Source organism: Halomonas ramblicola, assembly GCF_030409215.1.
In the GTDB taxonomy this organism is placed as follows: Bacteria; Pseudomonadota; Gammaproteobacteria; order Pseudomonadales; family Halomonadaceae; genus Halomonas; species Halomonas ramblicola.
This window is the reverse complement of sequence record NZ_JAUFPL010000028.1, coordinates 170470-216647: the sequence shown is the minus strand read 5'-3', so window position 1 is coordinate 216647 and position 46178 is coordinate 170470. Positions and strand designations below refer to the sequence as shown.

At 68.0% G+C, this 46178-nt stretch carries 39 protein-coding genes and 2 pseudogenes (1 of these 41 running past the window's edge); 23 read left to right on the top strand and 18 right to left on the bottom strand.

The annotated features are described in order from the left end of the window. The 3 genes and pseudogenes from QWY80_RS12030 to QWY80_RS19420 all read left to right on the top strand — a co-directional run. Positions 1-738 (top strand): electron transfer flavoprotein subunit alpha/FixB family protein (locus QWY80_RS12030; protein WP_290231778.1); only part of this gene is annotated, 738 nt, incomplete at its 5' end. A gap of 197 nt (positions 739-935) precedes the next feature. Beyond that, positions 936-1547, top strand: a complete 612-nt coding sequence (locus tag QWY80_RS12025; protein WP_290231776.1) for a superoxide dismutase — start codon at positions 936-938, stop codon at positions 1545-1547. 86 nt (positions 1548-1633) lie between these two features. Beyond that, positions 1634-1990: pseudogene (locus tag QWY80_RS19420) on the top strand (ATP-binding protein); the annotation flags it as partial. Here the strand turns inward: QWY80_RS19420 and QWY80_RS12020 are convergent. From QWY80_RS12020 to QWY80_RS12010, 3 genes and pseudogenes are all read right to left on the bottom strand, one after another. Further along, positions 1895-2146 (bottom strand): annotated as a pseudogene (locus QWY80_RS12020) (iron chelate uptake ABC transporter family permease subunit); the annotation flags it as partial. The pseudogenes QWY80_RS19420 and QWY80_RS12020 overlap by 96 nt on opposite strands. A 44-nt stretch (positions 2147-2190) precedes the next feature. Further along, positions 2191-2958 carry an ABC transporter ATP-binding protein gene (locus QWY80_RS12015; RefSeq protein WP_290231775.1) on the bottom strand — a complete coding sequence of 256 codons (768 nt, stop codon included), beginning with the start codon at positions 2956-2958 and terminating at the stop codon, positions 2191-2193. 75 nt (positions 2959-3033) lie between these two features. Beyond that, positions 3034-3435, bottom strand: a complete 402-nt coding sequence (locus QWY80_RS12010; RefSeq protein WP_290231772.1) for a hypothetical protein — start codon at positions 3433-3435, stop codon at positions 3034-3036. A gap of 385 nt (positions 3436-3820) precedes the next feature. On the opposite strand from QWY80_RS12010, the gene QWY80_RS12005 reads away from it, so the two are divergent. The 6 genes from QWY80_RS12005 to fhuF (QWY80_RS11980) all read left to right on the top strand — a co-directional run bounded on the left by QWY80_RS12005 (position 3821) and on the right by fhuF (QWY80_RS11980) (position 11803). Then, entirely contained in the window at positions 3821-4345 is a 525-nt protein-coding gene (locus QWY80_RS12005) for a sigma-70 family RNA polymerase sigma factor (RefSeq protein WP_290231771.1), read from the top strand. Further along, positions 4342-5325, top strand: a complete 984-nt coding sequence (locus QWY80_RS12000) for a FecR domain-containing protein (RefSeq protein WP_290231769.1) — start codon at positions 4342-4344, stop codon at positions 5323-5325. The genes QWY80_RS12005 and QWY80_RS12000 overlap by 4 nt, the downstream gene beginning before the upstream one ends. Positions 5326-5388: 63 nt before the next feature. Continuing rightward, positions 5389-7836, top strand: coding sequence for a TonB-dependent siderophore receptor (locus QWY80_RS11995; RefSeq protein ID WP_290231766.1), 2448 nt, complete (start codon positions 5389-5391; stop codon positions 7834-7836). 89 nt (positions 7837-7925) lie between these two features. Beyond that, the gene (locus QWY80_RS11990) at positions 7926-8858 is read left to right on the top strand and encodes an ABC transporter substrate-binding protein (RefSeq protein ID WP_290231765.1); all 933 of its coding nucleotides are present in this window, start codon (positions 7926-7928) and stop codon (positions 8856-8858) included. A gap of 148 nt (positions 8859-9006) precedes the next feature. Continuing rightward, positions 9007-10992 (top strand): Fe(3+)-hydroxamate ABC transporter permease FhuB, encoded by a 1986-nt coding sequence (fhuB, locus tag QWY80_RS11985; protein WP_290231763.1) that lies wholly within the window; start codon positions 9007-9009, stop codon positions 10990-10992. A 31-nt stretch (positions 10993-11023) separates the two neighbouring features. Further along, positions 11024-11803, top strand: a complete 780-nt coding sequence (fhuF, locus tag QWY80_RS11980) for a siderophore-iron reductase FhuF (protein WP_290231760.1) — start codon at positions 11024-11026, stop codon at positions 11801-11803. Between the two features lie 12 nt (positions 11804-11815). Here fhuF (QWY80_RS11980) and QWY80_RS11975 read toward each other — a convergent pair whose 3' ends face one another. The 11 genes from QWY80_RS11975 to QWY80_RS11925 form a co-directional block, all read right to left on the bottom strand. After that, on the bottom strand, positions 11816-12697 hold the full coding sequence (locus QWY80_RS11975) for an ABC transporter substrate-binding protein (protein WP_435389366.1): 882 nt from the start codon (positions 12695-12697) through the stop codon (positions 11816-11818). A gap of 140 nt (positions 12698-12837) precedes the next feature. Then, positions 12838-14919, bottom strand: coding sequence for a TonB-dependent siderophore receptor (locus QWY80_RS11970; RefSeq protein ID WP_290231757.1), 2082 nt, complete (start codon positions 14917-14919; stop codon positions 12838-12840). Between the two features lie 104 nt (positions 14920-15023). Continuing rightward, positions 15024-15971: a helix-turn-helix transcriptional regulator gene (locus QWY80_RS11965; RefSeq protein ID WP_290231756.1), complete on the bottom strand. Its 948-nt coding sequence runs from the start codon at positions 15969-15971 to the stop codon at positions 15024-15026. Further along, the gene (gene fhuF / locus QWY80_RS11960; RefSeq protein WP_290231753.1) at positions 15968-16717 is read right to left on the bottom strand and encodes a siderophore-iron reductase FhuF; all 750 of its coding nucleotides are present in this window, start codon (positions 16715-16717) and stop codon (positions 15968-15970) included. Before fhuF (QWY80_RS11960) ends, QWY80_RS11965 begins: the two co-directional genes overlap by 4 nt. A gap of 53 nt (positions 16718-16770) precedes the next feature. Further along, positions 16771-17265: an RNA polymerase sigma factor gene (locus QWY80_RS11955; RefSeq protein ID WP_290231751.1), complete on the bottom strand. Its 495-nt coding sequence runs from the start codon at positions 17263-17265 to the stop codon at positions 16771-16773. A gap of 99 nt (positions 17266-17364) precedes the next feature. Beyond that, entirely contained in the window at positions 17365-19809 is a 2445-nt protein-coding gene (locus tag QWY80_RS11950) for a GNAT family N-acetyltransferase (protein WP_290231748.1), read from the bottom strand. Positions 19810-19812: 3 nt separating this feature from the next. Then, positions 19813-20985 carry an MFS transporter gene (locus tag QWY80_RS11945; protein ID WP_290231747.1) on the bottom strand — a complete coding sequence of 391 codons (1173 nt, stop codon included), beginning with the start codon at positions 20983-20985 and terminating at the stop codon, positions 19813-19815. Beyond that, complete coding sequence (locus QWY80_RS11940) at positions 20982-22310, bottom strand: lysine N(6)-hydroxylase/L-ornithine N(5)-oxygenase family protein (RefSeq protein ID WP_290231745.1); 1329 nt, start codon at positions 22308-22310, stop codon at positions 20982-20984. Before QWY80_RS11940 ends, QWY80_RS11945 begins: the two co-directional genes overlap by 4 nt. 18 nt (positions 22311-22328) lie before the next feature. Next, positions 22329-23870, bottom strand: a complete 1542-nt coding sequence (locus tag QWY80_RS11935; protein WP_290231744.1) for a pyridoxal phosphate-dependent decarboxylase family protein — start codon at positions 23868-23870, stop codon at positions 22329-22331. Between the two features lie 212 nt (positions 23871-24082). Beyond that, the gene (locus tag QWY80_RS11930) at positions 24083-25006 is read right to left on the bottom strand and encodes a ferredoxin family protein (protein ID WP_290231742.1); all 924 of its coding nucleotides are present in this window, start codon (positions 25004-25006) and stop codon (positions 24083-24085) included. Beyond that, on the bottom strand, positions 25003-25830 hold the full coding sequence (locus QWY80_RS11925) for an ABC transporter ATP-binding protein (RefSeq protein WP_290231740.1): 828 nt from the start codon (positions 25828-25830) through the stop codon (positions 25003-25005). Before QWY80_RS11925 ends, QWY80_RS11930 begins: the two co-directional genes overlap by 4 nt. A gap of 98 nt (positions 25831-25928) precedes the next feature. Here QWY80_RS11925 and QWY80_RS11920 point away from each other — a divergent pair, with 98 nt between their 5' ends. Genes QWY80_RS11920 through QWY80_RS11910 form a run of 3 tightly spaced genes read left to right on the top strand, consistent with a single transcriptional unit; the run spans position 25929 to position 28920 of the window. Next, a complete protein-coding gene (locus QWY80_RS11920) occupies positions 25929-26885 on the top strand; it encodes an ABC transporter substrate-binding protein (protein WP_290231738.1) in 957 nt (318 codons plus the stop codon). Then, a complete protein-coding gene (locus tag QWY80_RS11915) occupies positions 26879-27883 on the top strand; it encodes a FecCD family ABC transporter permease (RefSeq protein WP_290231736.1) in 1005 nt (334 codons plus the stop codon). The genes QWY80_RS11920 and QWY80_RS11915 overlap by 7 nt, the downstream gene beginning before the upstream one ends. Continuing rightward, complete coding sequence (locus tag QWY80_RS11910; protein ID WP_290231734.1) at positions 27880-28920, top strand: FecCD family ABC transporter permease; 1041 nt, start codon at positions 27880-27882, stop codon at positions 28918-28920. Before QWY80_RS11915 ends, QWY80_RS11910 begins: the two co-directional genes overlap by 4 nt. Positions 28921-28987: 67 nt before the next feature. On the opposite strand, the gene QWY80_RS11905 is transcribed toward QWY80_RS11910, so the two are convergent. After that, on the bottom strand, positions 28988-31120 hold the full coding sequence (locus QWY80_RS11905; RefSeq protein ID WP_290231732.1) for a TonB-dependent receptor: 2133 nt from the start codon (positions 31118-31120) through the stop codon (positions 28988-28990). Between the two features lie 195 nt (positions 31121-31315). Here QWY80_RS11905 and QWY80_RS11900 point away from each other — a divergent pair, with 195 nt between their 5' ends. The 7 genes from QWY80_RS11900 (at position 31316) to QWY80_RS11870 (ending at position 38624) form a co-directional block, all read left to right on the top strand. After that, a complete protein-coding gene (locus QWY80_RS11900; RefSeq protein ID WP_290231730.1) occupies positions 31316-33508 on the top strand; it encodes a TonB-dependent siderophore receptor in 2193 nt (730 codons plus the stop codon). Between the two features lie 141 nt (positions 33509-33649). Then, positions 33650-34444: a DUF3450 domain-containing protein gene (locus tag QWY80_RS11895; protein WP_290231728.1), complete on the top strand. Its 795-nt coding sequence runs from the start codon at positions 33650-33652 to the stop codon at positions 34442-34444. Further along, complete coding sequence (locus QWY80_RS11890; RefSeq protein WP_290231726.1) at positions 34441-35829, top strand: MotA/TolQ/ExbB proton channel family protein; 1389 nt, start codon at positions 34441-34443, stop codon at positions 35827-35829. The genes QWY80_RS11895 and QWY80_RS11890 overlap by 4 nt, the downstream gene beginning before the upstream one ends. Next, positions 35810-36346: a MotA/TolQ/ExbB proton channel family protein gene (locus QWY80_RS11885; protein ID WP_290231723.1), complete on the top strand. Its 537-nt coding sequence runs from the start codon at positions 35810-35812 to the stop codon at positions 36344-36346. Before QWY80_RS11890 ends, QWY80_RS11885 begins: the two co-directional genes overlap by 20 nt. After that, a complete protein-coding gene (locus QWY80_RS11880; protein WP_290231721.1) occupies positions 36339-36749 on the top strand; it encodes an ExbD/TolR family protein in 411 nt (136 codons plus the stop codon). Before QWY80_RS11885 ends, QWY80_RS11880 begins: the two co-directional genes overlap by 8 nt. Then, positions 36746-37519, top strand: coding sequence for an energy transducer TonB (locus QWY80_RS11875; RefSeq protein ID WP_290231720.1), 774 nt, complete (start codon positions 36746-36748; stop codon positions 37517-37519). Before QWY80_RS11880 ends, QWY80_RS11875 begins: the two co-directional genes overlap by 4 nt. A 19-nt stretch (positions 37520-37538) precedes the next feature. Continuing rightward, positions 37539-38624, top strand: coding sequence for a tetratricopeptide repeat protein (locus QWY80_RS11870; RefSeq protein WP_290231719.1), 1086 nt, complete (start codon positions 37539-37541; stop codon positions 38622-38624). A gap of 34 nt (positions 38625-38658) precedes the next feature. Here the strand turns inward: QWY80_RS11870 and xthA are convergent, their stop codons facing one another. Together xthA and QWY80_RS11860 are read right to left on the bottom strand one after the other, a co-directional pair. Further along, positions 38659-39486, bottom strand: a complete 828-nt coding sequence (xthA, locus tag QWY80_RS11865) for an exodeoxyribonuclease III (protein ID WP_290231718.1) — start codon at positions 39484-39486, stop codon at positions 38659-38661. Next, a complete protein-coding gene (locus QWY80_RS11860) occupies positions 39486-39740 on the bottom strand; it encodes a hypothetical protein (protein WP_290231717.1) in 255 nt (84 codons plus the stop codon). Before QWY80_RS11860 ends, xthA begins: the two co-directional genes overlap by 1 nt. A 225-nt stretch (positions 39741-39965) precedes the next feature. Here QWY80_RS11860 and rhlB point away from each other — a divergent pair, with 225 nt between their 5' ends. Both rhlB and dinG read left to right on the top strand, forming a co-directional pair. Further along, the gene (gene rhlB, locus QWY80_RS11855; protein ID WP_290231716.1) at positions 39966-41240 is read left to right on the top strand and encodes an ATP-dependent RNA helicase RhlB; all 1275 of its coding nucleotides are present in this window, start codon (positions 39966-39968) and stop codon (positions 41238-41240) included. A gap of 5 nt (positions 41241-41245) precedes the next feature. After that, entirely contained in the window at positions 41246-43390 is a 2145-nt protein-coding gene (gene dinG, locus QWY80_RS11850; RefSeq protein WP_290231715.1) for an ATP-dependent DNA helicase DinG, read from the top strand. 58 nt (positions 43391-43448) lie between these two features. On the opposite strand, the gene QWY80_RS11845 is transcribed toward dinG, so the two are convergent. Continuing rightward, positions 43449-44528 carry a 3-deoxy-7-phosphoheptulonate synthase gene (locus tag QWY80_RS11845; RefSeq protein WP_290231712.1) on the bottom strand — a complete coding sequence of 360 codons (1080 nt, stop codon included), beginning with the start codon at positions 44526-44528 and terminating at the stop codon, positions 43449-43451. 326 nt (positions 44529-44854) lie between these two features. On the opposite strand from QWY80_RS11845, the gene rpoE reads away from it, so the two are divergent. Next, complete coding sequence (gene rpoE / locus QWY80_RS11840) at positions 44855-45460, top strand: RNA polymerase sigma factor RpoE (RefSeq protein WP_290231710.1); 606 nt, start codon at positions 44855-44857, stop codon at positions 45458-45460. A 189-nt stretch (positions 45461-45649) separates the two neighbouring features. Beyond that, a protein-coding gene (locus QWY80_RS11835; RefSeq protein WP_290231707.1) for a sigma-E factor negative regulatory protein crosses the window boundary here: on the top strand, positions 45650-46178 show its 5' portion. It continues 185 nt past the right edge of the window; only the first 529 of its 714 coding nucleotides appear in the window; the start codon lies at positions 45650-45652; its stop codon lies beyond the right edge, outside the window.

The following is a 46178-nucleotide window of genomic DNA, read 5'->3' as shown; positions in this document are numbered from 1 at the left end:
GCCTACGCCCACCTGCTGGCCGAGCCCACCGCGGCGCTGCTCAGTGAGCTGGCCGGCGACTACGGCCATGTGCTGGCGGCGGCCTCCACCACCGGCAAGAACGTCCTGCCGCGGCTGGCCGCGCTCAAGGACGTCAGCCAGCTCTCCGAGATCATCGCCGTGGAGAGCGCCGACACCTTCAAGCGGCCGATCTACGCCGGCAACGCCATCGCCACCGTGCAGAGCGAGGACACCCTCAAGGTGATCACCGTGCGCGCCACCGCCTTCGAGGCGGTCGGCGAAGGCGGCAGCGCCAGCGTCGAGGCGGTGGAGTTCGTCGCCGACAACGCCCAGTCCCGCTTCGTCGAGGAGCAGCTGGCCGAGAGCGACCGCCCCGAGCTGGGCTCGGCCAAGGTGGTGATCTCCGGTGGCCGCGGCATGGGCAGCGGCGAGAACTTCCAACTGCTGGAGGGCATCGCCGACAAGCTGGGCGCGGCCATCGGCGCCTCGCGCGCCGCGGTGGACGCCGGCTTCGTGCCCAATGACATGCAGGTGGGCCAGACCGGCAAGATCGTCGCCCCCGACCTCTACATCGCCGTGGGCATCAGCGGGGCCATCCAGCACCTGGCGGGGATGAAGGACTCCAAGGTGATCGTGGCGATCAACAAGGACGAGGAAGCGCCGATCTTCCAGGTCGCCGATTACGGGTTAGTGGCCGACCTCTTCCAGGCCCTGCCGGAGCTGGAGAGCAAGCTCTGAGCGCCGCCGCGCACCCTGTGACGGGCCGCCCCCTGTGGGCGGCCCGTCGTCGTAAGTGACTGTCCCACCGCAGGGATTTGTCGGCGCTAGATATGATTCCGTGGCGATTGCTATTAGCCGTGAGGCGCCGGATCTGTCATTATGGTGGGTGCAGTTGAGGAATGCTTTCCCTGGCAATCGACTAAGGAGGAGTGATTATGCCGCATACCCTGCCCGAACTCCCGTATGCCTACGACGCGCTGGAACCGCACATCGACGCCTTGACCATGGAGATCCACCACTCCAGGCACCACCAGACCTACGTCAACAACCTCAATGCCGCCCTGGAAGGGACCGGCCTCGAGGAGGTGCCGGTGGACGAGCTGCTCGCCAGCCTGGATCGCGTGCCGGAGGAGAAGCGTCAGGCGGTCATCAACAACGGTGGCGGCCACTCCAACCACACCATGTTCTGGCAGATGATGTCGCCCAACGGCGGCGGTCAGCCCCAGGGCAAGGTGGCCCAGGCCATCGACAGCGAACTGGGTGGCTTCGAGGCCTTCAAGGACGCCTTCACCAAGGCCGCCCTGGGTCGCTTCGGCAGCGGCTGGGCCTGGCTCTCCGTCACCCCGGAGAAGAAGCTGGTGGTGGAGAACTCCCTCAACCAGGACAGCCCCATCTCCCAGGGCAACACCCCGGTACTGGGCCTGGACGTGTGGGAGCATGCCTACTACCTGAAGTTCCAGAACAAGCGTCCGGACTACATCGCCGCCTTCTTCAACGTGATCAACTGGGAAGAGGTGGAGCGCCGCTACCAGGCCGCCACCGCCTGAACCACTGATCGCCGACCAGGCGTATCGATGCAGATCGCCGTGGCCTCCGGGCCGCGGCGATCGCGTTTGTGGGAGGCCCCGGCTCTGAGCTGGTCTCGGCAGTGCACGCCAAGGAGGGCAAGATGGACACCCTCAAGACCATGCTGGCGGCGATCTTCGAGGAGGACGGCGTCGAACTGCCGGTGACCCGCATTCGCAACACCAAGGCGCGGGAGTGGATCGCCCGGATGCGCCAATCGATGCGTCTGGAACCGCTGCAGCAAGCCCTCGCCCGCCTGCAGGGGCTGGACCGCGAGATAGCCGACATCGAGGCCTCGCTGTGGCAGCTGGGGCCCCAGCTCGAGGCCGATCGCCACCGCCAGTCCGCCGCCCGCCAGGGCCACCCACTCGCGACCCAGTGCCAGCAGCCCCGGCGCCATCAGGGTCGCCGCCATCAACGCCAGGTTGGCCCCGACGGCCACCCCCAGGGTGGTAGGGGCCGCCAGGGGGTTGCGCAGCACCTGCTGCATCAACACCCCGGCCAGGGCCAGGCCGGCCCCGGCCAGCAGCGCCACCGCCAAGCGGGGCCACCAGGCGTAGTGCAGCAGCAGTTCGTCGAGCTCATGCGGGTATGGCCGCCCCGGGCAGGACGCCGGGGGTGCCGTCAGCACGCCACGGCGATGCGGTGTTCGCCGCTGGGGTGGGGGATGACCCGCATGGGCAGGCCGTAGATGGCCTCCAGGGTGTCGTCCGTCATCATCTCCTCGGGGGCGCCGTGCGCCAGGACCCGGCCGCTGTGCAGCGCCAGCAGGCGGTCGCAATAGCGCGAGGCCATGTTGATATCGTGCAGCACGATGATCACCCCCAGGCCCAACTCGTGGCATAGCCGGCGTACCAGCGCCAGTACCTCCATCTGGTGGGCGATGTCCAGGGCGGCCAGCGGCTCGTCGAGCAGCAGGAAGCGGCTCTCCTGGGCCAGCAGCATGGCCAGCCACACCCGCTGGCGCTCGCCGCCGGAGAGGGTATCCACCAGGCGGTCGGCATAGGCCTCGGTGTGGGTGAGGGCGATGGCACGCTCGACGGCGGCCTCGTCCTTCCGGGTATGGCGCCCCAGCAGGCCCCGCCAGGGGTAGCGGCCGAAGTCGACCAGCTCGCGTCCGGTGAGGTTCTCGGCGCTGGGCAGGTGCTGGGGCAGGTAGGCGACGCGTCGGGCGAATTCGCGCTGCCCCCAATCGGGCAAGGGGCGGTCATCGAGTCGGACCTCGCCACGGCTGGCCGGCTGCTGCTGGGCAAGCAGCTTGATCAGGGTCGATTTTCCCGACCCATTGTGGCCGATCAAGCCATAGACCTTGCCTTCCTCGAAGCGGTGCTCCACTGGCTGGAGCAGGCAGGTGCCGTTGACCTCGAAGGTGGCGCCCTTGACCTCGAACATGCTGGGTTCCTTGCTTGGGGAATCGATTCTCATAAGGTAAACGAGAATCGCTGATTATATCCAGCCTGACGTCACTTATCGCCACAGCCAGCTGCGCAGCCGTCGCCCCGGAGAAGGACGGTCCGCCGTGGACGGGGCAGTCTTGCCGGAGAGTCGCGCCGTGGCTTCCTTGAGCGAGGTCATGATGGCGCTCAGGTGGTGCGTGCAGAGACGGCGATTGACTGCGGCGGGGCACTGCGCCATCAGCAGGCCACAGTGATAGGTGGCCATGTCCAGGGCTTGGGTGACCTCCCGGAAGGGGGCCGCTCCCTGCCGACAGCGCCATAGCTCGTTGGAAAGCATTTGCAGGAGTTGGCCGTCTAGCCAGCAGGGGGTGTTGTCGCTGCGGGATGAGGCTTCCACCGAACGCTGGATGGCCTGGAAGGAGACGTGCAGGAACACGCAGGTGTAGTAAAGCTGGGAGCGCTCGGTGGTCATGCGAACACCTTAAACCTAAATGAGATATATTTGCATTTTTGATGATGACACCCAAGATGTCAAACGCAGAGGGGCGGTGAGCCGGGATCGCCCTAGCGTCATGTCGGTGGTCTGGGCTGTGGTGAAATCGCCAACGACCTGGCGCCGGATGCTCGCGCCTGCTCAAGCGGCCGCTTTGTCTCGACGGCGACGAAGGGCGCATGCCTATCAACTGCAGGGCAAGTCCTGTCGACAGATTGCCGAGTCCGAGGCGGGGGCGAGGGCAGGGCCCCGATGGGGTACCGTCTCTGGTCGGACTATATTGAATTGAGATGTATTATCATTTAATTTCTTGGTCGTAAGTGCCGCCATCCGGAGCGGTGAGAACAAGCGATGACGGTGGGCCATGGTCTCTCTCAAGGAACCGCGTTCACGGCAGGCGGCCTTCGATACTCTATACAGTGAGCATCACGGTTGGCTGAGACGCTGGCTGAGCGTCCGGCTGGGCTGCTCTCATACTGCCGCGGACCTGGCCCACGACACCTACCTTCGCGTGTTGCGCCGTGGTGCGACGCCGGCTCCGGAGCAGTCGCGCCGCTACCTGACGCAGATCGCGAAGGGATTGGTGATCGATCTCTATCGCCGCCGGCGTATCGAGGCCGCCTATCTGGAAACCCTGAGCCTTCTGCCCGAACTCCAGGCCCCGTCGCCCGAGGAGCGTGCCCTCATTGTCGAGGCGCTGGTCGAGATCGATGCACTACTGCATCAGTTGCCCGACAAACCGCGCCGGGCATTCCTGATGTGCCGGCTGGACGGCTTGAGCTATCGAGAGATCGCCGAGGTGCTGGGGGTCTCGGTTTCCTCGGTGGAGAAGTACATCGCCCGGGCGCTGTTGGTCTGCCATCGTGCCATGCACGAGTCCCCGCCATGAACCGCCATGCCACTTCAGCTTTCGGGGAGCCGATCGATCCTGCCATCGTCGAGCAGGCCAGTTTGTGGATGGCCCGGTTATGGAGCGACGATGCCAGCGAGTCCGATCATCGGGCCTGCCAGCTCTGGCGGCAAGCATCGCCGGAGCATGAGCGTGCCTGGCAGGAGCTGCAGGCGCTCGATGGTCAACTGGGTGCGTTACCGCGTCACGCCGCCCGCAGCGAGCTGTTCGAAACGGGGCGTGGGCTGTCGCGGCGTGGCCTGCTGCAGTGGGGCGGCCTCGCCGTGCTGCTGGGCGGTCTGGGCCTTGGGCTGCCACGCACCCCTCAGTGGCAGCGACAGTTCGCTGACCATGCCACCGGCATCGGTGAGATGCGCGACCTGACCTTGAGCGATGGCACCCAACTGCGGCTGGGGAGCGATACCGCCATCGACGTGCGTTTCGATGCGACGCAGCGCAGGATTCGGCTCATGCGTGGCGAGCTGCTGACCATCACGGCGAAGGCGCCGGATGAGCGTCCGCTCGTCGTCATGACGCGGCAAGGCGCTTCCTATCCGCTCGGCACACGGTTCAGCGTGCATCTGCATGCCGAGAGCACGCGGGTGGCCGTGTATGAAGGGCGGGTGGCGCTCGAGCGGCGGGGAAGCGTCGAACGGGTGATGCTCGATGCCGGCCAGCAGGCGGCCATGAGTGCGGATCGGATGTCGTCATCGGAACCGCTGGATCCTGCCGGTTTGGCCCGTTTTCAAGGCCGGCTGGTGGCCGAGCGCATGCGCGTTGCCGATTTCGCCCAGGCGCTTGCGCGCTACCGCCACGGGGTGGTGCGCTACGCGCCCGAGGTGGCGGACTTGCGGGTGAGTGGGGTGTTCTCGCTGCAGGATACCGACCGGGCGTTGGCCAGCCTCGCCGATGCCCTGTCGCTTCAGGTGGTCTACCGCACGCCGCTATGGGTCACCATTCGGCCTCGCAGCGATAGCTGAAGCAGGAAGCCGAAAAAGCTTCGTGGACGATTGAGGGATTCCCATTCTCGTTCGGAAGAGGAGATGCAGACACACAAAACGCATCGTTCAACGGGAACCTTCATGACGACACAGAAAGCGCAATCACGCTTCATGCGCACTCCCCTGGCGCGAGCCATCCAATGCAGCCTGCTGGCCGGCAGCCTGGCCGGAGGACTGCCTGCGACGGCCCTGGCGCAAGCGGAGCAGGACGTTGTTGCCCAGCAATTGCACAGTTACGTTATCGAGGCGGGGCGCCTGGATTCAGCGCTCAACCGCTTCGCCGTTACCGCCGGGATCGAGATTGCCTTCGACGCCTCGCTGACGGCCGACAAGCAGACCGTCGGCCTTCAGGGCCGCTACGGTGTAGAGGAAGGCCTGAGCCGCCTGCTGGCCGGCACCGGCCTTGCGGCAGTGCGCCGTGCCGATGGCAGCTATCGGTTGGAGGAGGTGCCAAACGACATCGAGTTATCCACTATAGAGGTGGCGGCAGACCGCTATAGGGGGAGCGTTACTGAAGGAAGTGATTCTTACACCTCGAACCGGGTCACGATCGGTAAACAGGAGCTGTCACTTAGCGAGACACCCCAGTCCGTTAGCGTCATCACTCGCGAGCGCATGAATGACCAGAACATGACGACGCTGGATGACGTCATGAGGCAAACCACGGGTATCGCAACGAGGAATTTCGGCCCCACCGCATCGACTTTCAGGTCACGGGGGTACGACATAGATACCTTGTTACTCGATGGGAGCCCCGTCGCAAGCGCGATCGGCGTTACCGATACCATGTTCGATACAGCGGTGCTGGATCGCGTGGAAGTCTTGCGCGGCCCGGCGGGGCTACTGCAGGGTTCGGGCGAACCCAGTGGAACCGTCAACCTGGTGCGCAAGCGCGCGCGGGAGGAGTTCGGCTTCCAAGCGGCCCTGACATATGGTTCCTGGGACACCTACCGTGGTGAGATCGATGTCACTGGGGCGCTGGATGAATCCGGCAGGCTCCGCGGTCGCTTCGTCGGTGTGCATGATGATAGAAACCATTTCAAGGATCATGTCTATATCGAAAACACCGTAGGATACGGCACCTTGGAGTACGACATCACTCCGAGTACCACCGCATCCGTCGGCATCATGGCCCAATCCGGTGAGTCCAGACCGGATATGGGCCTCCCGCAGCTTGCCGATGGTCGGTTGTTGGATATTGATCGTTCAAACTTCCATGGCTCACTCTGGGATGTTAAAGATGAGAGCATCGAGCGTTATTTTGCTGAGCTGGAACACCGGTTCGATAGTGGAGGAAACCTGCGTCTCCTCGCAAACCATATCGAGCGTGAAGCCGATGCTCAACAAAGTAGCGCGGGGGTCACCTTTCCCGTATCCAGTAAGGATGATATTACCATTTGGCAATGGCGCACCCTTAACCCTCGTGAAGACAGCTTTGTCGACGCAACACTTTCCATCCCGTTTGATCTTTTTGGGAACACCCATGACCTGATGGTTGGCGCCAGTCACAGGGTCACCAAAAACCAATTTTCCTGGGGATCCGGTGACCCTCAATTTATACAGCGCAATCTGGCCAACCCTGACCCCGATACGCCAAAGCCCACATTCGATATTAACGAAACCACCAATACCAGGACTGAAGAAACAGGCCTCTACAGTCAGCTCAGGCTTTCCATCCTTGATAGCACGACGTTTATTGCGGGCGGCCGTGTGAGCTGGTGGGAAACCAAGGACCGACTGAATCCATCCAATAGCTTCGAAATTGACAGTGAGTTCACGCCCTATACAGGCTTGATTTATGACATAAACGATCAAATCTCGACATATGCCAGCTACACCGAGATTTTTAAGCCTCAGAGCTCACAGGCCGTCAATGGCGATTTCCTCGAGCCACGTGCCGGTGAGCAGCTCGAGCTGGGCCTGAAAGGTGAGCACTCGAACGGGGCGGTCAACTGGCATGCGGCAGTCTTCCGCATTACCGATCAGAACCGCGCCATTGCCGACCCGGCCAACCCTGGCTTCTCCCTTGCCGAAGGGAAAGTCGAGAGTGAAGGCTTCGAGATGGAGGTTAGCGGTAGCCCACTGCCTCGCTGGGATATTTCGGCAGGCTATGCCTATACACAGACAGAGTTCGTAAACGACCCTGAACAAGCAGGCCGTTCATTTTCTACCGATACCCCAGAGCATGATGTCAAGCTATGGGCACGCTATCGCTTCTCCGATAACCCTGATCAGGGATGGAGAGTCGGAGCGGGACTCAACTATGTCAGCAGCATCTTCGCGGAAGCCGGCGATACGCGCTGGGAACAAGGTGGATATACCGTATTTTCGGGTTTGATTGGCTACCGCCTCAATCGCAATCTAGACTTTTCCCTGATGGGGAACAACCTGACAGATAAAGATTACTTTGCAACACTGAGAGCCAGGACTCGCAACAACTATTATGGCGAACCACGCAATTTCATGCTGACGATGCGCTACCAATACTAAGCGTCGAAGCCAGTGCGGATTGGCCTTCCGCACTGGTTTATTTCATTGCGACCCTTGTCAAGGCTCACTATCCTGCCCAGGCGTTCAAAATGATTTACAGCCTACCGATCATGCTAAAACAAAGAGTCTTGCTGCTTGTCTTGATAGCAGCCGCTTCCTTAAGTTCGTCCCCCGTGCTGGGGCAGAAAGACAGGGAGGAAGGCTACATCGTAACCCTTGATTTCGCGATCGCCGAAACGCTTTTCGAATTTTCTGACCTGCTGGTCGCCATGGGAGGAGAGAACAACTATCGGAGCTGGCTTGGAGAAGGCTCAACTCCTTCCAGTCTTGTGAACATAGGAATCAACCCCTACCCAAACAAGGAACTTATTTTTTCAATGGATGTAAAGGGTGTGCTATCCCCGCCGCAATACACTCGTTTAGAGGAGGGTTTGTCGAAAATAGCCCCTGTAGAACAGCTCTCGCCTTACCGTGAGAGTTCATTGATGGGCTGGGACAGAATGGTGGAGTTCACCAAGGAAGTTGGCCTGTTTGCGGGAAGGGAGCAAGAAGCTTTCCAATTGATTTCTCAAGCCGATGAGCATATGAGCAACCTGCGAGAAACCATCAGTGCCTTTCCGGATCCATTGTTAATCATTCAATTCCTTGACGAGCGGCATGTCAGGGTTTATGGCCACAATAGCCTACCGGGAACAGTGATCGATCGAATCGATCTAGATAATGCCTGGGATGGTCCAACCAATCGATGGGGGTTTTCAGTCATCAGTATTGATGATTTATTCAAAATACATGCATATTTTGTTGTCGTTGATACCTCCCACTTGTCCAGCAGAAGGGCCGTTCAGGAAGATGTTATGAAAAGTGAATTGTGGAGCCTGTTGCCTAGCGTTCAGACAGGCAACACTACCTTGCTTGATGCCAACTTTTGGGTCTTTGGTGCGATACCCTCGGCCATGCGCTTTGCGGAATCGCTGGTCGAGGTCCTATCGGCCGATGACGCTCGGCCCCTGAGCCGTCGATGAAGGCAGGTGAGGAACTCGGTTTAATCAATAACGATTTTCATTTAATATCTGTCTCGCGGATGCGCCAGCGAGGCACAAGGGAAACAAGCATGATCGACGGTAGGGTACGGCAGGAGACAGCACCGCGGCGGCGGCAGGGGCGGTGGGTATGACAGGGTATGCGCTGCGGCGTGGTTCACCGGCGATGACCTGCTGGCTGCTCAGCCTGCCGCTGGTGGTGCTGTTCTGGCTTGGGCTGCAGGCCCAGGGGGGGGTGGCGCTGGGCGTCAAGGCGCTGGTCTCGCCATCCCTGGAGGAGGTCAGCGAGTTGCTGCTTCACTACACTTGGTGGCCGAGGCTGACCGTCGCCTTGCTGTCCGGTGCGGGGCTGGCACTGGCCGGTGTGTTGATGCAGCAGGTGCTGCGCAATCCCCTCGCGGCGCCTACCACGCTGGGCGTGGCCTCGGGGGCCAACCTGGCGCTGATGGCGGCGACGCTCCTGGCGCCGGGGCTGCTGACACTGGGACGTGAATGGGTGGCGCTGGCCGGCGGTGGCCTGGCGGTCGGGCTTGTCTTCGCGCTGGCCTGGCGGCGTGGCCTGGCGCCCATCGTAGTGGTGCTGGCCGGCTTGGTGGTCAACCTCTATCTGGGCGCTCTGTCCACGGCGCTGTTGCTGTTCAACCATGAGGCGCTGTCGGGCCTGCTGATCTGGGGGGCCGGCTCGCTGGCCCAGAACGGCTGGGACGGCGCCGCGATCCTGGCGCCACGCCTGGCCATCGGCGCCATGGCGGCCTGGTTCCTGCTGCGCCCCATGAATGTGCTGGAGCTGGATGACGCCAGCGCCAAGAGCCTGGGGGTATCGCTCAAATACCTGCGCTTCGCCGGGTTGGCCTTGGCGGTCTTCATCACCGGCAGCATCGTCAGCGTGGTAGGCATCATCGGGTTCATCGGGCTGGCGGCGCCCAATATCGTGCGTCTGGCCGGTGCGCGGCGCCTGGGGGAGCGGCTGGTGTGGGGCACGCTTCTGGGAGCGGTCCTGCTGGCCAGCACCGACCTGTTACTGCAGCACTTCAGCGGCGTGCTGCCGACGCTGATCCCCACCGGTGCGGTCACAGGCGCCTTGGGGGCGCCACTGCTGATGTGGCTTATCCCGCGTCTCAGGCTGCAGGGCGATCGTGCGCCACAGCCGGCTGCGGCGTTAGGCAACCGGTATCCCGCGCCGGGACATCTGCTCATACGCCTGGCCATCGGCCTGCTGCTGGCGGCAGCGCTGGGGCTGCTGCTGGGGCAGGGAGTGAACGGCTGGCATTGGCTGTCGCCGGATAATTGGAGCCTGATGCAGTGGCGCGTGCCACGCGTCGTGGCCGCGGCGGCCAGCGGGCTGATGTTAGCGGTGGCCGGCACGCTACTGCAGCGCCTTTCCGCCAATCCCATGGCCAGCCCCGAGGTGCTGGGTATCAGCGGCGGCTGCGCCATTGCCTTGATTCTAGGGATCTTCCTGCTTCCGGCGCCGACGAGCGGCGTGCTGGTGGGCATCGGCACGCTGGGTGCCTTCGTTACCTTGCTGATTCTGGTGGCTCTCAATCGCCGTAGCGGCTTCGTGCCGGAGCGCCTGCTGCTCACCGGTGTGGCGGTCAGCGCACTGTTCGACGCGGTGCGCAGCGTGATGCTGGCCGGCGGTGATCCCCGTGGGCAGCAGGTCATCGCCTGGCTTGCAGGCTCCACCTATTATGTGGATCTCACCAGCGCGCTGGTGGTGGGCGTCCTGGCGGCGGCGCTGGCTCTGGCCACGCAGCCCTTCACCCGCTGGCTCGATATCCTGCCGCTGGGAGCGCCCACTGCCCGGGCGCTGGGCATCCGGCTAAACGGGGCGCGACTGGTGTTGCTGTTGCTGGTGGCCTTGCTCACCGCCTGCGCCACCCTGGTGGTGGGGCCGCTGTCCTTCGTGGGGCTGCTGGCGCCGCATATGGCGCGGCTGCTGGGACTCTCCCGGGCGCGCCATCACCTTCTGGGAGCGGCGCTGGTGGGCATGTTGCTGATGGTGCTGGCCGACTGGGCGGGCCGTCAGGTCATCTTCCCTTATGAGATTCCCGCCGGCCTGGTCGCCTCACTGATCGGCGGTGCCTACTTCATGTGGGGACTGCGGCGACTGTAGCGGCATTCGTCGATTGGACAGGAGATTCCCCATGACGGACATGGAGGCGCTCCCCGCTCGCTCGGATGAAGTGGCCGAGTCGCTGCTGGCGTTCTACCGCGAGCCTCCCCTCGACGGCCTGAAGGCGCCGAGCTTCGGCCGGCCGGATGCCGCGTCGCTGACGGGTAGCGCGCTGCTCGATCGCGATGCGCTGAGTGAGCCGCTGTGGCGCTTTACGGCAAGCCTCGGTGAGGGGGCCGACCGCAAGGCGGCCATCTCGATCTGGTCGAAGTATCTCTTCAGCCTGGTGGCGATTCCGACCCTGACGGCCAATCTGCTGCTCGGCGTGGATCTACCCGTGCGGCCGGAGCGGCTGCGTCTCGAATTGGGCGAGCGAGGCGAGGTGGTGAGGCTGTGGCTATGCCATGGTGGTCGCCCCCTGGCGTCTCGAGCCGATCATGAGCGTTTCGCGATGCTGTTCGATGCGCTCTGCGAGCCTTTCATCGAGACGTTGGCCTCGTTGTCGGGGCTTTCGCCCAAGGTGTTCTGGAGCAATCTAGGCCACTACGTCGAGTATGCCGGGCGCACCTGCTCGCAACATCCCGAGTTTCCGGGTGCCGGCGAGCCGTTGCTGCGCTTTCTCGAACTTCGCGCCCTGCCGGATGGTCGTCGCAATCCGCTCTATCAGCCGGTGCGCTATCTCGACGTGGGCGCCGAGAGGCCGGCGAGGGTGCGACGGCTTTGCTGTCTCAAGTATCGCCTGCCCGATGAACCGCTGTGCGGCGGCTGTCCGCTGGAGCCGGAGAATCGCCCAGTCAAGCGCCAGCGCTGATCATGGGCACCGTCATTCCCGGCCAGGGGGCAACGCCGCCACCAGCAACTCGGCGAAGCGACTCGCCGAGGGCAGGGCGCCGAAGCTCCAGGTCGGGGGCAGGGTGATCAGGCTGCCATTCTCGACACTGGGCTGGCGCTGCCACAGGCCGCTGGCGGCGAGCTTCTCCTCGACGCCTTCCGGATAGGGTTCGACCACCACCAGGCGGGCCTCCAGGCCGAGCAACTCCTCCACGCCGACCAGTGCGAAGCCCCAGTAGTTGGTGTCGCCCCGCCAGGCGTTCTCCAGCCCCAGGCGATCCAGCACCGCCTGGAAGAGGCCGTTGGCGCCGAAGACCCGCACATGCCGGGCATCCATGAACTGCACGATCAGCAGGGGCCGCGTCTGCTCCGGCAGCCGGTCACGCAGCGAGGCAAGCTCTGCCTCGGTGGTGTCGATCAAGGTGTCTGCCGCCTCGGGACGCTCGACGAGCTCGCCGAGCTCCCGGGTCAGATCGAGCATCTGGGCCCAGGTATCGCCCTCGGGCGTGTAGAGCGCCAGGGTCTCCACCGGGGCGATGCGCTCCAGGCGCGGGGCCAGGGCGGCGAACATCGGCGAGATCAGGATGCGCTCGGGCGACAGTTCGGCGAGGCGCTCCAGATTGGGCTGCGAACGCAATCCCAGGTCGACCGTCGCGTCCGGCAGCCGTGGCTCGCCGACCCAGCCGTGATAGTCGGCGACCTGGGCGACGGCGACGGGGGGGGCGTCGAGCGCCACCAGGGTCTCGGCCAGGGTCCAGTCGAGGGTGGCGAGGCGCGGCGTGCCGGCGAGGCCGGTGGCACTGAACAGTCCGGTCAGCAGGCCGAGCAGCCATCCGGCGAAGCGGCGGCGATGGCAGTGGCGAGAAGCGTTCAAGTCGAACTCCGTGGGGTCGCGGGCGGGGGACCGTAAGGTAGCCGAGACAAGAATGCGTATCAACAACGCGATGGGAGGACGAATGAGGGGGGATGGCGGGAAGGAAGACGCCCGCCGGTGGGACCGGCGGGCGTCGGGGGTCAGAAGGCGTAGCTGACGGTGGCCGTCACGCTGCGCTCGGCACCGAAGTAGCAGAAGTCGATGCTGCTGCAGCCGGCGACGTATTCCTCGTCGAGGAGGTTGTTGACGTTGAGCCGCGCGGAGACGCCCTCGAGGCCCACTTCGGCCAGGTCGTAGCCCAGGGTGGCATCGACCAGGGTGTAGTCGGGCAGCTTCTCGGTATTGGCCTCGTCGGCATGGATATCGGCGTAATAGCGCACGCCGAGGCCCGCATCCAGTCCGGTGAGCCCGCCCTGCTGGAAGGCGTACTGCCCCCACACCGAGGCCTGATGGCGCGGCACCCAATTGTCGGTGTTGCCCTGGTTGGCATCATCGGTCTTCTCGAGGGTCACGTCGGTGTAGCTGTAGCCGGCCTGCAGTCGCAGGTTGTCGGTGACCTGGCGATGTGCCTCGAGCTCGACGCCCCGGGACTCGATCTCGCCGGTGGCACGGAAGAAGCTCTCGCTGGCACGCTTGGTGGCCAGGTTCTCCTGGGTGATATGGAAGAGCGACAGGCTGTAGCGGTCCTGGGTGCCCGCCGGCTGGAACTTCAGGCCCGTCTCGACCTGCTCGCCCTGGGAGGGCTCGATGAGGTCGCCGTTCTGGTCGACGGCGGCGTTGGGGCTGAAGGAGGTGGTGTAGCTGGCGTAGGGAGCCAGGCCGTTGTCGAACAGGTAGAGCACTCCGGCGCGGCCGCTGAACTGGGTATCGTCCAGCTCGCTCTCGATGTCGCTGTCGAGGTCGGTGTTGGAAATATCCACCCAGTCATGGCGGCCGCCCAGGTTCAGGCGCCAGTTGCCCACGGCCAGCTGGTCCTGGAGGTAGACGCCGGTCTGATCGAGCTCCCGCTTGCGGCGCACGTCGGCAAACATGGCGGTGGGTTCGGCGCCGTACTGAGGGTCGAAGGCGTCGATGGTGGGGAACATCCCCGAGCCCCAGGTGACGTCGTTGTCGCGTTGCTGATAGTCGACGCCGGCGAGCAGGGTGTGGTCGACGCCGCCGGTGGCGAGACGGGCCTCGAGCTGGTTGTCCACCGCCAGGGCCTGGAGCGACTCGTCGGCGCTGGAGAAGAAGCGGTTGAGTTCGGTGTCGTTGGCCCAGCCGAAGGCGTAGACCTGTTCCAGCTCGACGTCGGCATCCGTGAAACGCAGCTTCTGACGGCCGGTCAGGGCGTCGGTGAAGCGATGCTCCAGCTCGTAGCCGACCATGCGCTGCTCGCGCTCGAACTTCTCGAAGTCCTCCTCGCCCTCGAAGAAGGTATGGGAGACGCGGCGTCCGGCGTGGTCCACCACCGTGCCCTCGAAGGGCAGGCCGGAATGGTAGCCGCCCTCCGGATCCTTGTGCAGGTAGGCGTGGAGAGTGAGGCTGGTGGCGTCGGTGACGTCCCAGCTGAGCTGGGGGGCGAGGGCGTAGCGTTCTTCCTCCACCGGATCGAACTGGGTGTCGGCGGCACGCGCCAGGCCGGTCAGGCGGAAGGCGGCGCGGCGCTGCTCGTCGATCGGGCCGGTGAGGTCGAAGGCGGCACCGCGCTGGGCGTTGTTGCCGGCCTTGAGACGCAGCTCACCGCTGCGCTCGAATTCCGGGCGCTTGCTGGTCTGGGCCACCAGGCCGCCGGGGGAGGCACGACCGTAGAGCACCGAGGCCGGTCCCTTGACCACCTCGATACGTTCCAGGAACCACGGATCCACGACCAGCGAACTGAAGGAGCCGCCGTCGCTCATCACCTTGAGGCCATCGAGGAAGGTGTTGCTGACGCTGCCCTCGGTGAAGCCGCGCAGCGCCAGGTAGTCGTAGCGGTTGGAGGCGCCGACCTGGTTGGTATAGACGCCCGGCGTGTAATCGGCGGCGCGCTGGACGGTGTCGGCGCCCCGGGCGTCCCACTCCTCATTCTCGATGACCGACACCGATTGTGGCGTCTCGTTGAACGGCGTCTCGGTCTTGGTGACCGCCTCGGCGGTGACGGTCAGGGGGGAGAGGGCCTCGGGGTCCTGGGCCTGGACGATCAGGGGCGAGCCGGCGGCGGCGAGCGACACCGCCAGCGCCAGGGGGCGTGGAGTCGACATGGGAGATCCTGTGATGCTGCGGGGTGACTTTAGGTAATGAGAATTATTGCTTTTTATGGGGCGGGTCGAGGTATGCCGGGCGCTCACCCGGCTATGCGCAGTGCTCAGCTCGCCCGGCCGAGGGAACTCGGCGCATGGCCGAAGTGACGGCGAAAGGCGGTGGTGAAGTTGCTGGCGTGGCGGTAGCCCGAGAAGTGGGCGGCCTGCTGCACGCTGTAGCCCTGGCGCAGGTAGTCGTGGGCCAGGGTCAACCGACATTCGCGCAGGTAGTCGAAGACGCTGCGGCCGAAGGCCGCCCGGAACTTGCGACGCAGGCTGGCGGGGCTCATGGCGGCGAGTTCGGCCAGGGCATCGAGACGGTGCTCCCGGGCGGGGTCGTCCTGCAGCGCCAGGCGGACCCGCTCCAGGCGTCGGTGTTCCCGGGGGGGCAGGGGTGTCGTCGGGGCCATGGGAGGGGCGTCGCCGGGCAGGCCCTGGGCCAGCAACTGAAGGCCGAGTCCCTCGATCAGCAGCCGGTGTCGGGCCTCGTCGGTCGGCGGGGTGCCCAGGGCCTGATCCAGGCCCTGGCGTAACGGCTCGGGCAGCCGCCAGGCGTGCAGGCAGGAACGCCGCGTGCTGGCGGGTGCCGCGGCGCCCAAGGCGGCCAGCTGCGCCTCGTCCAGGCTCAGGGTCAGGGCGCGCAGGCGCTGCCCGGCGGGCTGGGAGGCCTCCAGGCCGTGTCCCGCCTCCAATCGCACGCTCAGCGCCATGCCCGGGGCGAGGGTCAGGACGCGCCCCGCCAGGCGCACCTCGGCCCGGCCCTCCAGCATGGCGATGATCGATAGCGGCGTGGGCCGGCGAGAGTGCGAGTCGTAACGGTGCAGTACCTCCACGTCGGAGGCGATCAGTTGCATGCCGGGGCGCAGCGAGAACTCGCGGACCGTTCCGCGCACCACCGGCGTCTCGGCCTGGGGCGAGAGCCCGGGCACGCGATAGTCGAGGCCGTAGCGGCGGCCATAGGCCAGGAGATCCCTGGGGGTGTGGGCCCGCCCGTCGATGGCCGGCTGGTTCATCCGGCCTCCCTGGCGCTCCGGGGGGCGCGTCGGCACTCCAGAGGGCAGTTGGCGCAGTAGCCCAGCTCCTCGATCAGGTAACGGATGCAGCACAATCGGCGCACGCGACGGGGCCGGTCCGGCGCGACCGGTTCGACGTAGCGCACCGGACGATACAACGGATTGCGTCGGCCATCGGGCAGGGTGCGGCTCTCCATCAGCGCCTGGGCGGGCTCGGCCATCCCGGGCGAGGCCATGGGATGCTCGGCCAGGGCGCCGACGAAGTACTCGAAGTAGTTGCCGGCATTGCTCCAGAACACCTTGGGCGAGGCCCCCGTGGTCGCGGCCAGGGCCTCGATCAACGGCGCCAGGTGGCCGTCGAGCAAGGTGGTGAAGCGTGCCAGGCCGTCGAGCTCGCCGAGCGGGCGCCCGGCATGGCGCAGGCTGAGCCCCGTGGTCTGGCCTTCCGGCGACTGGATCAGGCGAAGCTCGTCCAGCCTCAGCGGCAGGTCGCGCTCCAGCAGCAGGTTGGCGGCCAGGGCGTGGGCGCTGAGCGCGCTGAAGTGCCACTTGGACCACAGCGAGGCCACCGCCCGGCGATCGCCATGCCCGTACTGGGCACCGAAGCAGTCGAAGAGGGCCGCGAGGCGGGCCGGGTCGAGCAGGTCCCGGGCGGACAGGGTGTCGGCCCCGGGAGCCGCCGAGACGCGCGGGGGGGCCAGGCCCGCCAGGGGGCCGATATAGAGCGTCGACAGCGCTTGGGTCATGGTGCCTCCGCCGAAGTGTCGTGGCAGGATAGTAGATGAAATGCGAATCGTTATCAAAAAAAGTTCCGGCAGTGCTCGATGGCCTGGGCCACGTAGCGGCCGGCCATGCGTTCCGAGACGCCCAGTCGACGACCGATCTCGGCCTGGGTGAGCCCCTCGAGGCGGTGCCAGACCAGGGCCTGGCGTAGTCGCGGTGGCAGGTCGGCCAGCACCGCCCGCAGCCCCTTGAGGCACAGGGCATGGTCGGTCGCGGTCTCGGGGCAGGCCCGGGGGCAGGTCAGGCAGGATTCGTGGTCGTCGAGGGGCTGGTCGAGGGGGCGCGTGCGGCGCCGGCGGTGATGGTCGACGATCAGGTTGCGGGCGATCCGGAACAGGTAGGCCCGGGGCTGGGTGAGGGCCTCGGGGTCACGCAACTGGCCGATCCGCAGGAAGACGTCCTGGCAGAGGTCCTCGGCGAGGTCGGGACAGGCGAGCTGGCGCTTGAGGTAGCCGGCGAGGTCGCCGGCGTGGTGTCGGAAGAGGGTGTCGAGATCGATCTGGGCCGTCATGGGGCGCTCCGTCCTGGAATCCAGAGCGCCCATTATTATGATAATAAGACTCATTATCAAACATGATTCCCCGGACCCGGTCGGGCCCGGGTGAAGGGGCTAGGCCAGGACCTCCCGGCTTGGCGTATCGGTCGCCTTCACCGGGCGGAAGGCGGCGATGGGATTGACCAGGGTGCCGGCGAACTGCAGGTTCTTCGCCGGGTCGGCCAGGTCGACCATCTGCTGGTGGTCGTTGAGCTGCAGCCGGTTCAGGCAAGACAGGGTGAACTCCGGGGCGAAGAGATCGTGGCGGGCGAACTTCTCGGCGAACTCGGGATGATCCTGCTGGTAGTCGATCACGCAATGGGCCACCCGTTCCCAGAACGTTTTCTCATTGATATCGCCATTTTCGACGAGAATCGGCGCCATAAAGCGCAGGAAGCAGTCGAACACATCGGTGAAGATCGACAGCACCTTGAGCGGTTCGGGGACCTCCACGCTGATGCGCGAGACGGCCTCGGGCAGCTCGACCTCGGTGTTCATGATGCCGATCTCCTCGGCGATGTCCTTCATCAGCGCCGTGACCGGGACATTGTCCTCGAGCTCCAGGATAAGGTTTTCGCCATGCGGCATGAACACCAGGTCATGGGCGTAGAAGCAGTGCAGCAGCGGGGTGAGATAGACCCGCAGATAGCGATCCAGCCAGTCGCGGGTGGCCAGCCCCGAGGCCCGGATCAGTCGCGGCAGCAGGGCCTGACCCTGGCCATCGACGTGCAGCAGGGCGGCCATGGTCATCAGGCGGCGCCCCGGCACGCGCCGGGCCAGCGGACTTTCCCGCCACAGGCAGGCCAGCATCTTCTTGTAGGGGCTGTAGCGGTCGAAGGCCGACTCGACGGCATCGCGGCGATAGCCGATCGCGGCCTCCTCGCGGAGGATGTCGAAGCCGAGCGCCCTGAGGGTGGGGTCGGTTTCGACCAGGCGCTCGATCCAGTCGTTGATCGCCGGCGTGGCGCGCATGTAATTCGGCGAGAGGCCGCGCATGAAGCCCATGTTGAGGATCGACAGGGCGGTCTTCACGTAACGCCGCTGCGGCTGGCTGGTATTGAACCAGGTACGGATCGACTGCTGGGCACGATACAGGTCGTGGCCGTAGCCCAGGCAGACGATGCGTCGTTCGGCCACCTCGGCGGCGAAGGTGATGGCCAGCTTGTGGAACCACTGCCAGGGGTGGGCCGGCATCAACAGGTAGTCGTCGGGATCGAGCCCCCGCTCCCGGAGGCGATGGTGGAAATCGGCCAGGGTGGCCTCGCCCAGCTCCTCGCGCAGCAGGGTGGTGTAGGAGAGGCCCTCGGCGCCACTGAACTCCGCATCCTCGCGGTGCACGGCCAGCCACACCAGGGTGATGGGGGCGGCGGCCTCGGGGGCATAGGCGTGGTAGTCCACCGCATCGAAGCCCAGGCGACCGTTGTTGGCCACGAACACCGGGTGCCCCTCGGTCATGGCGGCCTCCAGGGTCTGGAAGTCGGCCTCCACCAGGCCGTCGGCATCGGGGCGGTTGTCGGCGAGCTTGTAGGCGCTGCCGAACAGGGTGCTGGCGATCTCCTCGAGATAGACGGGCAGCATCTCGTCGCCGATGCCCAGGGCGCGGCGGAACTCGAGGATGAACCCCTGGGCATCCAGCGCCTCGGGTTCGCCGTCGACCAGCTTCTCCAGCGAGGTGGCCTCGATGGACCAGTGGTCGAGGGCCAGCACGCGCGCCCGGAAGCGGTACTCGATGGCCTCTCCCGGCACCGCCAGTCGATAGCTGCCCCCCCGGGAGTCGAGACTCAGGCATTCGGGATCGAGGAGCCGTTCGTGGGCGAATTCGGCGATGGCCTTGCGTACCAGCAGGCGGTTGGCCCGGGCCCAGAGGCGTGGCTCGAGGTGACGGGTGGCGTCGGCCGGGCGGATGGCCAGGGCCGGGTTCAGCCGCGGGTTCTCGCCGCTGACCGCCGAGGCGAAGGCCTCGCGGTCACAGAAGGCCAGGTGGGCGGTCTTCTCGGGCAGTTCCACCTCGCGCTCGTAGACGAAGCCCACACGGCGGTTGAGCGGATGGATCTTGCGGTTGTTGACATCGGGTTCCACCACCACCCGTTGGGTGCCAATGTCTTCGAACATAAAGGCCAGGATGGTGGTGATCACCTGGACGCTGAAGCCGGGGATGGGGGTCTCGGCCGGGGCCACCAGGAAGTGCATGCCGCGATCGCCCTCGGCCACCGGGTAGTGGTCGCCGATGGGGTCATGGCGCGGGTCGTAGCACTCCACCAGGAAGGCCGGCTGGCCGTCGTGCAGGCCCAGGTAGCCCTGGGCATGGGGGCTCTCCTGGAGGTCGCGGTAGAAGGCCTGGACCCGCTCCGGGGAGTGGCCCTGCATGCCCCAGAAGCGGGCGCGGGGCGCGCTCACCCAGGCGTGGATCAGGGCCAGGTCCTCGGGCAGGTGCAGTGGACGCAGGCCGAAGGTACCGATGCCCTGGGCATGGCGCGAATAGGTGGTGCGGGTGGTCGGGGTCGGTTGGAAGAGGTTCATGGGTCAGGTCCTTGCAGATGCGGGGTCGGGGAACCGCTGCGGGGTCGTCTCCTCCCTGGCCAGCAGCAGGCGATGGGCCAGGGCGCAGAGGACGAAACCCAGCGCGGCGACGAGGAAGGGGCTGGCCAGGCCGAAGGCATCGACCAGGCGGCCGGCGCCCCAGGAGGCGACGAGCACGCCGAGCCCCTGGAAGACGTGGATCTTGCTGAAGTCGCTGGCGTAGCGCGCGGGCGTGCTGAGCCGGAAGAGGCGCACTTCGAGGCGCACGGTGACGCGGAACAGCGCCCAGCCGAACAGCAGCCGGCCGGCCAGGAGCGCGACCACCTCGCCGCTGGCCTGCAGCAGCAGGCCCGTGAGGCCGATGCCCAGCGGCAGCACGATGGCGTGGCCGGCGGGGCGGCGAGCCAGCAGGTCGAGGGCCAGCAGCGCCACCGCCACGCCACCGGGGATGGCGAACACCGCTCCGGCCAGCACCTCACCGGGCAGGCCCGAGGCCAGCTCCCAGTACCGGGCGAAGAAGGGCCGGGCGAGGTGGGCGCTGAAGTAGAACAGCAGCATCACCAGGCCCAGGCGCAGGATGGCGCCATTGGTGCCCGCGGCCGGCGGGGAGGCGGGGACGGCATGCGGCGTCCGGCCGTGCCGGAGCAGCAGCAGGCAGACCGCCACCTGGAGGGCATCGCTCACCGCCATCACCCGGAACACCTGGGCCGCCTGCCAGTGCTCCAGCACCAGGCCGCCGATCATGGCGCCGAGGATGCCGCCGGCATGCACCACCACCGAGAGGGTGCCGATCAGGGGGGCGTGGCGCCCCGGCGGTTCGAGGTGCATCAGGTAGGGATAGACCAACAGGTAGCTGGCCTTGGCCACCAGCATGGCCAGCGACAGGCCCCAGAACATCGGCAGCGAGGTGACCACCGCGCACGACAGGCTCAGGGCCCCGGCCACCACCTGGGTGCCGATCAGCAGGCGCAGGGTGCCGAGCCGCCGGGCCAGGTGCGCCCAGACGGGCAGCGCCAGCAGCACCACCAGGCAGCTCATGGCCAGGTAGAGGCCGATGTGGGACGGATCGGCCACACCGAAACGCTCGGCGAAGAACTGCGGGTAGAAGGGCAGCAGCATGGCGTCGCTGACCACCGCCACGGCGGTCACGGCCACCAGCCAGGGGGTGGGGCTCATGCGGGCTCCGCGTCCATCGGTTCGAAGACGGCCTCGCTGGGGGCGCCGAAGCGCTGATAGGCGATGCGCCGCTCCACGGGGTAGATCTCCTTGCCGGTCAGGGCGCGGATGATGCAGGCGTTGCGGTAGGGGCCCATGCCCAGGTCCGGCGCCACCAGGCTGTGGGTGTGCAGCTCGGCGTTCTGCACGAAGAGCTCGCCGCGCCCGCCGTCGATGTCGTAGAAGCGGCCCACGGCGTAGCGACCGGCGCCGTCGAAGGCGAGGCGCGAGGCGATGGGCGCCAGGAAGTCCGGCATGTGGTAGCGATAGCCGGTGGCCATGATCAGCGCCGGGGTGCGGTGGCGGTAGTGGCGCCGCTGCTCGGTGTGCCACAGGGTCAGGTCGTACTCGCCGCGCTCGGCGTCATAGCGGCAGGTCTCGAGGCTGGTGTTGGTGAGCAGCTCGGAGTGGACCCCGCCGCCGAGCTCCTTGGCATAGCGCAGGTCGTAGATGGCGTTGATCAGCTCCAGGTCGATGCCCTTGTAGAGCCCCTTCTGCCGCTCCATCAACTGGTTGCGGGTGGCCTCGGGCAGGGCGTGGAAGTAGTCGATGTAGTCCGGGGAGGTCATCTCCAGGGTCAGCTTGCCGTACTCCAGGGGGAAGAAGCGCGGCGAACGGGTGATCCAGTCGAGTCGGTAGCCGAAGCGGTCGATGTCGGCCAGCAGGTCGTGGTAGATCTCGGCGGCGCTCTGGCCGCTGCCGACGATGGTGATGGCCGCCTGGCGCTGCAGTTCGGCCTTGTGGTCCAGGTACTCGCTGGAGTGCAGCGGGCGGGGGGCGACGTCGCGGCAGCCCTCCGGCAGGAAGGGCCGGGTGCCGGTGCCGAGTACCAGACGCCGGGCCAGGTGCACCCGGGTCTCGCCGCTTGCGGTGTCGCGGCAGCTCACCCGGTAGACGCCTTCGGCCTCATCGAAGTCGACCCGGGTCACCTCGGTGCCGAAGCGGATGCTGTCGAGCTGGGAAGCGGCCCACTGGCAGTAGCGGTTGTATTCGGTGCGCAGCAGGAAGAAATCCTCGCGGATATAGAAGTTGTAGAGTCGGCCCTGCTGCTTCAGGTAATTGAGCACGCTGAAGCGGCTGGTGGGGTCGGCCATGGTCACCAGGTCGGCCATGAAGGGCGTCTGCAGGGTGGCGTCCTCCAGCAGCAGGCCGGGGTGCCAGTCGAAGCCGTCGCGGCGCTCGAGGAAGAGGCCGTCGAGCTCCTCGATGGGATCGGTCAGGCAGGCCAGGCCCAGGTTGAACGGGCCCAGCCCGATGGCGATGAAGTCGTGCACTGTCTGTTGCATGGTCGGTTCTCGCTGGCGTCAGGAAGCGGCGGCGGGGGCCGGGGCTTCGCCCCAGGCGCGGCCGTGGTGGACGATGCGCTCGATGATGGCGGTGAGGTCATCGAGCCGGGTGTCGGGGTTGAGCAGGGTGAACTTGAGGTAACGGCGGCCGCCGACCCGGGTGGCGGCGATCACCGCCTCGCCGTGGCGGGAGAGCGCCGCGCGGACCTGGGCGTTGAGTTCGTCGAGTTCGGCCTCGTCCAGGCCCGCCGGGCGGTAGCGGAACACCAGGGTGCTCAGCGGTGGGGCGAGCAGCACCTCGAAGTCGGGGTGGCGGGTCAGGTAGGCGTGGGCCTCGCCGGCCAGGTCGATGACCCGCTCGAACAGTTCGCCGAGGGCGTCGGCGCCCATGATGCGCAGGGTCAGCCACAGCTTGAGGGCGTCGAAGCGCTTGGTGGTCTGCAGGCTCTTGTTGACCTGGTCCGGCGTGCCGGCCTCGGCCTGGCACAGCGGGTTCAGGTAGTCGGCGTGGTGGGTGAGGTGGCGCAGGTCGCCGCGCCGTCGCACCAGGAAGGCGCTGCAGCTCACCGGCTGAAAGAAGGTCTTGTGGTAGTCGATGGTCACCGAGTCGGCATGCTCGATGCCGGCCAGGCGATGGCGTTCGCGCCGTGAACAGAGCAGGCCGCCGCCGTAGGCGGCATCCACGTGCAGCCAGATGCCGTGGGCGCGGCACAGGGTGGCGATCCGCTCCAACGGGTCGATGCTGCCGAAGTCGGTGGTGCCGGCGGTGGCCACCACGGCGATGGGAATCAGGCCCTCGGCCAGGCACTCCTCCAGGCGCGCCTCGAGCGCCCGGGGATCCATGCGGTAGTCGGCGTCGCAGGCCACCGGCATCACCGCCCGATAGCCGAGCCCCAGGATCGCCGCCGACTTCTGCAGGCTGAAGTGACTGGCCTCGGAGCCGAGGATGCGCAGCCGCCGGTAGTCCGGCGGCAGGCCCTGCTGCTTGTTGCCGCCGTGGCCCTCGAGGGAGGCGCCGTGGTGGTCCCGGGCGATCATCAGCGCCATCAGGTTCGACTGGGTGCCGCCGCTGGTGAAGACGCCGTCGGCGTCCTGGCCCAGGCCGAGGCGTCGGGCGGTCCAGTCGATCAGCGACTGCTCGATGAAGGTGCCGCCGGCGCTCTGGTCCCAGGTGTCGAGGGACGAGTTGATCGGCGACAGGATCGCCTCGGCGAGGATGCCGGGCAGCACGATGGGGCAGTTGAGGTGCGCCACGTAGCGCGGGTGGTGGAAGTAGACGGCATCCTTCAGGTAGACCCGCTCCAGTTCCTCGAGGGCGGGATCCAGGTCGCCGAGGGGGGCGTCCAGGTCGATGGCGTCGAACAGCCCTTCGAGCTCCGCGGGCCGTGCGCCGCTGAACGGCCTGTCCACGGACGCCACCCGGCGCCGTACCAGGTCGAGGCAGCGGGTCGCCTGCTGCCAGTAGGCCTCGGCGTGGCGGGCGTTGAACAGCTGGTCCTCCGCCAGGGGGGCGGGGCGATACCCGGGGACAGTGTGCCTTGCCTGAACCTCTGAGGTCATGGTGTCACCTTGTGCGTTGGTCATCTCACCGTGTCGCCTTTTTGATAATACGAATTCTTTTCATTCGTAGTGCTGGCCTGGGAGAAGACGCAGGCGCCGGGGCTTTCTGAACTCGGCGGCGACATTTTTTTATGCGCGGCGGGGGCGCGAGGAGGTGTCAGGCAGGCGGCGACGCCCCGCTGGGGCGAGCCGGTGGGGTGGCGCGGGTCGCGTCAGTCGGCGGGGCAGGGGTGGATGGCGAGCGGGTACCAGACCGCACTGCGCTGGGGGCCGTCGCCATCGATATCGGCACAGGTATCGTGGCGCAGCAGTTCGCGGGTCCGGCAGCCGACGCGAAGCCGGCCCCGGTGTCGGTCGTCGGCCCAGTGGAGGGTCACCGCGCCCTGGGGTGGCTCGTCCCGGGTGGTCTCCACCCGCAGGCTGGCCCCCCGGATGCCGCGGGCGGACAGCCACTCCAGGGCGGCGACCTGGGCGCACTGCTGCAGCGGGGTGAGCCGGGAGTCGCCGCGGTAGCAGGGCAGGTAGGGATGCCCCGCCGCCTCGCTCTCGAGCAGCGGCACCACGTCCTCGGCGCCGATGCGGCCGTACTTGCGCAGGGCGGGGAAGACCACGGCGCTGGCCGCCAGCCGGCAGCCGCCGAGATGGGTGCTCTCCCACACCTCGAAGGGCAGGGCCCGGTCGGCGACGGCTTCGGCCAGCGCCTTGTAGGTGGCGTAACCGAACTTGGCGCAGCACTTGTCCTTCCTGCCGTGGGTGCAGCACAGCAGCAGCGGTCCCGGCGGCGGGCCTGTCTCCCAGCGGGAGAGGGAGCCGCCTGCCTCGAGGGCCCGCAGCAGGGCGGGGAGCTCGTCGCGGGAGGCCTCGAAGCGGCGGTTCTCCGGCATCAGGTAGAGGCGGTGGCGATCGGGGCGCTGGTCGCGGCGGTGGATGAGGTTGACCCGTCGCCCCTCGGCGGCCAGGGCATCGAGCCTGTCGGAAACCTCCACGGGCATATCGCTGGCCTGGCGCAGGTTGCGCCGCCACTTGGCCCGCGGCCAGCTGAGCAGCAGGTTGCGCTCGGCGTGGGCGGCGCTGCCCGCCAGGGGGTCGCCCAGCGCGGCGCTCTCCCGGGCGCAGAAGCGCTGGACCGCGCTCATGCCGAGACCTCGTGGCGAGGATGGGCCGGGCCGACGGCGGTGCCGAGCCCCGGCACGCAGATTGGACGGCCGGTATTCGGGGCGCGCATCACCTCGGCCTCGAGATCGAAGACCCGCTTGAGGTTGGCGGCGGTGAACACGGTCTCGGGGGGGCCGTGGTGCTCGATGCGGCCGTCGCGCAGCATCACCAGGACGTCGGCGTAGGCCGCGGCCAGGTTGAGGTCGTGCAGTACCAGCAGCAGGGTGCGACCCCGCTCGTGGGCCAGCTTGACCAGCAGCTCCAGCAGCTCGACCTGGACCTTGAGGTCGAGGAAGGTGGTGGGCTCGTCGAGCAGGATGAGGTCGGTCTCCTGGGCCAGCACCATGGCGATCCAGCAGCGCTGGCGCTGGCCACCGGAGAGGGCGTCCACCGGGCGCGCGGCGAAGTCGGCGACCCGCGCGATGGCCATGGCCTCGTGCACCGCACGCTCGTCCGCCGCCGACCACTGCCGCCACAGCCGCTGGTGGGGGAAGCGCCCCATGCCGACCAGTTCGCGTACCGTCAGCCCCTCGGGGGCGGTGGGGCTCTGGGGCAGGATGCCCAGCCGATGGGCGACCTCCCGGGTGCGATAGCGATGGATGTCGCGGCCGTCGAGCAGCACGCGTCCGGCCTCGGGCGTCAGGGTGCGGGCCAGGGTCTTGAGCAGCGTCGACTTGCCGCTGCCGTTGGGGCCCAGCAGCACCGTGACCCGGCCCTCCTCGACCCGGAAGTCCACGCCGTCGAGGACGCGCCGGCCCTCGTAGCCGGCGGTCAGTCGATCACCCTGGAGGCGGCAGGCAGGCATGGCGAGATGGGGTTCCTGTTGATAATGGTTTGTATTATGAGATGAGATTGTGTCATCTTCTCGCCCCCAGTGTCCATCTGCCCCGGGGGATCTCCGCCGTGCACCGCCTCGCCACGACCTTGGCGCGCCTTCTCGTCCTGCTCACCGCCTGCTGCTCCGCCTGGTCGCCCTCCGTGTTCGCCGAGCCGGCCAGGCGGGTGGCCCATGCGTTCGGGACGGCGACCATCGAGGGCCGTCCCGTGCGCCTCGTGACCCTCTACCAGGGGGCCACGGACAGCGCCCTGGCCCTGGGGATCGAGCCGGTGGGTGTCGTCGAGTCCTGGCTGGAGCGCCCCATGTACCGCTACCTGCGCGACGACCTGCCGGGGGACGTGCGTTACCTGGGGCTGGAGACCCAGCCGGACCTGGAGGCGCTGGCGGGCCTCGCCCCCGACCTGATCGTCGGTGCCCGCTACCGCCATGCCGCCGTCTATCCGCTGCTGTCCCGCATCGCCCCCACGGTGGTCGCCGACAACGCCTACGACTTTGAGGCGCTGCTCGCGCTGATGGGGGAGGCCACCGGGCGCCAGGCCCGGGCCCGGGCGCTGCTCGACGCCTGGCAGGCGCGGGTCACCGATTTTCGCTGCCGGGCGGCCGCCACGCTGGGAGACGCCTGGCCGCAGAGCGCCTCGGTGGTCAGCTTCCGCGCCGACCATGCGCGCCTCTACTATGACGGCTTCGCGCGGAGCATCCTCGACCAGGTGGGGCTGCGCCGGCCCGATGGCCAGGATGGCTCCGGCTGGGGCATCAAGCTGGTCAGCCGCGAGAGCCTGCCGGCCATGGACGCCGATGTCATCTTCGTCTTCATGCGCGACGACCCGGCGGTGGCCGAGCTGCATCGCGACTGGACCGCCCATCCGCTGTGGCGGAACCTCGCGGCGGTCGAGCGGGGCCGGGTCTACTACGTCGATCCGGTGACCTGGAACATGGGCGCCGGCATCCAGGCCGCCAACCGCCTGCTCGACGAACTCTATGCCCACTATGGCCTGGACCACGGGGAGGGCGCCAGATGCTGACCACGCCCCTGGCCAGGCTGCTGGTCCTGGTGCTCGGCGCCCTGCTGGCACTCGCCGCCGGCCTGGCCAGCCTGCTGCTCGGCGCCGCCGAGATCCCCGCGACGACGCTGGTGGAGGCCGTCCTGGCCCCCGATCCGGGTTCCACACCGCAGTTGATCCTGCTCAGCGAGCGCCTGCCGCGGGCGGCGATCGCCGCCCTGGTCGGCGCCAGCCTGGCGGTCGCCGGGGCCCTGATGCAGACCCTGACCCGCAACGCCCTGGCGGCGCCGAGCATCCTCGGCATCAACGCCGGGGCCATGTGCTTCGTGGTGGTGGCCAGCGCCGTCTTCGCCCTGCGCTCGCCGCTGGCGCTGGTCTGGGTGGCCTTCCTCGGCGCCCTGGCGGCGGCCCTGCTGGTCGCCCTGCTGGGGCGCGAGCGGGGCGGCGGCCTCTCGCCGGTGCGGGTGGTGCTGGCCGGGGTGGCGATCACCGCGCTCTTCGTCTCCCTGGCCCAGGGCCTGCTGATCATCGATCAGGAGCGCTTCGAGGGCCTGCTGCTGTGGCTGGCCGGGTCGGTGGCGGGACGCGGCCTGGAGGTGGTGACGCCGCTGCTGCCGTTCTTCCTGGTCGCCGCCGGGCTCTGCGCGCTGCTGGTACGCCAGCTCAACCTGCTGGTCCTGGACGACGAGGTAGGCAAGGGACTGGGGCTGCGCACCGGCCGGGTCAGGCTGCTGGCCGGGGCGGTGGTCATCGTGCTGGCCGGCGGCTCGGTGGCGATGGCCGGAATGATCGGCTTCGTGGGCCTGATCGTGCCGCACATGGTGCGCGCCCTGTTCGGCCGCGACCATCGCTGGGTGCTGCCGGGTTGCGTCCTGCTCGGCGCCGGCCTGCTGCTGGCCGCCGATACCCTGGCACGTTTCCTGATGCCGCCCCAGGAGGTGCCGGTGGGGGTGATGACGGCGCTGCTCGGCACTCCCTTCTTCCTCACCCTCGCCCGACGCCGGAGCCTGACCCCATGACCACGCCTCGAGCCGACCTGGTGTGGCGCGCCGCCGGGGGGCGGCTGTCGCTGCGCCTCGACCGCCGCAGCCTGGCGGTGACCCTGCTGCTGGCCCTGGCCCTCGTCGCCAGCGCTGGCATCTCGCTGAGCCTGGGCAGCCAGGCCACCCCGCCGGCGGCGGTACTGGAGGCGCTGCTGTTCCCCGGGCATAGCGACATCGCGCTGATCGTCCACGAGATCCGCCTGCCGCGGGTGCTGCTGGGGATCCTGGTGGGCGCCTGCCTGGGGGTGGCCGGCCTGCTGTTGCAGGGGCTGGTGCGTAACCCCCTGGCCTCGCCGGACGTGATCGGCATCACCGGTGGCGCCTCCCTGGCGGCGGTGAGCTTCCTGGCGCTGGGCGGGGCGGCCCTGGGCGAGGCCTGGCTGCCGGTGGCGGCGCTGGGGGGGGCGGCGCTGGTGGCGCTCGCCATCATCGCCCTGAGCGGGCGCGGCGTGACGCCGGCGCGGCTGGTGCTGATCGGCATCGGCCTCGCCGCCGCCCTGGGGGCGGCCACCACCCTGGTGCTGGTGCTCGCCGCCGATACCACGGCGATGCAGGCCTATGTGTGGTTGACCGGTAGCCTCTACGCCGCCCAGTGGCGGGAGGTGGCGGCGCTCGCCCCCTGGGCGCTGCTGGGGCTGCCCCTGGCCCTGGGGCTGGCGCGACGCCTGGATGCCCTGGCGCTCGGCGACGACCTGGCCACCGGGCTCGGCACGGCGGTGCGTGGCAGCCGCCTGGCGCTGCTGCTGCTGGCGGTGGCCCTGGCCGGATCCGCGGTGGCCTTCGCCGGCGGGCTGAGCTTCATCGGCCTGCTCGCCCCGCACATCGCCCGGCGGCTGGTGGCCCGCGGCCACGCCGCCCTGGTGCCGGTGACCGCCCTGGTCGGGGCGCTGATCCTGCTCCACGCCGACCTGCTGGGGCGGCTCGCCTTCCTGCCCCGGGACCTGCCGGCGGGCATCTTCGTCGCCGGCATCGGGGCGCCGTTCTTCGTCTATCTGCTCCATCGCTGGCGCTGACACACAAAAAAGCGGCACCCGAAGGGTGCCGCCAGGCGCGAGCTAGTCAGTGGAAGGCGTGTTCCCCTCAGAAATCCAGCTGGTAGCCGAGGGTGAAGGTGCGTCCCCGGCCGGCGAAGTAGTAGTCGTCGCTGATCCGCCCCGCCTGGGAGTAGTAGGTGATGTACTGCTCGTCGGTGAGGTTCTCGATACCGAAGGTGGCGCGGCCCACGGGCAGGCGGTAGGCCAGGGAGGCGTCGACCAGGCCGTAGCCGTCGAATTCGAGTTCGGGATCGTCGACGCTGCGGTCGAAGTAATAGCGGCTCTGCAGGTGAGTGGAGAGGCGGTCGTTCCAGGCGGCGCTCCAGGCCAGCTTGAGGGTATCCGGGGCGATGTTGAGCCCGGTCAGCTCGGTATCCACGCTGCCGTCGCCGTCGGTGTCCGATTCGCCTTCGGCGTGGGTGTAGGACACCGTCAGGTCATGGGCGTCGTTGACGCGCATCTCGCCGGTGACCTCGAGGCCCCGGATCTCGGTCTTCTCGCGGTTGCCGACCCAGATGCCCCTGTCGCTGTCGAAGGCGAGACGCTCGCCGAAATCCGAGTCCGATTCGTAGTAGCTCAGCTCGAGGCCGTAGCGGTCCCAGTCGAAGCGGGCGCCGATCTCACGGTTGTCGGTGACGATCGGCTGTAGCTGCAGCAGGGTGTCGATGTCCTGGCCCGGTTCGCCGATGCCGCGCAGCACCCGGCCCACGTCGGGCATGCCGAAGCCCTCGGAATAGTTGGCGTAGAGCTGGGCCCAGTCGGTGGCCTGGTAGACGATGCCTGCGTTGAACAGCGTCTCGTCGAAGCTCGGGTCGCCGCCCTGGACGGTGACGTTGTCCTGGGTGACGTTGCTGCGGTCGATGGTCGAGAAATCGTCGACGTCGAGCTCGGCATATTCGTGGCGGACCCCGGCGTGCAAGGTCAGCGGATCGAGCAGCTGGAACTCGCCCTGGAGGAAGGGCGCCAGGTTGCGGAAGCGGCTCTCGGGTACATAGGTGCGCTCGGTATGCACCAGCATCTGGCGGGTCTCGTCCTGCAGCAGGTCCAGGCCGGCGGTCACGGCCAGGCGGTCGTCGAGCAGGCCGCTGCGGTTCAGGGTGAACTTGGCGCCCAGCTTGTCGGATTCGTTGCGGGTCTGGTCGAACCGCGTTTCGCCATTGTCATCCAGGAAAGGGAAGTAGGGCGTGGTGGCGAACCGTGCCCGGAAGCGCTGGCGATACACCTGGGCATCCAGTTCGTTGCCGAACCAGTCGGCATGCGAGTACGACAGCCGTGCCTTGGTCACCTCGTTGTAGCCGGGGTCGCCATCCGGATCGCCCTTGCGCGCCGTGGTCGGGATGCCCGCGTCCCGATCGCCGGGTACCGGCACGTAGTCGTCGCCTTCCTCCAGCTCGAAGTGGTTGAAAGAGAGCTCGAGGTTCTGGTCGTCGTCGAGCCAGTAACCGAGCTTCCCGAACAGGTCGTAGCTGGTGGAGTCCTGCAGTTCGCCCGGGTAGGCGATACCCACGACGTCGTCGTTGCCGTCGTAGAAGACGCCGCGCTGCTGGCGGCTGGCGGCGGCCAGGTAATCCCAGTCGCCGCGCTGGCCACTGATGCGGTAGTCGAGCTTGTGGCCGAAGCCCTCGGACTCGAAGTCGTCGTCGCTGGTCAGGCGGACGCCGACGTGCTGGTTGAGCTCACCGGCATCGGCACGCTTGGTGACGTAGTTGATGATGCCGCCGGTGGCACCCAGGCCATGCTCGGCGCTGGCCCCGTGGATCACCTCGATGCGCTCGACCATGGAGAGGTCGATGGTGTAGCTGTCACGGGCGCTGTCGCGCAGCGGGTTCGTCTGGGGCACCCCATCCACCAGGAAGAGCGGAGAGCGCCCGCGGAAGGTCTCGCCGGCATTGGAGAGCTTCTGGCGGCTCGGCGAGTAGGAGGGAATCAGGTTGCTGAGCACCTGGCCGGGATCGTCGGTGATGGCCAGTTGCTGCTCGATCTGCTCGCGGGTGATGACGGTAACCTTCTGGGGCGTCTCGCCGGCGAGACTCTTGTTGCGGGTGGCGGTGACCACCAGGGGGGAGAGGTCGGGGGAGGCGGTGGTCTCGTCGTCGCTGGCCTGGGCGGCGGCCAGGCCGGGGAGGCCGAGCATGACCGGGACGAGCCAGGCGGTGCGCGTCTTGGTGGGATGGAACATCTCTTGGGGAACCCTTGCTTGAAATTGGTTATCGGCTTCGAGGCTCGCGGCCGGGGCCACCGGGGCGTGTTCCCGAAGCGGTAGTGACAGTAATGTTTATCATTCAGTATTTCAAATAGTAATTGTTCCTATATAATGGCGGCGTCCATCCACCGATAAGATGCTCAAAGCAGAATGATCTCGAATCGTCCCCTTATGAAATCTATCCCCGTGATGTCCCCTATGCCCGGCTCCCCCTCTCCCGACCCGCTATGCAGGGCCGTACGCCATGGTTTGGGCCTGGCAGCAGCAGGCACGCTGATGATGGTCGTTTCGCCGACGCTGCTGGCTCAGTCGGATGAAGGGGCCGATGACCTGGATGCCATCACCGTCGAGGCCGAGGCGCTCTCCCTCGTCTCCGAGGGGAGCGACAGCTATCGTGTACCGCGCACCAGCACGGCAACGCGCCTGGACCTGACGCCACGCGAGACGCCGCAGTCGGTATCGACCGTCACTCGTGCCCAGATCGATGACTTCCAACTGGACACCGTCAACGATGTGCTGGAGAGCTCACCTGGCGTGACGGTGGAGCGACTCGAGACCGATCGCACCTTCTACAGCTCGCGAGGCTTCGAGCTTTCCAACTTCCAGGTGGATGGCTTGCGGGTACCGATGCCCTACAACAATGTGCATGGCGACATGGATACCGCCATCTACGACCGGGTCGAGGTGGTTCGCGGGGCGACCGGCCTGATGTCCGGCTCGGGTAACCCGGCGGCCACCGTGAACTTTATCCGCAAGCGGCCTACCGAGACGCCCCAGGCAACCGTTTCGGGCACCTTGGGAAGCTGGGATCGGCGGCGACTGGATGTGGACGTCTCCGGGTCGCTCGACAGTGAGGGAAGGGTGCGGGGACGGTTGGTAGCCTCGGGCCAGCAGACCGATTCCTACCTTGATCGCCTGGAGCGTGAACGCGGACTGCTGTACGGGGTACTTGAGGCCGATGTGACGGATACCACTCGGCTGACCCTGGGCCACACCTGGCAGCAGAATGATACCGACGGCAACATGTGGGGCGCCTTGCCGCTTTACGACACCGCTGGCGAACGGATCGACTATGACGTGTCGACGAGCTCGGCCCCCGACTGGTCCTACTGGAATGTCGAGACCCGGCGCAGCTTCGTGGAACTGGCGCAGGAACTGAACGACGACTGGCGTCTCAAGGGGACAGTGACGCACCTGGACATGCTGTCCGACACCCAGCTGTTCTATCTATATGGTGTGCCGGATGCCGCCACCGGTGGCTATGATGCCAGCCAGATCACCATCAGCAAGTATGACCGCCACCTGGAGCAGTGGATCGCCGATGTCCATGCCAAGGGCGATGTCGACGTGCTGGGCAGGAGCCATCAACTGGTGCTGGGCACGGACTGGAGCCAGAGCCGCAACCAGCAGAGTTCCCTCTATGATGTGGCGTCCCGGGGCGTGCCGTCGCTTCGCGAATGGGACGGTCGTTACCCTGAGCCCAGCTTCGGTAGCCCTGACTTCGCCAATGACGCCACCATCAAGGAGCGCAGCGTCTACAGCGCGGCCAAGCTGGACCTGGCCGATCGCTGGATGGCGGTAGTCGGTGCGCGCTTGAGCTGGCTGGACACCGTAGGGGAGCAGTATGGCGCCTCCCAGGACACCGCCGTCGACCATGAGTTGACGCCCTATGCCGGCGTCATCTATGACGTCACCGACGCCGCCTCGCTCTATGCCAGCCATACGCAGATCTTCCAGCCGCAGACCGAGATCGATCGCAACGGCGATTACCTCGATCCCATCGATGGTGTCAGTCAGGAGATCGGTATCAAGGCGGACATGTTCGACGGCATGGCAGACGGTTCCCTGGCGCTGTTTCGCACCGAACAGGACAACGTGGCACTGCCGGCAGGCACCTTGCCCGATGGGCGCACCTTCCACCGTAGTGGCGAGGGCGTGACCAGCGAGGGGGCCGAGGCCACCCTGGCCGGCGAGCTGGCGCCGGGTTGGCATGCCAGCGTTGGCTATACCTATCTGGAGATCGAGGACGCCGAGGGGAAGGACGTCAATACCTATATCCCGCGCAATATGCTGCGGGCGACCACCAGCTATCGACCTGCCTTCATGGATCGGCTCAAGGTAGGAACGCGTGTCCGCTGGCAGGATGACATCGAGCGTCCGCGCGATTTCGCCGATGGCAAGACCCGCCAGGAGGCCTACGCCGTGGTAGACCTGATGGCGAGCTACGACTTCAGCGATAACCTGACGGCGTCCCTGAACGTCAACAACGTGACCGATGAGAAGTACCTGACCAGCCTGAAGTGGGATCAGTCCTTTTTCGGCGCGCCGCGTCACGCCATGGTCAATCTGACCTGGCGCTACTGAGTCACACCATTTTCTCGGCGACGAGGGCCCATCCGGTAACGGGTGGGCCCTCGGCATGAGGGCGGCTTTCTGCCATTGATAATTGTTATCACTTTTGCGATGATCCTGACGCTATTCGACACGGATCCCAGGGAGCCCGACGTGGAGAGGACCCGACACATCCTGATCGGGGTGGCGGCCGGCCTGGTGCTGGCGGCGTCCCCCCTATCGGCCGACGAGGTGTTGCAGGAGGCCAGCGAGGCCCAACGCGCCCAGGCCGAGCTGCAGGCGCGCATCGATGCCGCCGACGACGAGAGCCGCGAGATGCTCACCGAACTGCGCCGACTCGAGGGCGAGACGCGCCGCCTGGAGGCGCGCGCCGAGGCCGAGGAGCCGCGCCTGGAGCGCCGGGTCGAGCGACTGGACGAGCGCGAGGCGGCCCTGGATACCCTGGCCGAGACCCGCGAGGTGCTGCCGGAGATCGAGCAGGCCCTGGTAGCGCGCCTGCGGGCCTGGATCGAGCAGGACCTGCCGTTCCTCGAGGAGGAGCGCCTGGCGCGTGTCGAGGGCCTCGAGAGCGGCATGGCCGATCCCGACGCCTCCGCCGCGGATCGCCTGGACCGCATCCTCGCCGCCTGGCGCGCCGAGCTCGACTACGGCCGCGAGCTGGATGCCTGGCGCGGCACCCTGGGCGAGGGCGACGACCGCCGCGAGGTGGACTTCCTGCGCCTGGGGCGCGCGGGCCTCTACTACCTGACCCCCGACGGGCGCGAGGGCGGCGTCTGGCGTGCCGACGCCGAGCGCTGGCAGGCACTCGACGAGGCCGGCCGCGTCGAACTGCGCCACGGCCTGCGCATCGCCCGCGAGCAGCGGGCGCCGGAGCTGCTGACCCTGCCGATTTCCCACTCCCTGGAAAGGGCGGCTACCCCCACCGACGACGCGGAGGCGAGCCTATGAATCCGCAGCGGATGCGCGCCGGGCGTCGCGCCCTGCTCGGCCTGCTTCTGGGCGGCCTGCTGGTCGGTGCACTGCCGGCCCAGGCCCAGGACGAGCCCCTGGAGACCCTGCGCGCCGAGCGCGAGGCGGCCGAAGCCCGCGATGCGGCGCGGCTGGCCGAGCTCGTCGAGGATCGCGATGCCCTGCAGGCGGCCCTCGACGAGGCCCGCGAGGCCCATGGCGAGGCCGAGGCGCGCGCCTCGGCGCTGGACGAGCGTCAGGCCGAGCTGCAGGCGCGCCGTGACGAGCTCGACGCCCGGCAGGCCGAGCAGGGCGACGACCTGGCGGCGGTGCTGGACACCCTGGCGCGTCACAGCGGCGAGTTGCGCGACGACCTGGCCGAGAGCTGGATCACGGTGGGCGGCGCCGAACTGCCGCCGCGCCTCGACGAGGCCGAGGTGCTCCGGCCCGAGCACCTGGAGACCCTGGGCGATGCGCTGATGGCGCTGACCGCCGAGACCGGCCGGGTCGTCGCCTTCGACGCCCCCGTGGCCGGCAGTGACGGCGAGGTCGCCTCCCGCGAGGTGGTGCGCCTGGGCGACCTGGCCGCCTTCAGCGAGGGCGCGCTGCTGGAGCGGGGCGCCGAGGAGGGCGTGCTCTCCACGGCGGCGCGCACGCCGGGGGAGGTGAGCGAGCTGCTCGCCGACTTCCAGGCCGGGGAGGGGGAGCGGCTGGCGCTGGATCCCACCCGAGGGCAGGTCATCGAGGCCCTGGCCCAGCGCCCCAGCCTGGTGGAGCGCTTCCGGCAAGGGGGCGCCGTGGGCTATGTGGTGGTGGGCCTGGGCGCCGTCGGCCTGCTGGTGGCGCTGCTGCAGTACGCCTACCTGCTCAAGGTGAGCGTGGCGATGCGTCGCCAGCTGCGCGACCTGAGTCGGTTGCGCGAGGACAACCCCCTGGGCCGGGTGCTGCGGCGCTTCCGGGCGCTAGCCGACGATCCGGTGCCCGAGGCCCTGGAGGCGCGCCTCGACGAGGCGGTGCTGGCCGAATTGCCGCGACTCGAGCGCGGCCAGCCGCTGGTCAAGCTGCTCGCCGCCGTGGCCCCGCTGCTGGGCCTGCTGGGCACCGTCACCGGCATGATCGTCACCTTCCAGGCGATCACGGTGTTTGGCACCGGCGATCCCCAGTTGATGGCGGGCGGCATCAGCCAGGCCCTGGTCACGACCGTCCTGGGCCTGATCACCGCGGTGCCCCTGCTGTTCGCCCATACCGCCCTGGCCGGGCGCAGCCGCCACTTGGCCGGCGTGGTGGAAGGGCAGGCCAGCGCGGCCCTGGCCGAGCAGCTCGAGCATCGCCAGGCGACCCCGCGCGACACCGGGAGCGAGCGCCGTGCTACCTCTCTGGCTTGAGCCCCTGGCGCGGCTGGTCGATGCCGGCGGCGTCATCCTGGTGGGCATCGCCGGCGTGGCGGCGCTGCTGTTCGGCCTGGCCCTGGAGCGGGTGCTGTTCTTCCGCATCACCTATCGCCGCGCGCGCCGCGCCCTGATCGAGCGCTGGGCGGCGCGCCCCGATCACCTGAGCTGGAGCGCCCTGACGCTGCGCGAGGCCTGGACCCGCGCGTTGATCGCCCGGCTGCGGCGTCCGCTGCCCTGGCTGAAGTTGCTGGTGGGGCTCTGCCCGCTGCTCGGCCTGTTGGGCACCGTCACCGGCATGATCGCCGTGTTCGACAGCCTGGCGCTGAGCGATACCGGCCAGGCGCGGGCCATGGCCGACGGCGTGGCGCGGGCCACCCTGCCGACCCTGGCGGGCATGGCGGTGGCGGTGGTGGGCCTGCTGTTCACCAGCCGACTGGAACAGATCATTCGTCGCGAGGACCAGCGGCTGCATGACCGCCTGGCCCGCGCCGTGGAGGAGTCCCATGCGTAGACGCCGCAGCCTGGCCGCCGAGGGAGGCGATGCCGGCGAGGTCAACCTGACCCCGATGCTGGACGTGGTCTTCATCATGCTGATCTTCTTCATCGTCACCACCAGCTTCATCAAGGAGAGTGGCGTGGAGATCGAGCGGCCCGAGTCCAGCGCCGCCAGCCCCCAGCCGGATGCCCAACTGATGGTGGCGATCACCCCGGAGGGCGCCGTCTGGGTGGACGGCCAGCCGGTGGACGCCCACCGCGTCGGCGACGAGGTCGCCGCCCTGATCAGCGGCGACGGCGGGGTGGTGATCCAGGCGGATCGCGAGGCCACCACCGGCCTGCTGATCGAGGTCATGGACCGCATCCGCGAGGCCGGCGTCGAGCAGGTCGCGGTGGCCGCGACCCGGGCCGCGCCATGACCCGGATTCCCGTCTCGGCCCTGGCCGGCGTGGCCATGGCGCTGGCGCTGTTCTGGCTGCTGGCACTGCTGGTCTCGCCGCCCGAGCCGGAGATCGAGGTGCTGGAGATGAGCATGCCGCTGACCAGCGTCGAGGCGCCCGAGGCCGAGCCGGAAGCGGCCGAACCGCCCGCCGAGGCCGCCCCGCCGGTCCCCCCCGAGCCGGTAGCGCCGCCGCCCCTGCCCGAGCCGGCTCCCCTGGCCGAGAGCCCGGTGGCGCTACCCGAGCCCGAGCTGCCACCGGAGGCGGCCGAGCCGCTGGAGCTCGATGCCACCCTGCCGGAGCTCAGCGAGGTGCAGCCCGAGCCACAGCCGCAACCCGAGCCGCAACCGCAACCGGAGCCGCAACCGGAGCCGCAACCCGCGCCCGATCCTTCGCCGTCTTCCGAGCCGCAGCCGTCCGAGTCGTCCAGCGAGGCATCCAGCGCCGAGCCGGCCGCCGAGGAGCCCGCCGACGGCGAACCGGTGGATGTCGGGCAGATCGCGCCGACCAGCCGGGTACCGCCCGAGTACCCGGCCCGGGCGCAGCGCCGCGGGCTGGAGGGGCACGTGGAGCTGGAGTTCGTGATCCGCGCCGACGGCCGCGTCGATCCCGCGAGCATCCGCGTGACCTCGGCCCAGCCGCGCAACGTCTTCGATGATGCCGCCCGGCAGGCGGTGTCGCGCTGGCGTTTCGAGCCTGCACAGGGGCTGCGTCGGGCTCGGCAGCGCCTGGAATTCCAGCTGAGATAGCCTGCAACGGGGAATTTCCATGTCGCCTCTTCGCCTCCTGTCACTGGTCGCCGCCGGCTGGCTCGTCGCCATGCCGCCGGCCTGGTCCGCGCCCCCGCTGCCGGGGTCCTTTATCGCCGATCTGGAGAGCCTGCAGGAGCGGCTCGAGGCGGGCGAGACCGGGGCGGTGAGTGAGCGGGCGTTGGCCCAGGCCGAGCGCCTGGCCGGCGGCAATGCCGCCGACCGCTGGGCCCGGGCCCTCTACCTGCAACTGGCCGCGGGCGCCGCGGTACGCGCCGACGACCCGGCGGCGGCCGCCGAACATCTTCGCGCGGCCCGCGAGACGCCCGGCGTCGAGTCGGTGCAGCGCGACCGCTGGCAGGCCGAGGAGGCGCGGCTGCGCCTGGCCGCGGGACAGGTCGAGCGCGGCAGCGAGCTGTTGGCCGACTGGCTGGGGCACCACGAGGGGGAGCCGCAGGATCGCTGGCGCCTGGCCCGGGCGCTGGCCGAGCGGGAGCAGTGGCAGGATGCCGCCGACTGGGTGGAGCGTGCCCTGGCCGTCACCCCCGAGCCGAGCGAGGCCCGACGCGGCCTGGCCACCGCGGTGCTGCGCCGCGCCGGCCGGGACGACGCGGCCCTGGGGTTGCTGACCGAAGGCCTGGCGGCGAGCCGTGATCCCGGGCGCTGGCGGCAGGCCGCGGCCCTGGCCCAGCGGCTGGGCGACGCCGGTCAGGCCGCGGCGATCTGGGAAGCCGGCTGGCGGCGCGGGGTGCTCGAGGGCGGCGACGACCTGCGTCGCCTGATCGACCTGCACCTGGCCGGCGGCACTCCGGCGCGCGGTGCCGAATACCTCGAGGCGGCGCTGGACGCCGGGCAGCTGGAGGACAGCGAGGCGCACCGTCGCCTGCTGGCCCAGGCCTGGGAGGCGGCACGCGACCGCGACCGCGCCCTGGGCGCCTGGGAGGCGCTGGCCGAGCGCAGCGGAGAGGGGGGCGATTGGCTGCGGCTGGGTCAGTTGGCCCACACCTGGGGACGCCGGGACCTGGCCGAGCGCGCCCTGACCCGGGCCCGGGAACTGGGCGAGGATGACGCCGAGCGCTGGCTAGAGGCCATGGCCTCGACCTAGGCCGTCGGCCTCGGTGCCCGCCGGGGTCGCCTGCCTATAGCGCCAGCTCCGTCCATACCGGCGCGTGGTCGGAGGGCTTCTGCATGCTGCGCAGGTCGTAGTCGATCCCGGCATCCGTGACCTTCTCGGCCAGCGGCGCGGTGACCAGGATATAATCGATGCGCAGGCCGCGCCTGGGGTCGCGCTCGAAGCCGCGGGAGCGGTAGTCGAACCAGCTGAAGCGGTCGTCCGTCTCCGGGTAGCGGACCCGGTAGCTGTCGGTGAGCCCCCATGCCTTGATGCCGTCGAGCCACTCGCGCTCCACCGGCTGGAAGCTCGTCTTGCCCTCGCGCAGCCAGCGCCGGCGGTTGGCCTCGCCGATGCCGATGTCGATGTCCTGGGGCGAGATATTGAAGTCGCCCATCACCGCCAGGCGTTCGTCGGTGCGATGGGTGCCCTCCAGCAGGCGCTTCAACTGGGCATAGAAGTCGCGCTTGTGGGGGAACTTCACCGGGTGCTCGACGTTCTCGCCCTGGGGGAAGTAGCCGTTCCACACCGTCAGCGGCGCGCCGTCCGCCAGGCGCAGGCGCACCCCGATCATCCGCCGCTGGGCCTCTTCGCCATCGTCCGGAAAGCCGTAGTGCACCGCCTCGGGCTCGCCGCACCGGGTGGCATCGACCATCACGGCGACCCCGTAGTGCCCCTTCTGGCCGTGGTAGTAGACGCGATAGCCCAGTGCCGCCACCGCCTCGGCGGGGAAGTCGGCGTCCTGCACCTTGGTCTCCTGCAGGCCGATCAGCGCCGGGCGATGGGCCGTGACCAGCGCCTCCAACTGGTGGAGGCGGGCGCGAATGCCGTTGATGTTGAACGAGACGAGTCGCATCAGTCGTCCTTGCCTCCCTGGCCGGGATCCTGCCCTTCGCGCTCGGGGTGGATGGCGATGGACGGGCCGGCCTCCTGGCGGGCCAGCTTGCGGGCCGCCTGCAGCTTGCGCTGCTGGTGCTTCTTGCGGGTATAGCGGGTCGACGAGGTCACCTGGTCGGGATTCTCGTGACGCCACTTCTTGTAGTCCTTGCGCCGGCCGGTGCGGATCTGCACCTTGTCGGCCAGCGAACGGGTCTTCTTGCGACGGGTCATGGAGTAACTCCTCTGGTCTGGTGCGCATTCTACCAGTCCCGATCTGCGGTGCCGACAAACCCTCTACGCGCCTCCCCGAAGGCCTGTCGCCGGATCGGCCCCGAGCATTGCCTGCGACGATGGCTCGTACCCCTTGTACTAGGGGCGCCCTTCGTCGCATTGGCTGTTACAATAGTCGTTTGTATTACACGACCTCCTTATCGACACGGACTAGACAGCAAGCCTATGAGCGAGTCGGAACAGACCACGGCCCCGGCCGAGAACCGCAAGCCCAAGCGTCGTCGCCGCAAGCCGCGCCGTCGCCAGTCGAACTGGGACCTGCGCCAGTTCCAGGTGCCCCCGGTGGCGGGCAAGTGGCGCTTTCACGACTTCGACCTGCCCCTGCCGCTGATGCGTGCCATCCATGCCCAGGGCTTCGAGTACTGCACGCCGATCCAGGCGGAGGCACTGCGCCATACCCTGCTGGGCGGCGACGTAGTCGGCAAGGCCCAGACCGGCACCGGCAAGACCGCGGCCTTCCTGATCTCCATCCTCGCCTACTTCCTCGAGGAGCCGACCCCGGACGGCCAGAAGGAGGGCGCCCCCCGCGCACTGATCGTGGCTCCGACCCGCGAGCTGGCGTTGCAGATCGAGAAGGATGCCAAGGCGCTGGCGCGCTTCACCCACCTCAAGGTGGCCAGCGTGGTGGGCGGCATGGACTACCAGAAGCAGCGCGAGGGCCTGGCGGGCAAGCTCGACATCCTGGTGGCCACCCCCGGGCGGCTGCTCGACTTCCACCAGAAGCGTGACGTCGACCTCACCCAGGTCGAGGTGCTGGTGCTGGACGAGGCCGACCGCATGCTCTCCATGGGCTTCATCCCCGACGTCAAGCGCATCATCCGCCACACCCCGAAGAAGGAGGAGCGCCAGACCTTCCTCTTCTCGGCCACCTTCACCGAGGACATTCTCAACCTGGCCGGCCAGTGGACTCATGAGCCGGCCCACGTGGAGATCGCCGTCACCGTCGACAACCGGGCGGACATCGACCAGCGCGTCTACCTGGTCGGCGACGACGACAAGCAGCGCCTGCTGGTGCGCCTTCTGGAGCAGGAGAGCTTCGATCGGGTGATGGTGTTCGGCAACCGTCGCGATCTGGTCCGCCGGCTCGACGAGCTGCTGCGCAAGGCCGGCGTCAACGTGGCCATGCTCTCCGGTGACGTGCCCCAGAACCAGCGCATCAAGACCCTCGAGCAGTTCCGCGAGGGCGAGGTGCGGGTGCTGGTGGCCACCGACGTGGCCGGCCGCGGCATCCATATCGAGGATGTCAGCCATGTGATCAACTATACCCTGCCGGAAGACCCGGAGGACTACGTGCACCGCATCGGACGCACCGGCCGGGCCGGCGCCAAGGGGGTGTCGATCAGCTTCGTGGGCGAGGAGGACGCCTTCTCCCTGCCCGAGATCGAACGTTTCATCGGCGACAAGCTGCCCTGCGAGCATCCGCCGGAAGGGCTGCTCTGACTGCCATGCTCGACGAGGCCCTGAAGGGCGAGATCCAGGCCGCCTATCGCCGCGTGCTCGAGGGCCTCGAGCTCACCCCCCGCTACGGCCAGCGGTTGATGATCGCCGAGGTCGCCCGCACCCTGGCGGGGATCGAGGCCGATGACGCCGGCCGGCGCACCTCCGACGAGCACGTCTGCGTGCTCGAGGCGGGCACCGGCACCGGCAAGACGCTGGCCTACCTGCTCGCCGCCCTGCCGGTGGCCAAGGCCCGCGGCAAGCGGCTGGTGGTGGCCACTGCCACGGTGGCGCTGCAGGAGCAGGTGCTCCACCAGGACCTGCCGGCGCTCAAGGCCCACAGCGGCCTGGACTTCGACTACGCCCTGGCCAAGGGGCGTGGACGTTACGTCTGCGTGGCGCGCCTCGATCAGGCCCTGGACGGGGGCGAGGAGAATCCCACCCTGTCGCTGTTCGAGCAGGCACTGGACAGTGGCGGCGACGATTTCCAGGCGCTGGTCAAGGCGATGGGCGAGGCTTACGGCAACGGCCGCTGGGCCGGTGACCGCGACAGCTGGCCCGAGGCCATCGTCGATGCCCACTGGCGCCGCCTCACCGTGGATCATCGCCAGTGCACCAACCGTCGCTGCGGTCACTTCGGCGCCTGTGCCTTCTTCCGCGCGCGGCGCGACCTCGATACCGCCGACGTCATCGTCGCCAACCACGACCTGGTGCTGGCCGACCTGGCCCTGGGCGGGGGCGTGGTGCTCCCCGACCCTGGCGACTGCATCCATGTCTTCGACGAGGGGCACCACCTGCCCGACAAGGCGCTCAACCACTTCACCCATCGCTTCGCCGTGGGCGCCGCCCTGCGCTGGCTGCGCAACCTCAGGAAGTCGCTGACCGAGCTGAACCAGGCGCTGGCGGTGCAGCCCACCCTGGCGCGGCTGCTGGCCGGGCTGCCCCAGGCCATTGACGCCGCCGAGCCGAGGCTCGGCGAGGTCTTCGCCCTGGGCCATCAGCTGGCCGGCCGCCCCCAGGGCCTGGCCGACGGCGAGGAGGGTCACCAGCAGCGTTTCGAGATGGGGCGTGCGCCGGAGGAGTTGTGCGAGCAGGCCGAGGCGCTGGTGGTGCTCTTCGCCGAGCTGTCGCGCACCCTCGAGAGCCTGTCCGATATCCTGCGCGAGAGCCTCGATCCCGAGAAGCACACCGGCCTGCCCCGCGAGCAGGCCGAGGCCTGGCTGCCGCTGCTGGCATTGCTGCATGGTCGGGCCCTGGAGGCCCACGCCCTGTGGCAGGCCTTCGCCGAGGTCGACCCCGAGGGCGAGCCGCCCCGGGCGCGCTGGCTGACGCTGGAGCGTTTCGGCGGCGAGGCGGAGCTGACCTTCTCGGCGAGCCCCGTCTCGGCGGCCCATACCCTGGCGAAGACCCTGTGGGGGTCCACCTTCGGGGCCGTGGTCACCTCGGCGACCCTCACCGCCCTGGGGCGCTTCGAGCGGCTGCAGGAACGGGCCGGGCTCGCCAACCGCTATCGCTACCAGCAACTGCCCAGCCCCTTCGACTACTCCCGGGCGGTGCTCAGCGTGCCGCGGGAGGCGGTCGACCCCGCCGACCGTGAGGGCCACGAGCGGGCCATCGTCGACTTCGTGACGGCGCTGCCCGACGACGAGGCGGTACTGATGCTGTTCTCCTCGCGAGCCCAGCTGCGTGCCGTGGAGAAGGCGCTGCCCGGGGCGCTGGCCGGCCGGGTGCTGGCCCAGGACCGGCTGCCCAAGCGCGAGCTGATCGCGCGGCATCGCGAGCGAGTCGATGCGGGGCAGGGCAGTATCATCTTCGGCCTGGCCAGCTTCGCCGAGGGCATCGACCTGCCCGGCGACTACCTGACCCATGTGGTGATCACCCGGCTGCCCTTCGCGGTGCCCGACGACCCGGTCGGCGCGACGCTCGCCGAGTGGATCGAGAGCCAGGGCGGCAACCCCTTCATGCGCATCAGCGTGCCCGACGCTTCCATCAAGCTGGTGCAGGCCTGCGGCCGGCTGATCCGCAAGGAGGCCGACAGCGGCCGCATCAGCCTGCTGGATCGCCGCGTGCTGACCCGCCGCTACGGCCGGGCATTGCTCGACGCCCTGCCGCCCTTCGTGCGAGAGATCGACGGGGTCCGCCAGGACGCCTGAGGTGTGCAAAACAGCAGGGCCCGCCGCTCGGCGGGCCCTGCTGCGCGGGAGAGAGGGGTCAGGCCGCCTGGATGCGCCTGGCCAGCACCGCGGCGAGCTTGGCGTTCATCTCCTTCAGCGCCCGGTCGGTGGTGTCCCAGTCGATGCAGGCGTCGGTGATGGAGACGCCGTACTCCAGCTGGCTGATGTCCTCCGGCATCTTCTGGTTGCCCCAGCCGATGTTGGACTCGATCATCAGGCCGATGATGGAGCGGTTGCCCTCGAGGAGCTGGTTGGTGACGTTCTCCAGCACCAGCGGCTGCAGGGCCGGGTCCTTGTTGGAGTTGGCGTGGGAGCAGTCGATCATGATGTTGGGCTTGATGCCGGCCTTCTTCAGTTCCTGCTCGGCGAGTGCCACACTGACGCTGTCGTAGTTGGGCTTGCCGTTGCCGCCGCGCAGCACCACATGGCCGTAGGCGTTGCCGCGGGTGCGGATGATCGCCACCTGGCCGGCCTGGTCGATGCCCAGGAAGTTGTGCGGATGCGAGACCGACTGCAGGGCGTTGACCGCCACGTCGAGGCTGCCGTCGGTGCCGTTCTTGAAGCCCACCGGGGAGGAGAGCCCCGAGGACATCTCGCGGTGGGTCTGGGATTCGGTGGTGCGGGCGCCGATGGCCGACCAACTGATGCAGTCCTGCAGGTACTGCGGGGAGATCGGGTCCAGCGCCTCGGTGGCCAGCGGCAGGCCCAGTTCGGCGAGTTCCACCAGCAGCTTGCGGGCGATGTGCAGGCCTTCCTCGATCTCGAAGGAGCCATTGAGATGCGGGTCGTTGATCAGTCCCTTCCAGCCCACGGTGGTACGCGGCTTCTCGAAGTAGACGCGCATCACGATGTAGAGGCTATCCTTCACCTCATCGGCCAGTCGGCGCAGGCGTCGCGCATAGTCCAGGGCCGCATCCACGTCATGGATGGAGCAGGGGCCCACCACCACCAGCAGGCGCGGGTCGCGGCCGTCGAGGATGCGCTGGATGGTCTCGCGACCCTCGATGACGGTGCGCTCGGCCGTCTCGGTCAGGGGGATCTCCTGCTTGAGGGCCTCGGGGGTGATGAGGACGTCCTGGGCGAGGACGTTGAGGTTGTTGACCTGCTGCTCTGACATTCGGCTACCTGTGGTGTGGTGACTGCGCTGACTAAGAAAGGGAAAGTCCCCCTACTATCGCCCGCCAGGGTGCCAAAAATCAATCGTGTGGAACCCTTCACGCCTCGCCCTGTCCCAGCGCGGGCGCCGCGATGGCGGCACCCGGCTTGATGGATGGACGAGAAACGGGAACACTTGTGCGACTTTCGGCTACGGCCACCAGATTCTCAGCTGCCCCAGGGCTCCAGGTTGACGCTATGCTTGCATGCCATGTCCGGTTTTTTTCATCGCCACTCCCGCAGTGCCATCCGTTGCCGCGTCGCGGTCATCGGACCGGGAGGGCGTGAATGAGCGCCAGGGAGACCGACCAGCAGCTCGTCGAGCGCGCCCAGCAGGGCGATACCCGCGCCTTCGATCTGCTGGTGAAGAAGTACCAGCACAAGATCATCGGGCTGATCGGCCGCTATGTGCACGACCATGCCGAGGTGCAGGACGTGGCCCAGGAGGCCTTCATCAAGGCCTACCGCGCCCTGGGCAAGTTCCGCTCCGAGAGCGCCTTCTATACCTGGATGTATCGTATCGCCATCAACACCGCCAAGAACCACCTGGTCTCCAGGGGGCGGCGCCCGCCGGGCAGCGACCTGGATATCGTCGACGCTGAGATCGTCGATCACAGCGGTCGCCTCTCCGACACCGAAACCCCCGAGGCGGCCATGGCCCGCGATCAGCTGGAAGCCGCGGTGTTCGAGGCGATCGATAACCTGCCCGACGACCTGCGCACCGCGATCACGCTGCGCGAACTGGAAGGGCTCTCCTACGAGGACATCGCCAACATCATGGACTGCCCGGTCGGCACGGTGCGTTCGCGGATCTTCCGCGCCCGGGAAGCGGTCGACCAGCACATCCAGCCGCTGGTGACCACCGCCCGCAATCGCGAAACGCTCGAGGAGTGACCCCGGTGGGGAAAATTACCGATTTCTTGACGATTCGCTGAACTGTCAGGCGCCTTTGGCGTCACAAGCAGTGTTCGATCCGCCCATGGCGTTTCGTGATGTCGGCATTCCCGGCCTGCGCCGCGAATGCCGATATCGGACTGGCAACGGATGCAAGGCGCCGGCCTTGCCACTCTGAGGGGTTGAAGAATGAGTCAGAACGCACGGGAATCGCTCTCTGTCCTGATGGACGACGAGGGGGATGAACTCGAGTTGCGTCGTGTGCTGAAATCGCTGGGTGACGAAGCCGATGCCGCCGAGGCGTGGCGACGCTACCACCTGATGCGTAGCCTGATGCGGCGCGAGCCTGGGGTCGATGTCTCCACCGACCTGTCTGCCGGGATTCTCGACCGCCTGCAGGATGAGCCGGTCCCCGGCCAGCCGCCGGCCGCCGAGCCGCGATTCGCCACCCGGCGCTCGCTGCCCATGGCGCGCAGTGCCGGCATCGCGGCCGCGGTGTCACTGATGGTGATCACCGGGGTACAGTTCTACAACGGCGGCTTGCCCGGCAGTGGCGAGGGTAGCCTGGCCGCCGGCGATGGCAGCTCTCGACCCGCGCCGGCGAGTCTGGCCGGTAGCGGGGAGGGCGGCAACGATGCCTCGCGCCCCTCGCTGGTGGATCTCCCGCTCTTCCAGCTGCCCCAGGCCAGCGGTTCCGGGCTGATGACCGTGGGCGGCG

Bases quoted from the DNA above. Each gene is read 5' to 3' on its own strand.
- QWY80_RS11905 (WP_290231732.1), bottom strand. From the start codon at position 31,120: ATGTTCCATCCCACCAAGACGCGCACCGCCTGGCTCGTCCCGGTCATG.
- rhlB (WP_290231716.1), top strand. From the start codon at position 39,966: ATGAGCGAGTCGGAACAGACCACGGCCCCGGCCGAGAACCGCAAGCCC.
- QWY80_RS11845 (WP_290231712.1), bottom strand. From the start codon at position 44,528: ATGTCAGAGCAGCAGGTCAACAACCTCAACGTCCTCGCCCAGGACGTC.
- QWY80_RS11890 (WP_290231726.1), top strand. From the start codon at position 34,441: ATGAATCCGCAGCGGATGCGCGCCGGGCGTCGCGCCCTGCTCGGCCTG.
- QWY80_RS12000 (WP_290231769.1), top strand. From the start codon at position 4,342: ATGAACCGCCATGCCACTTCAGCTTTCGGGGAGCCGATCGATCCTGCC.
- xthA (WP_290231718.1), bottom strand. From the start codon at position 39,486: ATGCGACTCGTCTCGTTCAACATCAACGGCATTCGCGCCCGCCTCCAC.
- dinG (WP_290231715.1), top strand. From the start codon at position 41,246: ATGCTCGACGAGGCCCTGAAGGGCGAGATCCAGGCCGCCTATCGCCGC.
- QWY80_RS11880 (WP_290231721.1), top strand. From the start codon at position 36,339: ATGCGTAGACGCCGCAGCCTGGCCGCCGAGGGAGGCGATGCCGGCGAG.
- QWY80_RS11875 (WP_290231720.1), top strand. From the start codon at position 36,746: ATGACCCGGATTCCCGTCTCGGCCCTGGCCGGCGTGGCCATGGCGCTG.
- fhuB (WP_290231763.1), top strand. From the start codon at position 9,007: ATGACAGGGTATGCGCTGCGGCGTGGTTCACCGGCGATGACCTGCTGG.
- QWY80_RS11910 (WP_290231734.1), top strand. From the start codon at position 27,880: ATGACCACGCCTCGAGCCGACCTGGTGTGGCGCGCCGCCGGGGGGCGG.
- QWY80_RS11990 (WP_290231765.1), top strand. From the start codon at position 7,926: ATGATTTACAGCCTACCGATCATGCTAAAACAAAGAGTCTTGCTGCTT.
- fhuF (WP_290231760.1), top strand. From the start codon at position 11,024: ATGACGGACATGGAGGCGCTCCCCGCTCGCTCGGATGAAGTGGCCGAG.
- QWY80_RS12010 (WP_290231772.1), bottom strand. From the start codon at position 3,435: ATGACCACCGAGCGCTCCCAGCTTTACTACACCTGCGTGTTCCTGCAC.
- QWY80_RS11970 (WP_290231757.1), bottom strand. From the start codon at position 14,919: ATGTCGACTCCACGCCCCCTGGCGCTGGCGGTGTCGCTCGCCGCCGCC.
- QWY80_RS11860 (WP_290231717.1), bottom strand. From the start codon at position 39,740: ATGACCCGTCGCAAGAAGACCCGTTCGCTGGCCGACAAGGTGCAGATC.
- fhuF (WP_290231753.1), bottom strand. From the start codon at position 16,717: ATGACCCAAGCGCTGTCGACGCTCTATATCGGCCCCCTGGCGGGCCTG.
- QWY80_RS11940 (WP_290231745.1), bottom strand. From the start codon at position 22,310: ATGCAACAGACAGTGCACGACTTCATCGCCATCGGGCTGGGCCCGTTC.
- QWY80_RS11995 (WP_290231766.1), top strand. From the start codon at position 5,389: ATGCAGACACACAAAACGCATCGTTCAACGGGAACCTTCATGACGACA.
- QWY80_RS12025 (WP_290231776.1), top strand. From the start codon at position 936: ATGCCGCATACCCTGCCCGAACTCCCGTATGCCTACGACGCGCTGGAA.
- QWY80_RS11930 (WP_290231742.1), bottom strand. From the start codon at position 25,006: ATGAGCGCGGTCCAGCGCTTCTGCGCCCGGGAGAGCGCCGCGCTGGGC.
- rpoE (WP_290231710.1), top strand. From the start codon at position 44,855: ATGAGCGCCAGGGAGACCGACCAGCAGCTCGTCGAGCGCGCCCAGCAG.
- QWY80_RS11870 (WP_290231719.1), top strand. From the start codon at position 37,539: ATGTCGCCTCTTCGCCTCCTGTCACTGGTCGCCGCCGGCTGGCTCGTC.
- QWY80_RS11925 (WP_290231740.1), bottom strand. From the start codon at position 25,830: ATGCCTGCCTGCCGCCTCCAGGGTGATCGACTGACCGCCGGCTACGAG.
- QWY80_RS11950 (WP_290231748.1), bottom strand. From the start codon at position 19,809: ATGAACCTCTTCCAACCGACCCCGACCACCCGCACCACCTATTCGCGC.
- QWY80_RS11965 (WP_290231756.1), bottom strand. From the start codon at position 15,971: ATGAACCAGCCGGCCATCGACGGGCGGGCCCACACCCCCAGGGATCTC.
- QWY80_RS12015 (WP_290231775.1), bottom strand. From the start codon at position 2,958: ATGTTCGAGGTCAAGGGCGCCACCTTCGAGGTCAACGGCACCTGCCTG.
- QWY80_RS11955 (WP_290231751.1), bottom strand. From the start codon at position 17,265: ATGACGGCCCAGATCGATCTCGACACCCTCTTCCGACACCACGCCGGC.
- QWY80_RS11935 (WP_290231744.1), bottom strand. From the start codon at position 23,870: ATGACCTCAGAGGTTCAGGCAAGGCACACTGTCCCCGGGTATCGCCCC.
- QWY80_RS11945 (WP_290231747.1), bottom strand. From the start codon at position 20,985: ATGAGCCCCACCCCCTGGCTGGTGGCCGTGACCGCCGTGGCGGTGGTC.
- QWY80_RS11915 (WP_290231736.1), top strand. From the start codon at position 26,879: ATGCTGACCACGCCCCTGGCCAGGCTGCTGGTCCTGGTGCTCGGCGCC.
- QWY80_RS11900 (WP_290231730.1), top strand. From the start codon at position 31,316: ATGAAATCTATCCCCGTGATGTCCCCTATGCCCGGCTCCCCCTCTCCC.
- QWY80_RS12005 (WP_290231771.1), top strand. From the start codon at position 3,821: ATGGTCTCTCTCAAGGAACCGCGTTCACGGCAGGCGGCCTTCGATACT.